Raw genomic sequence first — 56762 nt, 5'->3', positions numbered from 1 at the left:
GCGGCCGGGTCGAACCCCTGCCACTCGTAGGCCCGTTCGGCCCGCACCGGCAGGGCCGGGTCGACGTCCGCCGCGCGCACCGGGTTCATCCCGCTGTTGTAGAAGGCGGCGGTGCGGGAGTCGGTGTAGAACCAGTTGAAGGCGTAGTCGATATTGCTCGCCGCCCGCTGGAAGGAGGCGGCGTCCGTCACGTACGAGGGGTCGTTGAACATCTGGAAGCCGATGATGGAATCGGCCTCGTGGCGGTAGGTGGAGCGCAGCGCGGTGTACGCGACGGGCTTGCCGCCCACGGTGGCCCGGTGGGTGACGATGCCGTACTGGGTGCGCCGCACCTGCATCCGGTAGGAGCCCTTCGCCGTGGAGTCGGCGACGGTCGGCGTCCAGGAGTTGGTGCGCTCCAGCGTCTCCATGGCGGTGCAGGTGCCCCGGTAGAGGTAGTGCGTGGAGTCCTTGGTGGGGGTGGAGCCGTCGGGCTCGCAGAGGTCGACGGCGTAGGTGTCGGTGATGTCCTGGGCGGCCGAGGTGGCGCTCCAGGCGTAGTCCTGGCCGCGGCCCATCTGGACGTACATCCCGACTCCGGCGAAGGAGACGCCGCGGGCGCTGATGCCCGGCCCCTGGAGCTCCTGGAGCATCATCAGCTGCGGCGCGAAGTAGCCGGTCTGCGGGCCGAACACGGCGATGGGGTGGCCGCTCGCGGTGTGTTCGCCGGAGACCAGCAGGGCGTTGGACATGCCGCGCCGCTGCGCTCCGGAGCCGGAGCCGGGCAGCGAGCCCTCGGGGATGACACCGTCGTCGTAGATGCCCTGGGCCTTCCTCAGCCCGGCCGGGGCCTTGACGGGGGCCTTCCGGTCGGTGCCCGCCGAGCCGGTGCGGTCGTAGACGAGAGGTTCGGCCGTGACGGACCCGCTGTCCGGCAGCGCGGTGCCGCGGGCCTTGCCGGGCTTGCCCGCGTAGGGGAACGCCGTGCCGTCGTGGACCGTCAGCACCGCCTCGGGGTCCTCGCGCTGGCGGAACGACTCCCAGACCTCGGTGCCCTCGGCGACGCCGTACTTCTGCTGGGCGGCCAGCAGCGAGAGCGCCGCCGTCACCTCCCCGCCACCGCCGCCGCCGAACTGGCCGCCGACGACCGAGGCGATGGATATCAGGTCGGTCAGCTTGAACGGCTGGATCTCCCCGACGTTGGTGATCGCGTCGATCTTGCCGGTGAGGACGTACTCCCCGGGGAAGTACCGGCCGTTCTTGGACTTCTCGCGGTAGGCGTTGATGCCGTCGACATACGCCTGGGCGTCCGCCATGGCCTGCTCGCCGCGGGCGCCCTCGTGGGTCCTGATGTACTCGACCTGGGCTTCGAGATCCGCCTCGGTGTACGGGGCCTGCGGCCAGAACTGCTGCTCCAGGCCCTGGTTGGCCAGCGCGCCCCCGGCGAACGAGGTCAGTTCGCCGCGTCCGATGTGCCGGAAGAGGTCCATCAGCCAGAGCCGGTCCTGGCCGGCCGCGAAGCCCGCGCCGAACTCGGTGCCGTAGCGGGTGGTGCCCTTGATGTGCGGGACGCCGGACGCCTTGTCGCGGGTGATCGTGACGTCGTCGCGCGGCGAGGTGACGGACTCGACCTGGTCCTTGGGCACGCCGAACGAGGCGTCGTTGAAGAATTCGGTCAGCTTCTGGTCGGTGAGGCCCGTGTGTCCGGCGACCAGGCCGTTGTAGCGGTCGAGCTGGTCGTCGCTGTGGGCGGGGTGCGTACCGAACGCCTTGTTGCCGAGGATCTCGACGAGGGTGGCGTTGCCGTTCTCACCGGGCGGCAGGATGTCGTCGCACTGGCCCCGGCAGTAGTCGGTGACGGGTGCGGGTTCCGCCGTCGCGGCGCCGGCCTGCGGCGAGGCCGCCAGCAGGGTGGCGCCGAGCGCGAGGACCGCCGCGGCGGTGGCGGCTCTGAACGTGACGGTGCGTGGGGGCATGCGTGCTCCTCCGAGAGGCCGATGCGCCGGAGGTTACTGGCGGTATGACTCGCCGGTAAGGTGAGCAACCGTCACCTTTTCCGAATCGTCACATGCGGCCCTCCCCGGCGGCGGGGCGGCCCACCGGGACCTGTCGAATTCCGGACAACGTCACGCGTGGAGGGATCCGGAACGGGCATCCGTACGTCCATTCCCTGACGCCGAAGTACGAGCGACGGAGGTGACGGTGCGGTGGCGGGATTCCGGAGTCTTGCGAGACAGGTGCGCGATCCGCGGAGCGACCTGGCACTGCGGCGGTATTCGCTGCGCAAGTGCCTGGAGAGGTTCGCCCCTTACGGACATCGGGCGACCTGGGACCATCTGTGCGTCCGGCACGGTATCGGGCCCGAGGACCGGTCCCCCGATCCGGCGCGGCTGATGCGCGCGCTGGACGAGCTGGAGACGGCACGGGCGGTCTGGCTCGGTTACGAGGCGGGGTTCGCCGAACGCCGCCGACGGGAGAAGCACGACGGGCTGCGCAGGCCCGGCACGTTCGACGACTGGCACCGGCGCACCTGGGGCGGCCACGGGGTCGCGCGGTGCGAGGACCCGGCGGTGCATCCGTCGGAACCGCTCGCCGAGGTGCTGCGCCGGCTGATCACGGCGCTGGAGGCGGAGCCCGGTACGGTCTGCCCGGTGTGCGCGGGGTCCGGGATCCGCTGGCGGCAGGATCTGGAGTGCGCGCCGTGGGCGGGTCCGGTCTGCACGGGGTGCGGGATCGTGGTGCCCCAGCCGGTACTCACCCCGGGGGCGCTGGCGCGGGCCCGGGGCGCGCACCGGCGGGACCTCGCGTCGGTGGCCTGAGCGGCTACCGCCCCGGGCGCACGCGGACCCTCCCGCCGGACACCCTCCGGGCGCCGGGCCGAGGGGCACAGGGGGCCCGGCACGGCCGCGCTCCGGACCCGGCGGCGCTTCGGCCCTAGCCGCGCCCGGCCACCGGGCGCTCGGGCATCAGACGCGAACCGCTGATCCGCTGACCGGAGACGTCGTCCGGGTTGGAGAGCACACAGTTCTCCAGGGACAGGCAGCCGCAGCCGATGCAGTCGGTGAGATGGTCCCGCAGCCGCCCCAACCGCTCGATGCGCTCGTCCAGTTCGGAGCGCCAGGCGGCGGAGAGCCGTGCCCAGTCCTCGCGGGTCGGGGTGCGCTCCTCGGGCAGTTCGGCGAGCGCGTCCCGGATGGTGGCGAGCGGGATGCCGACCCGCTGCGCCGCGCGGACGAACGCGACCCTGCGCAGCGCGTCCCTGCTGAAGCGGCGCTGGTTGCCGCTGGTGCGGCGGCTGCTGATCAGGCCCTTGGCCTCGTAGAAGTGCAGGGCCGATACCGCGGCGCCGCTGCGCGCGGAGAGCTGTCCGACCGTGAGTTCCTGGAGCGTCTGTGGGATCTGGGGCACCCCTCCCACCCTACTTGGCCGACCCCGGCCGGTCCGTCGTTGACAGGAACCCACCCGCCAACCATGCTGAGCAAGCGCTTGGACAGTGCGCCGCGGAATGAACCGGAGCGGGAAGGCAGGGACCAGGGACATGGCAGAGCCGAGGATCTTCACGTCCGCGCAGGAGCTGCGCGACGGAGTGGGCGAGCAGCTGGGGCGGAGCGACTGGCTGGAGATCGAGCAGAAGCGGATCGACCTCTTCGCCGAGGCCACCGGTGACCACCAGTGGATCCATGTGGATCCGGAGCGGGCCGCCACCGGGCCGTTCGGCACGACCATCGCGCACGGCTATCTGACGCTCTCGCTGCTGCCCACGCTCGTACCGCAGATCATGCGGGTCGAGGGCATGAAGATGGGCATCAACTACGGGACGAACAAGGTCCGTTTCCCGTCCCCCGTGCCCGTGGGCTCCCGGCTGCGCGCCTCGGCCGTCCTGAAGAGCGTCGAGGAGGCCGGGGGCGGGGTGCAGGTCACCGCCGTCGTCACCGTGGAGCGCGAGGGCGGCGACAAGCCGGTGTGCGTGGCCGAGTCGGTGTCGCGCTACTACTTCTGAGCCGCGCCCCGCCGCGCCCCCGCACGCCGCGCCCCGGTCGGCCCCCTCCGGGGCCCGTCCTACTTCTGGCGTTCCGCCGCGACCATGCGCAGCACGAGGTCGGCGTAGAGCTCGCCGACCTCGTCCGGCGTCCGGCTGCCCTGCGCGTTGAACCAGCGCGCCACGTCGATGCAGAGCGAGAGCACCGCGAGCGTGGTCCCCGGGACGTCGGGGACGTCGAACTCCCCCGCCCGCACGCCCTCGCCGATGATCCGGCGCACCACCGCGTCGCTCCTGCGGCGCAGCTCGACGATCTCGGTGCGGTGCTCCTCCCCGAGGGCGTCGAGCTCGTACTGGACCACGCGGGCGGTGGTGTGCCGCTCGGCGTGCCAGCGGACGAAGGACCGCACGGCCTCGGCCAGCCGCTCGGCCGCCGTGCCCCCGCCGTCGGCGGCGGCCTCCAGGACGAACAGGGCGCGGTCGTGGCCGATCCTGCTGATCCGGTGGAGCAGCTCTTCCTTCGTCTTGTAGTGGATGTAGAGCGCGGCGGGACTCATCCCCGCCCGGCCCGCGATGTCACGGGTGGTGGTGGCGTGGTACCCGCGCTCGGCGAAGGCGTCGACGGCGGCGACGAGCAGCCGCCTGGCCGCCTCGGGCGTCACCTCGGCCCACGGCGCGCTGTCGCCGTCGGTCTCCTCCGCCGTGCTCATCGTCACTCGCCCCTCTCGTCACCAGGACGAACACCATACCCCGAACCTGAGCAAGCGCTTAGGGTCCGTCCGGTGCGATCGTCAGAGCTTCTGGAAGGGGTCGTGCTCGGCGAGGATCTTCTCCAGCCTGGCCTGGTCGACCCGGCTGACGAGCTGCCCCGCCTCCTGGCGGTCCCGGACGACCTTGGCCAGGGTGAAGCAGGAGGTGACAAGATAGAGGACCCCGATCGCCAGGAATCCGCGGACCCAGGCGTCGGCGTCCAGGGAGTAGATACCGAGAGCCACCGAGCCGATCGCCACCCCGAAGGAGGCGACGGCCTGGCCGTAGAAGGCCGCGGTGCTCTGCTGCTTGACCGATGCTGTCTCACTCATGGGCCCAGCATCGGCCGACGTGGCGCGCGCCACATCCGTGCGGGTACTCAGCCGGTACTCAGACGCACGTTCGAGCGGCGGCGCGGGGTCAGAAGGCGGAGACGCCCGTCAGCGCGCGGCCGATGATCAGCTTCTGGATCTGACTGGTGCCCTCGTAGAGCGTCATCACCCGGGCGTCGCGCAGCAGCTTGCCGACCGGGTACTCGTCGATGTAGCCGTAGCCGCCGAAGACCTGGAGCGCGTTGTTGGCGGCGCGCACGGCGGCCTCGGAGGCGAAGAGCTTGGCCTTGGAGGCGGCGGTGGCGAACTCCTCGCCCCGGTCGACGAGGTCCGCCACCCGCCAGGTCAGCAGCCGGGCGGCGTCGACGTCCACGGCGATGTCGCTGATGAGCTCCTGGACGAGCTGGTGGCCCGCGATGGACTTGCCGAACTGCTCGCGCTCGCCCGCGTGGCGCACCGCGGCGTCCAGGGCGGCCTGCGCGATGCCGACACAGCCGGCCGCGACCGACATCCGCCCCTTGGCCAGGGCGGACATGGCGATGGAGAAGCCCTTGCCCGCCGGTCCCAGGAGCGCGGACGCGGGCACCCGGACGCCCTCCAGGACCACTTCGGCGGTGGCCTGCCCGCGCAGTCCGAGCTTGCCGTGGATGGTGCGGCGACCGAGGCCGGGGGTGTCGGCGGGGACCAGGAAGGCGGATATGCCCTGGTGGCCCGGGGCTTCGCCGGTACGGGCGAAGAGCAGCACCACGTCCGCCCAGGTGCCGTTGGTGATGAACATCTTGCTGCCGTCGATGACGTAGTCCCCGCCGTCCCGGACCGCCCTCGTCGCGAGGCTCCCGGCGTCCGAGCCGGTGCCGGGCTCGGTGAGGGCGAAGCAGCCGATCGTCTCGCCCGCGGTGAGGCCGGGCAGCCAGCGCCGCTTCTGCGCCTCGTCGCCCCAGGCGGCGATGGTCTTGGCGACGAGGCCGAGGGAGACGGAGACGATGCCGCGCACCGAGGAGTCGCCGCGGCCCAGCTCCTCGGCGACCAGGCAGTACGTGAGGTGGTCGCCGCCCGAGCCGCCGTACTCCTCGGGGACGGTCAGCCCGAGGAAGCCGACGGAGCCCAGCTTCTTCACGATCGACCTGTCGACGTTCTCGGCCCGGTCCCACGCCACGACGTGCGGGGCGACCTCCCGGGCGACGAAGTCCGCGGCGAGCCGCCGGGCGGCTTCCTGCTCCTCGCCGAGCTCCAGGTTCATCCTTCGACTCCCCACTTTAAATTAGCACTGCTAGTTTTGTTGGCGCAGGCCCTACTATGTGCCGCATGGCCCGACCGCGCAAGCCCCTCCTCAGCAGAGACCGCATCGTCGAGGCGGCGGGCGCGCTCGTGGACTCCGAGGGGCTCGACGCCGTGTCCACCCGGCGCCTCGCGGCCGAACTCGGGGTCAGCGGGCCCTCGCTCTACAACCACTTCCGCAACAAGGACGAGATCCTGGACGCGGTCGCGGACGCCGTCTCCGCGCAGGTCGATCTGTCGATGTTCGACGAGACGGACACCCGTGACTGGCGGGCGGCCCTGCACGACTGGGCCGTCTCCTACCGTGCGGCACTCACCGAGCACCCGCACATCGTCCCGGTGCTCGCCCGGGGACCGGGCCGCCGCCCGGCCGGTCTGCGGGTCGCCGACGCGGTGTTCGGCGCGATGGTCAGGGCGGGCTGGCCGCCCGCCCAGGCCACGTACATCGGGGCCCTGATGCGCTACTTCATCACCGGCTCCGCCCTCGGTTCCTTCGCCCGCGGCTTCGTCGACGACGAGACGGCGTACGACCCCGCCGACTACCCGCACCTCGGCCAGGCCCACCTGCTGGCCGAGCACCGGCAGAAGGTCGACGAGGGCGCCTTCGAGACCGGGCTGCGGGCCCTGGTCGACGGCCTCTCGGTCCAGTACGCGCTGCTGGACCCGGCCGGGACGGTTCGGCCGGCGCCGAAGCGTTCCTGACGCATCCTGGAACCATGGCACGCACGGCACACCCCGACCCGGCCGCGCCCCGGCTCGCCGCCCTGGCCGCCCTCCTGGCCGACGAGACCCGCGCGGCCTTCTGCCTGGCCCTGCTGGACGGCCGCGCCTGGACCGCGGGGGAGCTCGCCCGGTACGCCTCGGTGGCCCCCTCGACCGCCAGCGAACACCTCGGCAAGCTCGTCGCGGGCGGGCTGCTGGCCGAGGAGCGGCAGGGCCGCCACCGCTATCTGCGGCTGGCCGACGAACGGACCGCGCATCTCGTCGAGGACCTCGCCGCCCGGGTCGTCCCCGGCTCCGCGCCCGAGCGGCCGCGCACCCTGGGCGCGGTGAGCGCACAGAGCGCACTGGCCCGCGGGCGCACCTGCTACGACCACCTCGCGGGGCGGATCGGCATCACGATCACCGACGCCCTGACCGTACGGGGGCTGCTGGCGCAGGACGCCGGCTTCGCGCTCACCGACGCGGGCCTGCGCTGGTTCGGCGGGCTGGGCATCGGCCTGGAGACGGGCTCGCGGCGCCCCCTCGTACGGAGCTGTCTGGACTGGACGGAGCGCAGGCCGCACCTGGCCGGGGTCGCGGGCGCCGCACTGTGCCGCCACGCGCTGGACGCCGGGTGGTGCGTACGGATCGGGTCCGGGCGGGCGGTGAAGGCCACGCCGGAGGGGGAGCGGGCGCTCCACGAGCACCTGGGCATCGATCCGGCGATCCTTCGGTGAGCGCCGAACGGTCGCGGCCGTACGGTCGTGGCCATGACCACATCCCCCTCCCCCGCGGGCGCGGCCGCGCCGCCGCGCGACTGGCGGGCCGCCGCGGCGGCCACCACCACCGTGCTGCTGTGGGCCTCCGCCTTCGTCTCGATCCGCAGCGCCGGTGACGCCTACTCGCCCGGCGCCCTCGCCCTCGGCCGGCTGCTCGCGGGCTCCCTGGCCCTGGGCGCGCTCCTGCTGGTGCGGCGCGAGGGGCTGCCTCCGCGGGCCGCCTGGCCGGGGATCGTCTGGTCCGGGCTGCTCTGGTTCGGCCTGTACATGGTGGTACTCAACTGGGGCGAGCGGCAGGTGGACGCGGGCACGGCCGCGATGGTGGTGAACACCGGCCCCCTGCTGATCGCGCTCCTCGGCTCCCGGACGCTGGGCGAGGGGCTGCCGCGCGGACTGCTGGCGGGCATGGCCGTGTCGTTCGCGGGCGCCGCGGTGGTGGGGCTCTCGATGTCCGGGCGGGGCGGGGCGTCGGTGCTCGGCGTGCTGCTGTGCCTGCTGGCCGCCGTGGCGTACGCGAACGGGGTGGTGCGCCAGAAGCCCGCCCTGCGGCACGGCTCCGCGCTCCAGATCACCACCTTCGGCTGCCTCGTCGGCACGGCCGCCTGTCTGCCGTTCTCCGGCGCCCTGGTCTCCGAAGCCGCCGACGCACCGCTGTCCGCCACCCTGAACATGGTCTACCTCGGCCTCTTCCCGACCGCGCTGGCCTTCACCACCTGGGCCTACGCGCTCGCCAGGACCACGGCCGGACGGATGGGCGCCACCACCTACGCGGTACCGGCGCTGGTGGTGCTGATGTCCTGGCTGCTGCTGGACGAGGTGCCCGCGCCGCTCACCGTGGCCGGCGGGCTGCTCTGCCTGGCCGGGGTGGCGGTCTCCCGGATGCGTCCGCAGACTGGCCTGACGCGGAACAATCCGGCACGGCCGGTGGAGGGACGCCGACATGACGCGGAGCACCGGGAAAGCGGACGCCGCTGAGCGGACGGGGAAACGGAAGCGGGAGAAGGCGGCCGCCGGGCCCCGGGAGGCCGCGCCGGACGTCCTGGCCGAGGCGGCCCGCCACGGGGGCCCGGCCCTCGAAGGGTTCCGGGTGGCGGAGAGCGGCGACGACGATCCGGTCCTGGTGACGCCGGAGGGCCAGGCCCGGGACGCCTGGCGCGAGGACTACCCGTACGACCACAAGCTCGGCCGGAAGGCGTACGAGAAGTCCAAGCGGGCGCTGCAGATCGAACTGCTCAAGCTCCAGCACTGGGTGAAGGAGCGCGACCAGCGCCTCGTCCTGCTCTTCGAGGGGCGGGACGCGGCCGGCAAGGGCGGCACGATCAACCGCTTCACCGAACACCTCAACCCCCGCGGCGCACGGGTGGTGGCGCTGGAGAAGCCCACCGAACGCGAACGCACCCAGTGGTACTTCCAGCGGTACACGGCCCATCTGCCGAGCGCCGGGGAGATCGTGCTCTTCGACCGCTCCTGGTACAACCGGGCGGGCGTCGAGCGGGTGATGGGGTTCTGCACGACCCGGGAGTACCTCGAATTCATGCACCAGGCCCCGGGCTTCGAGCGGATGCTCGCCCGGGACGGCATCCACCTGGTGAAGTTCTGGTTCTCCGTCTCCCGCAACGAGCAGCGCAACCGCTTCATGATCCGTCAGATCGATCCGGTACGGCGGTGGAAGCTGAGCCCGGTCGACCTCGCCTCGCTGGACAAGTGGGACGCGTACACGGAGGCCAAGGAGCTGATGCTGTTCCACACCGACACCGCGGACGCGCCCTGGACGGTGGTGAAGAGCAACGACAAGAAGCGGGCCAGGCTGGAGGCGATGCGGCACGTACTGCACCGCTTCGACTACCCGGACAAGGACACCTCGGTGGTCCGTGAGCCGGACCCGCTGATCGTGGGCCCGGCCTCCCGGCTCTTCGAGCAGGGCGAGATGGACGCCCGGCTGCTCACCCCGCACGGGACGCAGTCCCCGGGGCCCGCCGCGGACGCGGGCCGAGGGGCTGTCCCGTAACTCCGTCAGACCCCTCGGAACACCACCAGGGCCCGTCCGCCCCGGCCCGCGACCATGTCGTCGAACGCGGCCGGGATGCCGTCGAGGGTGATGCGCCCGGTCACCAGGGCGCCGAGGTCGAGCCGCCCCTCGCGGACGTGGGCGGCCAGCACGGGCAGGTCCCGTGCGGGGTCGGAGTTGCCGTAGACGCAGCCGGAGAGGGTGCGTCCCCAGTGGAAGATCTCCAGGGCGTTGAAGGTGACCTGCTGGTCCTTGCCTCCGATGCCGACGACGACGGTCCGGCCGCCGCGGCGGGTCGACTCCCAGGCGGTACGGATGGTGGCGGCGCGGCCCACGCACTCGATGGCGGCATCCGCCCCCTGCTTGTCCGTGAGGGCCCTGATCTCACGGGCGGTGTGCTCCGAGGCGACCACGTAGTCGGTGGCGCCCGCCCGGCGGGCCAGTTCCTCCTTCTCCGGGGAGACGTCGACCGCGACGATCCGCGAGGCACCGGCGATCCGGGCGGCCTGGAGCGCGGCCAGCCCCACTCCCCCGGCCCCGAACACCGCCACGCTCTCGCCCTCGCGCACCCGCGCCGCGTGGTGCACGGCGCCGTATCCGGTGAGGACCGCGCAGCCCAGGAGCGCCGCGTCGGTGAGCGGGACGCCGGCCGGAGCGGGCAGGACGCAGCCCGCGGGCACCACCGTCTCCTCCGCGAAGGCGGCGACGTTGAGACCGGGGTACAGCTCGCTGCCGTCGTCCGCGCGCCGGGCGTGCACGGCGCCCGCGCCGTTCAGCGCGTTGGCGCACAGCCAGACCTCGCCCCGCGCACAGGCCGGGCAGCCTCCGCAGGAGGGAGCCCAGTTGAGGACGACACCGTCGCCCGGGGCGACATGGGTGACGCCCTCGCCGACCGCGACGACGGTGCCCGCGCCCTCATGTCCGAGGACGGCGGGGACGGGCACCCGCATGGTGCCGTCACAGAGCGAGAGGTCGGAGTGGCAGACCCCGGCGGCGGCGAGGGCGACCCGCACCCGGCCGGGGCCGGGCTCCGGGAGTTCGATGCCGGTGATCTCCAGGGGAGCTCCGACGGCGGGCAGTACGGCGGCGCGGACCACGAACAGACTCCTTGACGATCGGCGGCGTGGAAACGGGGCGGTACGGAGGTGCGGACGGGACGGGATCGGTCAGAACTGCAGGGACTTGGTCTGGAGGTACTCCGCGAGCCCGTGGGAGCCGAGTTCGCGGCCGACGCCGGAGTGCTTGTAACCGCCGAACGGGGCGAGCGGGTTGAACCGGCCGCCGTTGATGTCGACCTGCCCGGTGTCCATCCGGCGGGCGAAGGCCACCGCCTCCGCCTCGTCGCCCGCCCAGACCGCGCCCGCGAGGCCGTACACGGTGCCGTTGGCGATGCGCAGGGCGTCGTCCTCGTCCTCGTACCGCAGGAGCGAGAGGACCGGGCCGAAGATCTCCTCCTGGGCGATGGTCATCTCCGGGGTGACGTCGGCGAAGACCGTGGGGCTGACGAAGTAGCCCCGTTCGCGCGGGGCTTCGGCGCCGCCCGCGACCAGACGGGCCCCCTCGGCGACGCCCTTCTCGATGTAGCCGCGCACCCGCGCCAGCTGCCGGGCGTTGACCAGCGGGCCGATGCGGTCGCCGTACTTGGCGGCCGCCTCCGCGGCGAGCGCGACCGCCTCGTCGTACTGCGAGGTGTGCACCAGCATCCGGGTCCAGGCGCTGCACGTCTGGCCGGAGTTGCCCATCACGTTGGCGACGCCGACGCCGACGGCCCTGGCGAGGTCCGCGCTCGGCAGGATGACATTGGCGGACTTGCCGCCCAGTTCGAGGGCGACGCGCTTGACGGCCGCACCGGCCGCGGCACCGATCCGCCGGCCCACGGCGGTGGAGCCGGTGAACGAGACCAGGTCGACGCCGTCGTGCTCGGCGAGCGCCTGGCCGGCGACCGGGCCGAGACCGGTGACCAGGTTGAACACGCCCGCCGGGACGCCCGCTTCGTCGACGGCCTCGGCGAAGAGCTGGGCGGTCAGCGGGGTGTCCTCGGCGGGCTTGAGGACGACCGCGCAGCCCGCCGCGAGCGCGGGCGCGACCTTGGCGACGATCTGGTGCAGCGGATAGTTCCACGGGGTGATCGCCCCGACGACACCGACCGGTTCGGCGTACACGGTGGAGTTGCCGACCTTCTCCTCGAAGGCGTACGAGGCGGCGAGCTCGGCGTACGAACCGGCGACCAGGACCGGGAGGCCCGCGTGCACCAGCTGCGCGAAGGGCGGCGGGGCGCCGAGTTCGGCGGTGACGGTCCCGGCGATCTCGTCCTCGCGGGCGACGAGCACGTCGCGCAGGGCGGCGATCCGCGCGGCGCGCTCGGCGGGCGCGGTGGCCGCCCAGCCGGGGAGCGCGGCGCGGGCGGCCCGTACCGCGGCGTCGACGTCTTGGGCGGTGCCCGCCGGAACGTGGGCGATGACCTGCTCGTCCACCGGGTTCACGACCGCGATCGTGTCCTGTCCCGCGGCGGGCCGCCAGGCCCCGTCGATGTACATGCCGTCGTGGGCCTTCATCGCTGTTCCTCCCGGTCACCGTCGCGGACGGGGTCGTCCGCGACCCAAACTAGCGCTGTTAGTTTTCGGGCGCCAGAGACACCCGTCACGCCAGGGACCGGGGGGCGAGTTCGCCGTGCTCCGCGCCCGGGTGCGCGAACTGGGTGCGGTACAGCTCCTCGTACCGCCCGCCCGCCGCGAGCAGTTCGTCGTGCGTGCCGCGCTGCACGATCCGCCCGTCCTCCACCACCAGGATGAGGTCGGCCGTCCGGACCGTGGAGAGCCGGTGGGCGATCACCACGGCGGTGCGCCCGGCGAGCGCCTCGGCGAGGGCCTCCTGGACGGCCGCCTCGGAGGTGTTGTCGAGGTGGGCGGTGGCCTCGTCGAGGATGACGACGCGCTGGCGGGCCAGGAGCAGCCGGGCGATGGTCAGCCGCTGGCGTTCGCCGCCGGAGAGCCGGTAGCCGCGTTCGCCGACGACGGTGTCGAGCCCGTCGGGCAGTGCGGCGACGAGGCCCTCCAGGCGGGCCCGGCGCAGCGCGTCCCAGAGGTCCTCCTCGGTGGCACCGGGCCGGGCGAGCAGCAGGTTGGCGCGTACCGACTCGTGGAAGAGGTGGCCGTCCTGGGTGACCATGCCGAGGGTGTCGCGCAGGGTGTCGGCGGTCAGGTCGCGTACGTCGACGCCGCCGATGCGCACCGCGCCCTCGTCCGTGTCGTAGAGCCGGGGCAGCAGTTGGGCGATGGTCGACTTGCCCGCGCCGGACGAGCCGACGAGCGCCACCGTCTGTCCGGGTTCGGCGCGGAAGGAGATGCCGCGCAGCACCTCGTCGCCGCCCCGGGTGTCGAGGCTCGCGACGTCCTCCAGCGAGGCGAGCGAGACCTTGTCGGCGGACGGGTAGCCGAACCGGACCCCGTCGAATTCGACGGAGACCGGGCCCTCGGGGACCGCCCGCGCGTCCGGCTTCTGGCCGATGAGCGGCGTGAGGTCGAGGACCTCGAAGACCCGCTCGAAGCTGACCAGCGCGCTCATCACCTCGACGCGTGCCCCGGCGAGCGCGGTGAGCGGTGCGTACAGCCGGGTCAGCAGCAGGGCGAGGGCGACCACCGCGCCCGCGTCGAGCCGTCCGCGCAGCGCGTAGAAGCCGCCGAGCCCGTAGACCAGGGCGAGGGCCAGCGCGGAGACGAGGGTGAGGGCGGTGATGAAGGCGGACTGGGCCATGGCCGTGCGGACGCCGATGTCACGCACCCGGCCCGCCCGGACGGCGAATTCGGCGGACTCGTCGGCGGGGCGGCCGAAGAGCTTGATCAGGGTGGCGCCGGGGGCGGAGAAGCGCTCGGTCATCCGGGTGCCCATCGCCGCGTTGTGGGCGGCGGCCTCGCGCTGGAGCCTGGCCATCCGGGTGCCCATCCGCCGGGCCGGCAGCACGAACACCGGCAGCAGGACCAGGGCGAGCACGGTGATCTGCCAGGAGATGGAGAGCATGACACCGAGGGTGAGCAGCAGCGTCACGACGTTGCTGACGACGCCGGACAGGGTGTTGCTGAAGGCGCGCTGGGCGCCGATGACGTCGTTGTTGAGGCGGCTGACGAGGGCTCCGGTGCGGGTCCGGGTGAAGAACGCGACCGGCATGCGCTGTACGTGGTCGAAGACGGCGGTGCGCAGATCGAGGATCAGGCCCTCGCCGAGATTGGCCGAGAGCCAGCGGCCGACCAGGCCGAGCCCGGCCTCCGCGACGGCGATCACGGCGATGAGGAGGGAGAGCCGGGTGACGGTGCCCGGTTCCTTGCCGGAGACGATCGCGTTCACGACCCGTCCGGCGAGTACGGGGGTGGCGACCGCGAGCAGTGCCGTCGCCACGCTCAGGACCAGGAACAGGGCGACCCGGCGCCGGTGCGGACGGGCGAACGCGGCGATGCGCCGCAGCGTGGTCCGGTCGAAGGGGCGGCGGTCCGCCTGCGCGTTCATGACGTTGTGGAGCTGTGTCCACGCCGTGGTTTCCATGCTCATGCGAGGAACGTACGACCTCCAGTGGACTTGAGGTCAACGGCCGCTCCGCGGCGGTGGAGTCGGGGTGCGGCCGCGGTCGGCGCGGCTCCGGCCGGGAGCGGGATCCGCCGGCGCGGCCGGGTCCGCACCGGCCTCCCGGTCCCGCCGCCCGCCGCGTGCGCCCAGCCCGGCCGCCGCGAGCAGCAGGGCACCGAGCATCACGAACGGTGCCGCGGTGCCCGCCGCTCCGGCGAGCAGGCCGGCGGACGCGGGGGCGGCGACCTGCCCGAGGCGGTTGCCGGTCAGCCGGAGGGCGAGCGCGGTGGACCGGGCCTCCGGCGGCGCGGCCCGGACGACGGTGGTCATCGAGAGCGGCTGTCCGACGCCGAGGCAGAAGCCGAGCACGGCGAGCATCACGGCCAGCAGGGCGACCGGGACGGGGAGCGCGATGGCCGCGCAGACCACTCCGGCCAGCAGGCAGGTGGTGGTGAGCAGCGCCGTGCGTCCCAGCACCCGGAGCATCGGGGTCATCACCAGACGGCAGGCGATGGTGGCCGCGGCGCGCAGGCTGAGCAGCAGACCGACGGTGGCGGGGGCGATGCCCCGGTGTTCCCCGACGACGGGCAGGTAGGCGGTGAGGATGTCGGTGGCGGAGAGCACGGCGAGGCTGACGAAGATCCCGGCCGGCACCCCTCGGGCGCGCAGGATGCGGCCCACGGGGACCTTCGCGGACCGTTCCGCCCGGTGGGCGGCGGGCGCGGACCGCTGCTCGACGCGGCGCAGCGCGCCGAGGGAGACGGCGGCGACGGCCGCCGAGACGAGCAGGGCGAGTGCGCTCGTACGGGCCATGGCCCCGTCGCGCTCGGAGATCAGGTATCCCGCGGCGATCGGGCCGATGAGCTGGCCGAGGGAGGCGCCGATGGTGAAGTGCCCGAAGTCGCGGTCCTGTTCGGCCGGGGCGGACCGGCGGGCCACGATCGACTGGGCACCGATGACGAAGCAGAGGTGGCCGAGCCCCATGACACCGCTCCAGGCCGCCATCGCCGTCAGGGTGCCCGCCCGGCCGCTGAGGGCGCAGCCGCCCGCGATCAGGACGACGCCGAGGAGCAGCAGGGGCGCGCAGCGGCCGTGGTCGGTCCGGCGCCCGAGCGGGACGGCGGCGAGGAGCGGGAGGAGCGCGTACACCCCGGTGATCACACCGATGGCGCGCGCGTCCGCGCCCAGCGCGAGAGCCCGGTAGGAGACGGCGGGCCGGGCCATCGACACCGCCCCCTGCGCGAGGGCGAAGGCGATGACCAGGCGCAGCAGCCAGCCCCTGCCGGGCTCGTGGACGGTACGCACGGTCAGATGATGCCGAACAGGAGCCCGGCGCCCAGGACCACCAGGGAGGTGAGCGCGGCCCATTTGACGGTGAACCGGGTGTGGTCGCCGAATTCGACCTTGGCCATGCCGACGAGTACGTAGACGGCCGGGACCAGCGGGGACGACATGTGCAGGGGCTGGCCGACCAGGGAGGCGCGGGCGATCTCCAGCGGGGAGACCCCGTGGGCGGCGCCCGCCTCGGCGAGCACGGGGACGACACCGAAGTAGAAGCCGTCGTTCGACATGAAGTACGTCAGCGGGATGCTGAGGATGCCGGTGACGATCGCCATGTGCGGGCCCATGCCGTCGGGGATCGCGCCGACGAGCCAGTCGGCCATGTGCTGGACCATGCCCGTGCCGGAGAGGACGCCGGTGAAGACCGCGGCCGCGAAGACCATGCCGGAGACGTTGAGGACGTTGTCGGCGTGGGCGGCGATCCGGGCCCGCTGGTCGGGCATGTGGGGGAAGTTGACGGTGAGGGCGAGGGCGGCGCCGAGCAGGAAGAGCACCGGGATCGGCATCAGTTCCATGATCATCGCGGTGAGCAGGGCGAGGGTGAGGCCCGCGTTGAACCAGTACAGCCGGGGGCGCAGGGTGGCCCGGTCGGGGTCCAGGCCCTTGAAGCCCTCGTCCCCGTGCGTGTCGCCCCCGCCGCGGGGCCCGGCCGCGTCCGTACCCGTACCGGCTCCGCCGGAGCTCTTGCGGGTACGGTCGCCGCCGCCCGCCGCGGCGAGCACGGTCTCGGACTCCGCGGCCGTCCCGGCGGCCAGCGCCTCGTCCAGGGTGAGCACGCCGAGCCGCTTGCGCTCGCGCCGGCCGAGTACGACCGCGAGGAGCAGGACCGCGACCAGGCCGATGCCGAGCGCCGGGATCATCGGGACGAAGATGTCACCCGCGTCCAGCTTGAGCGCGGTGGCGGCGCGGGCGGTGGGACCGCCCCAGGGAAGGGTGTTCATGACGCCGTTCGCCGTGGCGGCGACACCGGTCATCACGACCAGGCTCATCCCGAGGCGCTTGTAGAGCGGGTACATCGCCGAGACGGTGATCATGAAGGTGGTGGAGCCGTCGCCGTCGAGGGAGACGATGGCGGCGAGCACGGCCGTGCCGACGACGATCCGCATCGGGTCGGCCTTGCAGAAGCGCAGGATGCCGCGCACGACCGGGTCGAAGAGGCCGACGTCGATCATCACGCCGAAGTAGACGATGGCGAACATCAGCATCGCGGCGGTCGGGGCGAGGTTGCCGACGCCCTCGATGACGTAGTCGCCGAGCTTCGCGCCCTGTCCGACGGCGACGCAGAACAGCGCGGGGATCAGGACCAGCGCCGCGATCGGCGACATCTTCTTCAGCATGATCAGGACCAGAAAGGTCGCGATCATGACGAAGCCGAGGATTGTCAGCATATGGATACCTATCGCTCACCCTTGAACTCCCGCCGGACTCGGCGGTGCGGATGACGTTAGGGCGCGGTTCGCCGCGTCAGCAAGGCGTTGACATGCGAGCAATACGAGCAGAACCCCAGGTCAGCGCGGGGGTCACGGCGGGGGCTCAACGGGCGTCGCGGTGGGGCCGGGGGCGGGGGTCCACGGCCGCGCGGTCAGTCCAGGCTCTGCGCCAGATAGGCCCGGATCAGGACGCGGGTCTCGGCGATGATGGCGGTGTCGCCCGACGGGTCGCTGCGGAAGGCGAGCCGCAGGAGGGCGTCGGCGGCCTCGACGCAGACCAGGACGGTGCGCGGCAGCTCCTCGTCGGAGGCGTGGCCGAGGTGTCCGGAGAGCAGTTCGGTGAGCCGTCCGGCGACCCGCTGGTTGGCGTCGCCGGCCGGATCGTCCTCGGGGGCCGGAGCGCCGAAGTCGACGAGGGCGAATCCGGCGACGGAGCGCTTCATCGCCAGGTATTCGTCCAGGACGGCGTCGATGGCGCCGCGCCAGTCCGTGGTCGGGATGGCGGCCAGGCGGCCGGTGATGCGTTCGGCGTAGCTGTCCAGGTTGCGCCGGGCCAGCGCGTCGGCCAGGGCCCGCTTGTTGGAGAAGAACCGGTAGACGGAGCCGATGGGGACCTCGGCGCGGGCGGCCACGGCCCGGGTGGACAACTGCTCGTAGCCGGTCTCGTCGAGGAGTTCGGCGCAGGCGTCGAGTATCCGGGCCAGGCGCTCGGCGCTGCGCTGCTGCACGGGGGCTCGGCGGAGGTTCGTGTTCGCATGGGGCACGGGATCCATGATGCCGTGGGTCTCCTCTGCGGCGGGCGGCCGGTGGTCCGGCGCGTGGTTCTCAGGCGATGAGCAGCGACAGCCCGCCGATCGTGTAGGTGATCATCAGGACCAGCAACGGGAGCTGTCCCGCGACGGCACGGCCGGGCGGGAAGAGGCGGACGGACCGGTCGTGGGCGGCGACGACACCGAGGACGTGGCCGAGGACGATCGCGGCGACCTGGAGCGTGGCGACGCCGCCGGGACCCAGCAGCGGCTCGGGCGGGACCGGATTGTCAGTGCCGAGTGCCACCATGACCGTGCGTGGCCCTTCGGTGACGAAGAGCGTGAAGTAGTGGGCGACGAGATAGCCGAGCGCGATCGGGACGAGCGAGTGGGCGAAGGCGGTGAGGGGGTGGGACAGCCGGCCGGAGACCAGCCGGACGGCACCGGCACAGAGGGCGTACAGGGCGGCGACGAGGGCGACGGCGCCGAGCAGTCCGAGGGTGGCGGCGGTGGTGCGGCCCAGGGGCGAGGTCTGGACGGTGGTGATCCAGGACGGGGAGTCGGAGAAGCCGTCGTAGGCGGTGGAGCCGAGCATGACGCAGACGGTGGCGACGAGTCCGGGCAGCTGCGGGGTGGCGTCGAGTCCGTTGAACGGGGAGCGGAGCACGAGGCGGCGGTCGGCGGGGCGTCGGCCGAGCGGGGCGAGCCGGGCGAGCAGCCCCGAGTAGACCTCGAAGGCGTCGGCCCGGTCGAACCACCCGGCGCCGTGGCGGGCGGCGCCCGCGAGGTGGACGGCACAGTACAGGGCGAGGAAGAGCAGGAGCGCGGTGGCCGACGCGGGGTCGGGGGAGACCAGTTCGAGCCAGGTGAAGGCGAGGAGCCCGGCGGCGGCGGGCCACAGACCGAGCCAGGGGGGCACCGGGCGGCCCGCCGCGGGGTCGCGGCCCAGCGCCCGGCAGACGAGGAGGTGGACGGTGCGCAGCGGGTTGAGCAGCCGCCAGACGGGACCGAGGAGGAGCGAGGCGGGAACGAGCCCGACCCACAGGAGCACGTAGACGGCGCCGGGGCCGGGGTTGCGGTCCGGGTCGTCCGGGCCGAGGAGCAGTTGGAGCGTGACGTAGAGGGCGGCGGCGAGGCCGAGGGCGCGGGCCGCGACGCGGGTGGCGCGGGCGTCGGCGAGGCGCTGGAGGGCGGACGGGACCGGGCGGCCCGCCCGGTCGCCGCGGAACCGCGAGGCGGACCAGAGCAGGCCGAGCGCGAGGAAGGAGACGAAGAGCGCGGTGAAGGCTCCGGCGAAGGCGTAGAACGGGGAGAGCGGCAGGTCGTGCTGGGCGCCGATGCCGTGGGCGAGGACGCTCACCGTACGACGAGTTGGGTCAGGAGCAGGTCCGACTCATGGGTCTCGACCTCGAAGAGCCCGCTGCGGTCGGCGGTGAAGGTCAGGGTGACGGTCCTGCCCGCGGGCAGCCGGGCCTCCTTGTCGTAGCCATGGACGTGGAGGGTGTCGGCGCGGTCGCTGCGGACCCGGAGTTCGACGGTCCGGCCCTTCTTGATCTCGGTGCGGCCCGGGGCCGGGCTGACCCTGCCGTGGGAGACGACGATGTCGAGCGTGGTGGCGGGCCGGTCCTCCGGCGGGGCGGTGGTCTTCGCGGAGGGGGCGGCGAGGGAGGCGGTGGCCTGGACGGGGGTGGCGTTCACGGCCCAGGCGGTGTGGTCGTCGGCGTAGAGCCGCGCGGTGAGGCCGGTGCCGCCGCCCGCCGCGCGGACGAGGGAGGCGGGCAGGTGGAACCACGAGCCGTAGACGCGGGCGAGGGGGTGGCCGTCGAGGAGGAGCCGGGCGTGGCCGCGCCCGAGGAGGGCGGCGCCGCCCACGCTGTCCGGGGTGAACCTGAAGTTCCGCACCGAGAGGTGCACGTTCCACCCGTCCTCGGAGTCCGGCCGTACGGTGACCGACACCCGGGGCGCGCCCTCGGCGTCGACCTGGCGCAGCCGGTTGCCGGATCCGTCGTCGGCGTCGAGCAGCCGTCCGACGCTGCCGCCCGCCTGCTCGTGGCTGGTGCCGGGCTTGTGGTGGGTGGTGGCCCGCCCGCCGCAGGCGCTCGCCCCGAGGACGAGGACCCCGGCGGTGAGCAGGGCGACGACGGCGGGGAGCGGCCGGCGGGTCCGTGGGGGCCGCTGGGTCCGCCGGGACTGGTGGATCCGCTGGGACTGACGGGTTTGCTGAGGCTGATGGGTTCGCTGAGGCTGACGGGTTCGCTGGGGCTGACGGGTTAGCTGGGGCTGGTCGGCCTGCTGGGGCCTGGCGGGCGGACGCTTCACGACGCGTCTCCTTCCTGAGCGGGGGCGGGGGCGGGAGCGGCCTGGGCCGGGGCGGAAGCGACGGCCGGGACGGCACCGGGGCCGGGATCCGGGTCCGGGACTCCCTCCGGCGCCTCCGCGTCACCGTGGCGGGCCGCGGCGATCACGGCCCACACCACCCAGACCACGCCGAGCAGCCCCCGCACCCAGGCCGGACCGAGCGGGATCCACGGGATCATGAACACGGCCTTGTCCACGGCGTCCAGCAGCGTGAGCGCGCCCAGCACCACCGTGGTCCAGCCCAGCCGGGGCCGCTGCCTCCGGAGCACCAGACCGATGCCGGTCCACCACAGCCCGGTCAGCAGCAGCGCCAGCGCGGGCACATAGGTGGCGGACAGCCCCATGGTCGATCCGGCCACGTCGAGGCCGAGGCCGACCGCGCCGAGCACCGTGGCCACCGCGGCGGCCCGGCTGCCGCGCAGCCTGCGCCACCACAGCACCCCGCCGACCAGCGCCAGCACCACGGCCACGGCCAGCGCCACCTGCACCTCGATGCGCTCGATGCCGCGCGCCCCGTACCAGTCGCAGCCGGCCGGGAGCCGGCGCGCCTGCACGTTGTAGTCGGCGCAGACCAACAGCTGGGCCAGCTTGACCGGTTCACCGACGAGCCGGTCGGTGCTCCCGGTCACCGAGCCGCGTTCGGCGCCGCAGGCGGGCAGGGCGCGCGGGGAGGACGGACCGGCGTCCGCCTGCCAGCAGTTGCCCTCGCCCTGGCCGTCCCACCACACATCGGTGCGGTTGGGCCGGGAGTTGCCCGCCTTGTCCTCACCGAGGTGGTTGCCCGCGTACCGGTTGTGGTGCGAGGTGTCCGTCTGCTTGGACAGCGCGCCCTCGCCCCGGATGAAGGCGGGGACGGCCGTCAGGACGAAGGCGGCGCGCTGCTGTCCGTAGATCCAGTTGTTCTCGTACAGATTCCAGTTGCCGCCCGCGGTGATGATGCCGGAGCCGGGCGGCATGGAGATCTGCGGGCAGACCACGCCCTCCTCGTAGCCCCGGTCCACGGGCGGCTTGGCGCAGGTCCCGTCGGCGACGTTGGGGTAGTAGTCGGCGTTGTTGTCGTGGATCAGGTTGCGTTCGAAGCGGGCGTGGTTCTGCGGCAGTCCGGGGTGGCCGGGGAAGGCGCTGTCCATCGAGGCGCCGCCCATGTTGTGGTCGAACTCGTTGTCGTGCACATAGACGGAGTCGCCCGCGGTGCCGGAGTAGCCGACCATGTTGTGGTGGCTGCGGCAGCCGGTGATCTCGATGGAGTAGCGCGGCACGTCGTAGCCGTACGCGTCGTTGATGTTCGACGCGCTGCCGGGGTAGATGCCGGAGTCGCCGTTCCCGTACGACTCGCAGTTCTTGTACAGCCCGTGGTCGCTGGCGAAGGTCAGGAAGCCGTACTCGTCGTTCCAGCGGGTGAGGACGGAGTCGATGACGAAGCCGTCCTGGGCCAGGACGTAGAGGGAGTTGAAGGTGGTGCGCTGGGCGGTGAAGTTCCGGAAGTAGATGCCGTCGGAGCCGTCCGCGCGGATCGCGTTGAGCTTCTGGTACTTGGCGTCGACGACCACATCGGTGCGTTCGGCGCCGGTGCCCTCGATCTGGAGGTCCTTCTTGCCGAGGATCGCCACCAGGTTCTGGTTGTGCGGGCACCGGGCCTGCTGCGCGTACGAGAGGATCTGGTAGCCGAGCTGGGAGTTGGGCGCCTTCAGCCGGGCGCACTCCCCCTTCGGCCTGGGCAGCGAGGGTTCCTCCTCGTACAGGCCGGGCAGGACGGCGATGTTCATGCCGGGCCGGTCCACCGCGTCGACGGCCTGTTGCAGATGGCGGTAGCCGGACTTCCGGCACCGCTCGAACAGCGTCAGGTTCCGGGCCCGCAGCCCCTCCGGGAAGCCGGAGACCCGGCGTTCGAAGTCCGCCCGGTCGCTCTTGCAGACCAGCAGGTCGGGTTCGCCGGTGCGGTACACGGGGACGCTGCCGGTTCCGTCGGGCAGGGTGACCGGACGTTCCTCGTGCGCCTGGGCGGCCGGGGCCGCGAGCAGTGCGACGACGAGCGCCGCCAGCACCACCAGAAGTCTTCGTGTCCACGACATGAGCGGGAGAGTAGAGCATTGTTCAACTTTTTGAACCCCCTCGCACAGCACGAATGCCGTTGACTCCCCCCGATCCGATTCCTACGGTTACCCATAGGATTCCTTCGGCACCGGGAGCGCACATGGGTGGCATCGAGCAGGCGAGGAAGACGGCGGAAGCGCTGGAGCACTCCGCCGGTTTCGGCAATCAGCACAGCTCGGAGGCGGTGCCGGGGGCCTTGCCGCTGGGGCGCAACTCCCCCCAGCGCGCGCCCCTCGGGCTCTACGCGGAGCAGCTCAGCGGCTCGGCCTTCACCGAACCGCGCGCCCACAACCGCCGCTCCTGGCTCTACCGGATCCGTCCGTCGGCCGCCCATCCCCCGTTCTCCCGGATCGACAACGGGGCGATCCGGACCGCCCCGTTCACCGAATCCGTGCCCGACCCCAACCGGCTGCGCTGGGACCCGCTCCCCGAGCCCGTGCCCGGCACGGACTTCCTGGCGGGCCTGTGGACCCTCGGCGGCAACGGCGACGCGACGCAGCGCACCGGCATGGCCGTGCACCTCTACCACGCCGACTCGTCCATGACGGACCGGGTGTTCAGCGACTCGGACGGCGAGCTGCTGATCGTCCCGGAACACGGCGGCCTGCTGCTCCGCACCGAACTGGGCCTGCTGCGCGCCGAACCGGGACACATCGCGCTGATCCCGCGCGGCGTCCGCTTCCGTGTGGAGCTGCTGGACGCCACCGCGCGCGGCTACGTCTGCGAGAACTACGGCCAGCCGTTCACCCTGCCCGACCTCGGCCCGATCGGCGCCAACGGACTGGCGAACGCCCGGGACTTCCTCGCCCCCGTCGCCGCCTACGAGGACGACGACCGCCCGGTGGAGGTGGTCAACAAGTTCTGCGGGAACCTCTGGTCGGCGACGTACGACCACTCGCCGCTCGATGTGGTCGCCTGGCACGGCAACCACACCCCGTACGTCTACGACCTCCACCGCTTCAACGTCATCGGCTCGATCAGCTACGACCACCCCGACCCGTCGATCTTCACGGTGCTGACGTCCCCCTCCGACACCCCCGGTCTGGCCGGGGTCGACTTCGTCGTCTTCGCGCCGCGCTGGCTGGTGGGCGAGGACACCTTCCGGCCGCCGTACTTCCACCGCAACGTGATGAGCGAGTACATGGGCCTGATCGAGGGCGCGTACGACGCGAAGACGGCCGGGAAGGGCGGGTTCGTCCCGGGCGGCGGTTCGCTGCACAACATGATGTCGGCGCACGGACCGGACCGGGAGACCTTCGACCGGGCGAGCGAGGCGGAGCTGAGGCCGCAGAAGATCGACGACGGCCTCGCCTTCATGTTCGAGACCCGCTGGCCGGTGACGGCCACGGGCCAGGCCGCCACCGCCGGACATCTCCAGCGCGGCTACGACGACGTGTGGCAGGGTCTGAGCCGCAACTTCAGGCCGTAGGCGACGACGCCCCGCCTCCTCCCCCGGCCCGGTCCGAACGAAAGGCCCCAGGTGCCCCAGACGTCCAAGATCTCCCCGGGGCCGGCCTTCGCCCCCGACTCGCTGGTCCTGAACCGCAAGCTGCCGCTGTGGTACCAGGTCTCGCAGTCGTTGCGCGCCTCGATACTGGGCCGCGCCAAGGACGCCTCCGCGCGGCTGCCGACCGAGGAACAGCTCGCCGCGCACTACGGCGTCAGCGTCCTGACGATGCGCCAGGCGCTCAAGGAGCTGGAGGCGGAGGGGCTGATCAGCAGGCACCGGCGGCGCGGCACCTTCATCGAGCCGCGCGCCCGCCGGGTGTCGCCGGTCCGGCTGCTGGGTTCGATCGACGCGATCGTGGCCCAGCAGTCGGGCGAGCGGACCTCGGTGCTCGGCCACGGCCCGGTCGCCGTGCCCGAGGAGCTCGGCGAACACTTCCCGGACTGCGCGGACGTGGTCAGCTACCGCAGGCTGCGCCACGACGGGGACAGCGACGAGCCCACCAACTGGGCGGAGAACGTGGTGCGCCCCGAGATCGCGGCCCGTGTCGACGTGGCCGATCTGGAACGCTGGCCGATGACCAAGGTGCTGCGCGACCGGGTGGGCGTCCGGATCGCGCGCATCACCGACACGGTCGAGGCGCGGCTGGCCGACCCCGCCACCGCCGAACTCCTCCAGGTCCCGCTGCTGAGCCCGATCCTCTTCTACACGGGCGTGACGTACGACGAGAGCGGCCAGGTGGTCGACGTGGCGCGGATCCGCTACCGGGGCGACCGGTTCTCCTTCTCGGTCACCGTGGAGGCTAACTGACGTCCCGGCCGGGGTGCGCCACGCCCTGCCGTCCGCCGCGCGGGCGCGGCTACGATGCCCGGGAGGACGCGTGGCGACGGGGAGGCGACACGGTGGCAGCACGGGCGGCGGGCGGCTCCGGTGACGGCCGGGACGCGGGCGCCCCGCTCCTCGACGACCTGATGCCCTGGTCCGTACGGCCGCTGCGCACCGGCCGCCCCTGGGTGATCGCCCCGGACGCCGCCTCGCTCAGGGCCCGTTGGGACCGGCTGGTGCGGGCCCCGGCCGACGAACGCGAGCGGCTGTTCCGGACGACCCGTGCCCGCACCCCGTGGACCCCGGTGGCGGCGCTGCCCGGACAGGCCACCGGCACCGGCCGGTTCGCCCGCGAGGAGGGGCCGTGCCCCGAGCCGGTGCGGATCGCCCACGGCCCGTTCGACGAACAGTGGCTGCTCCCCGACCACCGGCTGATCGACGCCGCCCGCCCCGAACTGTGGCGGGTCGCCGACGGGCACCAGCTCTTCCTCGTGGAGCACGGACACATGCCCGGGGACACCGGGCCCGCCCTGTCGGTGACGGCGCTGCTGCCGGACGGCCACTCCCCCGCGGGCCGGCCCGGCCGGATCCGGCCGCTGTTCCGGCGCCCCGGGGGCCACGAACCCAATCTGGCCCCCGGGCTGCTCCCCCTGCTGCGCGCCCGCCACGGGGAGTCGGTGACCGCCCTGTCGGTACTGGCCTGGGTGCTGGCGGCGGCCCGCCGCACCCCCGCCGGGTGCGTGGTCCCGCTGCCCGCCGGCACCGGGCACTGGTCGGCCGGGGTGGAGCTGGGGCAGGAGCTGCTGCGGCTGCACCTGCGGGGCGCCCGCGGCGGGGAGCGCCCACGGCTGCCCGGGGGGCGGCGGCCCTATGTGCGGGCCGCGATTCCGCCCGTGCCGGAGGGCCTGGCGTACCACCCGGACGAGGAGACGCTCACGCTCGGGACGGGCCGGATCTCACCGGTGCCGGCCGGGGCGTGGGAGTTCCGGGTGGGCGGGGCGCGGATGCTGGAGCTCTGGTTCGCGCGGCGGTCGGCGGCCGGTGCGGAGGGCCTGGACGGCCTGGAGGCGGTCCGGCCCCGGAGCTGGCCCCCGGAGTGGACCTCGGAGCTGCTGGAACTGATCACCCTGCTCGCCCTGCTGGACGGGGTCCGGCCCCGGCTGGAGGCGCCGGCCGACGGCCCGTGGCTCACGGCCGGCGAGCTCCGCGCGGCGGGCGTCCTGCCCGTCCCGGCCGCGGCCCGGCGCCCCGCGTCGGTGCTCGGCCATCAGGAGGAGGGCCCGGACGGGCAGTTCGCCCTGCTGTGAGGGGGCGGCCGGGCCCTGATGCGAGGGGGCGGCCGGGCCCGCCCGCTACCGGTCGAAGGAGTCCAGCACCCGCAGGAGCGCCCGCTCGAAGACCCCGTCCAGATCGATCGGGCCCGGGTCCTCGGCGAATCCCGCCGCCATCCGCGGATACTTCCCGGACGCGATCTGGCTGATCAGATAGCCGGTGCGCGCGGCGTTCTCCTGCTCCTCGGACCAGGGCAGTGATCTGCTGCGTTCCGCCGTGGCGATCTCGTTGGCCACATAGGTGGTGACCACACCGTTGACCATCGCGATCAGTTCCATCTTCTCGCCGAACCGCGCGTCGACGCCGTCCAGGCAGCTGAGCGCGTACTCCAGGTACCGCAGGGCGTTCGGGCTGAAGCCGTACACCGGCGACATCAGCCGGGGCACCCAGGTGTGGCGGTGCATCATCGCGCGGGTCTGACGGGCGAGCGCGACGAGATCGGCGCGCCAGTCGCCGGACGGCTCGGGGAACACGTACCCCCCGCTGACCGCGTCGAGCATCAGCTCGTACAGGTCCTCCTTGCGCGGCACGTAGTTGTAGAGCGACATCGTGCCGCAGCCCAGCTCCGCCGCGACCTTGCGCATGGACACCGCGTCGAAGCCCTCCGCGTCGGCGATGCGGACGGCGGCCGCCGCGATGTCCGCTCGGCTGAACGCGGGTCTCGGGCCGCGGCCCGCACGCTCGGGGCGCGCCCAGATCACTTCGGGTACAGCGGGTCGCCCCACCATCGGTCATCACCTCGCTCACCATCGTAGTTACGTACACCGTACGTAGTGCGCTACGGTGGGCCGCATGACAACTACGTACGCTGTACTTAGTGAAGGTCTGGAGAAGCGCTACGGCGATGTCCACGCGCTGCGCGGGCTCGATCTCGCGGTCGCCGAGGGCACGGTCTGCGGGGTGCTGGGGCCGAACGGCGCGGGCAAGTCCACCGCTGTCCGGGTGCTCACCACGTCGACGGCGCCGGACGGCGGCAGCGCCCGGGTGGCCGGTCACGACGTGGTGCGCGAGGCGGCCTCGGTCCGTGCGGCGATCGGGGTCACCGGGCAGGACGCCTCGGTCGACGGAGAGCTGACCGGCCGGCAGAACCTGCGGCTCTTCGCCAGGCTGCGACGGTTCCGCGGCGAGGCGGCCCGCGCCCGCGCCGACGAGCTCCTGGAGCGCTTCGGGCTGACCGGGGCGGCCGACCGCCCGGCCCGCACCTACTCGGGCGGCATGCGCCGCCGCCTCGACCTCGCCGCCAGTCTGGTGACCCGCCCGCGGGTGCTCTTCCTGGACGAGCCGACCACCGGCCTCGACCCGCACAGCCGCAACCGGATCCGGGCGGCGGTGCGGGAACTGGCCGACCGGGGCACCACCGTCCTGCTCACCACGCAGTATCTGGAGGAGGCCGACCAGCTGGCCGACGACATCGTGCTGATCGACCGGGGCCGGGCCGCCCACCGCGGCACCCCCGCCGAGCTGAAGTCCCGGATCGGCAGCTACGCCGAGGTGGTCGTCGCCCATGGGACGGCGCTGCTCCCGGCGGCCGGTGTGCTCGATCGGCTCACCGGCGCCGAACCGGTCCTCGACCACGAACGCCGCACCGTGGGCGCCGTCGCGACCGACGCCACGCTCACCCTCCCCCGGATCGTCCGCGAGCTCGACGCGGCGGGCGTCCCGGTGATCGACGCGAGCCTGCGCCCGCCCACGCTCGACGAGGTCTTCCTCCGCCTGACCGGCCGCGGCGACGGCCGCACCTCCCCGCCCACGAAGGAGACGGCAGCATGAGCAGCACGCCACTGGTCGACGAGCACCCCGCCACGACCGCCGGGAGCGCCCCCGTCGCCGACGCCCTGGCCGTACTGGGCCGCCACCTCCAGCGGGTCAAGGCGGCCCCGGGCGTGGTGATCCTGACCCAGACCATGCCGATCACGATGCTGCTGTTCTTCGGGTACGTGTTCGGCAGCGCGCTGGCCGTACCGGGCCAGGAGTACCGCGCGTTCCTGGTGCCGGGGCTGCTCGCGGCCACGGCGGCCAACGGCATCATGACCGGGATGTTCCAGGCCGCGCAGGACTGCCACCGCGGGGTGATGGACCGGTTCCGTACGCTGCCGATGAGCCGGGCCGCCGTGCCGTTCGGCCAGACCGCCGCCGATCTGCTGGCCACGGCCGTGGGCATGGTCCCGCTGGCCCTGGTCGGGCTCGCGGCCGGCTGGCGGATCGAGGGCGGGCCGCTCGCCGCCCTGGGCGCCTTCGGGCTGCTGCTGCTCCTGCGGTTCGCCACGTCCTGGCTGGGCTGCTGGCTGGGCCTGCTGATCCGCAACGAGGAGATCGCCGGTCAGCTGGGCAGCGCCACCTTCGTCCTGCCGCTGCTGTCGAACGCCTACATCCCGACCGACAATCTGCCGGGCCGGCTGCGGGCGGTCGCGGAGTGGAACCCGATCAGCGCCATGGCCTCGGCCACCCGCGAGCTGTTCGGCAACGCGTCCCCGGCGGCCGACGCCGCCTGGCCGGTCGCCCACCCGGTGGCCGGGACGCTCGCCTGGTCGGCGGTGCTCCTCGCGGTGTTCGTGCCGCTGTCCGTACGGCGCTGCGCGCGCGGCGGCCGGTGACCGCGGGCGGCGCGCCGCACCGGGGCGGTCCGGCGCCCGCTCAGCGGGGCAGCGCGCAGGGCCGGTCCAGGGCGCCGAGCAGACTGATGAAGCTCGACTCCAGGAAGGCCCCGAGCTCCGCCGCCGCGTCCGGCTCCCCGAGCGGCCAGCTGGTCACCGCCTCCTCGGCGAACGCCGTCCAGGCACGGGCGGCGACGGCCAGCCGGGGCGAGTCCGGCATCCCGAGCCGCCGCTGTCCCTCCGCCACCCGCCGGGCGAGAGCGGCCCTGGTCCCGTCCACGATGTCCGCCACCGCGGAGTGGCTGCCCGCGGCACCGCGGACCAGGGCGAGATAGACCTTGCGGTGCTCCAGCACGTACCGCACGAAACCGGCGATGAACGACCGCAGCCAGGGAACGGGCCCCAGCGCGGGGTCCGGTTCCGTGGCCGCGACGAAGTCGTCGCACTCCTGCCGCACCACGGCGCGGTAGAAGTCGCGCTTGGAGTCGAAGTAGTGGAAGAGCAGGCCCCGCGAGATACCGGCCCGCCGCGCCACGTCGTCCGTGGAGAGTTCGTCCAGCGACCGCTCGGTGAGCATGTCCAGGCCGATGGCGACCAGCTGGGCCCTTCGTTCGTCGGGGCTCAGGCGCGCAGCTCGCTTTTCGGACATACACACAGTCTAGAAGTACTTCGACTCCGAAGTATGTGCCGGAGCCGGTACCGCGCCGCCCACCGGGACGGCCGTGAACACACCGAAGCGCTGCCGTGGGCCCTGGGGATGACGGGAGGGCGGACAGCAGCGCAGCGCCGGGACGGTGTGCTCACCCACGGCCCCGAGCGGGGGGCCGTGCGACGGACCCTGGCCGGGGAGCCGGGAGGTGGAGCCGGTGGGCGTTCGTGACGGGCCGTCGGGTCAGTGGCGGCTGCCGAAGAGCGAACGCCTCAGCCGCCGCAGCGGCGCGAAGAGCGAGACCCGCGCACTCTTGCTCCGGCGATGATGTGCGGCATCGCGCGAGGTCAGCTCGCGCATCAGCAGGGTCGCCTCGGCGGCCTCCCGCTGCGGCACGGCTGGGCCGCCGAGCACCGCGAGGTGCCGGTCGAGGCGCGAACTGGTCGCACCGCTTCCGCAAGTGATGGCAGGCACGCGTGGCCTGCTCCGCATCGCTATCTGTTCCATGTCACTCCCCACCCGTACGAGGGCACCCGGCTCGGGCAGGTTAACCCTAACCCCCCGCGACGACGCCCGTGTATCCCGGTCGCAGGATTGCGTACACACATACGGAGGTTGACACCCCACACGCGCATCCTCTCTATTTCAGGGCGAGTTGGACAGAACGGAAACGGACGGAGGCGCTCCGGCCGCGCCTCCGTCATGGACCCGCCGGACGGGGACCCCGGCGGACAGGGGCCCCTGCCCGTGGGCGGTGTCAGGCCGCCGAGGCGAGGGCGGGCAGATAGCCGCCCGACTGTCCGGCGGCGGTGGGGTGGTAGGACTCGCCGATGTTGAGCCAGTTGACGCTGTGCAGCCAGGCGCTCCCGGAGCAGATCTCGTGACCGGTGAACTTCCCCGCGACGTCGGCGAAGGCGAAGCCGTGGTCGGCCGCGCGCTTGGCGGTCGTCGTGTTGAGGAGGTCGGCCGCGCCGTTGATCGCGGTGCGCACCTTGTCGCTCAGGCCGACGGCACAGCTGCCGCCGATCTTGTAGAAGCGGGGGTAGCCGAGGACGACGACCCGGGCGGACGGCGCCTTGGCGTGGATCGCCGTGTACACCGAGTCGAGGTTGCCGGGCAGGGTGGACTCGACATAGCTGCGGGCCGTGGCGATCCGGTTGAGGCAGGTGGTCTCGGAATTGAGGACACAGGTGGTCATGACATCGGCGAAGCCCGCGTCATTGCCGCCGATGGAGATCGAGACGAGGTCGGTCGAGGAGTTGAGCGGGCCGAGCTGACCGGACTTCACATCACCGGTACGCGCCCCCGAGCAGGCGGTGAAGGCGAACGAGGCGGGCGCGTTGGCGGCGGCCCAGAGGGCGGGGTACGCCTTGGTGCTGCGCTTGCAGTCCCCGCTGGCGCTGTCGTAGCTGCCGGATCCGACACCCGAGGAGTACGAGTCGCCGAGGGCGACGTAGTCGACGGCCTGGACGGACGTCGCGGCACTGGCGGTGACCGCCCCGGTCAGCGCGAGAACGGCACCGAGCAGCAGCGAGGCCGAGCGCGCCGCGAGTCTGGACATCTTCATGGGACCTCCCTTGGACCGACCGGCGGGATCTCCGTCCGGTCTGCCGAGTCCGTGGTAGCAGTACCGGCACCCCCGCCGGAAGTGTGCATGCCAAGTTTCTCGATGCCTCGACCGGTGCTTCGCGCCCCCTTGAGGCGCCGTCAGCTCTCCGACCACGGCCGGGAAAGGGGAGGAAGGTAGTGAAACCCGGGTGCGCCGGGTATCCCCGTGCCGGATCATGGGCCCCATGTCCGCCAACCCCGAGTCCGCGCTGCCGATCCGGCTCAACGTCGACGACAGCGATTCCCCGTCGGATGTCGTCGACGCGCTCTTCCTCGGCCGCTTCGCCACCGGCGAGCAGCCGTACTCGCACAGCACCTCCCTGGACCGCGTCAGGTCCGGGGCGACCTTGCTGCCCCCGGGCGCCGAGGTGCTGCGCGCCGCCCGCGACGACGACCGCAGCGCCACGCTCGCCGAGGGCGAGGGCTGGACGCTGCTCATCTCGCGGTGGAGCCGCGGCGCCGACGTCACGGTCACCGCCACGACCGCGGAGCTGGCGCAGCGGGTTCTCGACCGGGCGACGGAGGGCGCCCTGGACGAACCCGAACCCCAGCCGGAGAACGTGACGATGGGCTTCTGGTACGTCTCGCCGCGCCGGGGCCCGCACCGCACCACCCGGCAGATCGCCGCGGGCACCTGGGACGAGGTGCGTGGCAACTACACGGCGCCGGTGGCCGATGCCATGGACCGGCTGATGAAGGTCACGCCCGACGACATCGCGGGCCGGCTGCTCCTGCTGCACGGCCCGCCGGGCACCGGCAAGACGTCCGCGCTGCGCACGCTCGCGCGCTCGTGGCGGGACTGGTGCCAGGTCGACTGCGTCCTCGACCCCGAGCGGCTCTTCAACGACGTCGGCTATCTGATGGACATCGCGATCGGCGAGGACGACGGCACGTCCAAGGGCCGGTGGCGGCTGCTGCTCCTGGAGGACTGCGACGAGCTGATCCGGGGCGAGGCCAAGCACACCGCGGGCCAGGCCCTGTCCCGGCTGCTGAACCTCACCGACGGGCTGCTCGGGCAGGGCCGCAACGTGCTGGTGGGCGTCACCACCAACGAGGACCTGGAGCGGCTCCACCCGGCCGTGGTCAGGCCCGGCCGCTGCCTCGCCAGGATCGAGGTGGGCTCACTGACCCGCGGGGAGGCGGTGGCCTGGCTGGGTACGGAGGAGGGGCTCGGCCGCGAGGGCGCGACGCTCGCCGAGCTGTACGCGCTGCGGCGCGGCAGCGGTCCCGCGTCGGTACCGAAGCAGGACTCCGGGGCGGACGCGGGCCTGTACCTCTGAGCCCCGCACCCCGCCCCGCCCGGTCACTCCGTCCCGTACGCGGCCCGCACCGCGTCCCGCGCCAGGGACAGCGCCTCGTCCGGGGACAGGCCCAGGCGCCGCGCCTGCTCCGCGTACTCCCGGGCCGCGGCCGCCGCATGACGGTCCGCCGCGTCACCGGCGGCGGCGACGAACGTGCCGTTGCGTCCGCGGGTCTCGATCACCCCGTCGGCCTCCAGCGCGCGGTACGCCTTCGCCACGGTGTTCGCGGCGAGGCCCAGCTCCTCGGCGAAGCCGCGGACCGTCGGAAGTCTGAATCCGACGGGGAGCGCGCCGGAGCGGGCCAGTTCGGAGATCTGCGTGCGCAGTTGCTCGTACGGGGCGGTACCGGCATCGGGATCAAGAACGATCTTCAGGGTCACGCCCCGATTCTCCCCCACGTCCGGCCCGCCGACGGAAAATCAGGGGCGGCCGGTGGCGGTCCGCACATAGCGTCCGGCCCATGACTGTCATCGTTCGCGACTTCCTCCCCACCGACGCGGAGGACTGGGTGCGGGTACGGCGCGCCGCCCTGCCCTTCATGGTGACGACGCCCGAGTGCGTCGTCTTCGAACTGGCTTCGGCCCACCCGGACAAGCGCGCCCGGCTGCTGGTCGCCGAGCACGAGGGCGAGCTCATCGGGACCGCGCAGGTCGGCCTCGCCCACGACAGCCCCGAACCCGGCCAGGGGGTCTGCAACACGTACACCCATCCGGAGCGCACCGGGCGCGGGGCGGGCGGGCTGCTGGTGCGCACCGCCGAGGAGTACCTGGCGCGGGAGGGCGCGACCTCGGTCTACACCTGGGTGCTCGACACCCCGGCGGACCGGGCCTTCGCCGGGAAGCGCGGCTACACCCCGAGCCGGCCGGCGCACTTCCTCCATCTCGACCTGGCTCACGGTTCGCTGCCGCCCCGTCAGGAGCTGCCGCCGGGCGTCGAGCTGCGTACCGCCGCGGACTTCGCGGACGACCCCCGCCCGCTCTTCGAGGCGGACGCGGAGACCACGGCCGACGAGCCCAGCGACACCCCGGCGGAGCTGACCGACTACGCGGACTGGCTCGACCACACCTGGCGCGCGCCCGCGCTCGACCGCGAGCTCACCTCGGTCGTGGTGGTGGACGGGGAGGTGGCGGCGTTCAGCGCCGCGGAGACCGACGGTCTGACCCGGTACATGTCCGGGATGACCGGCACCCGCCGGGCGTACCGCAACCGGGGCCTGGCCAGGCTCGCGAAGAACGACTCGCTGCACCGGGCGCGCGCCGCCGGGTACACGGACGCGTACACCGGCAACGACGCGGGCAACGGCCCGATGCTGGCGGTCAACCGGTGGTTCGGCTACGAGATCTGTGCCACGGAGGTGCGCCATGTCCGCAGGCTCGGCTGAGACCGCGCTGGTGGTCGCCCTGGTGAAGGCCGGGCGGACCAAGATCAGATATCCGGCGGACGTGGTCCGCGACGACGGGACCCGGGTCACGGTGCGTGCGCCGTGGGCGGCGCCGGGGGTCCGTGACTTCGGCTTCGTCCGGTTCGAGCCGGGCGATGTCTTCACCGAGCACTACTGGCGCGACCGGTGGTTCGCCGTGAAGGAGGTCCGGACCGGCGCGGGCGTTCTCAAGGGCTGGTACTGCGACATCACCCGCCCCGCGGTGCTGCGCGAGGGGGAGCTCCTGGTGGAGGACCTGGACCTCGACCTGTGGGTGTCGGCGGACGGCTCGTCCGTACTGCGCCTGGACGAGGACGAGTTCGAGGAGAGCGGTCTCGCCGGGCGCGATCCGGCGGCGGCCGACGCGGCACTCCGGGCGCTGGACGAGCTGGAGCACCTGGCCCGCGCGGAGGGCCTGGCGGCGCTGCTGGTCTGACCTCCCGGGGCCCTGCCCGCCGGGGCCGCGCCGACCGTGCTTCAGTACGCCCCGTCCCGGGGCCGCGCCCACACATCGGTGTACGGCGCGGGCTCCTCCGGCGCCGGGCGGGGCTGCCGGGCCCCGGCGACCAGCTCCACCTCGTACCCCGCCGTGTCCTCCAGATAGGCGGCGACATGTCCGTCGCCGCCCGCGTGCGGATAGCGGTCCGCGAAGAGCGGCCGCCAGCCGTGCTCCGGGGCCCTTTCCACCAGGGCGTCCAGGGTGGCCCGGTCGCGGACGTGGAACGCGAGGTGGTTGAGGCCGGGGCGGCGGCGGTCGTGCGCCCCCGGGACCAGATCGGGCGACCGCTCGACCACCACGTAGCTGTCGCCGCGCCGCCAGCTCCGCCCGTGCTCCCAGCGCTGGTACGGGGCATGGCCCAGCTCGCCCAGCAGCCAGCCCCAGCCCCGCTCGGCCTCCGCCAGGTCGGGGACCCACAGCTCGATGTGGTGCAGCCCGCCGGTGTCCGCCCCGCCGGCCGGCAGCGGGACGGCCCGGCGGGCGCCGTGCGGCCGGTACGCGACCGGGTCGCCGTCCTCGTGCCAGTGGATCAGGAAGTGCTCCCCCGCCCGGTATCCCTCCAGCCCGGCCCGGCAGTAGGCGACGATGTCGTCCGGGAGGGCGTCCAGCGGGAACCACCTCAGCTCGGAACACTTGTCCGGCTCGCGGTTGTACGGCTCGCGGCCGGGGTCGTGCTCCGCCTCGAAGAACCAGCCGATCCGGGGGGCGCCGCCGGGCCCCCGGTGCTGCATGACCAGGGCGACCCGCAGCTCGTCCGGATCGAGCACGACCCCGATCTCCTCGGCGGCCTCCCGGACCATCGCCTCGCGGACGTCCTCGCCGTCCTCGACATGCCCGGACGGGTTGTTGAACAGCCCGTCCGCGTACCCCGTACCGGCCCGTCGGGCGAGCAGGACCTCGGAGCCGCGACGCAGGATCAGATGCACATCGACGACCTCGGTGTGCCGGTGCGGCGGCTGGGCGCGGGCCACCAGGGCGTAGCGCTCGTCGTCGACCCGCCCGCCCCACAGGTCGGGGTCGTCGGAGAGCGGCTCGTGGTGGATGCGTTCGGTGAGTTCCGAGAGCAGTCCGGTCAGCCGCTCCGCCGGGAGGCCGACGCCGTTCCAGACGCCTTCGACCAGGATCAGCCGCCCGCCCGGCCGCAGCAGCGTGAACCAGTGGCGCAGGACCGCCGCCGGGTCGGGCAGCAGCCACACCACGTGTCTGGCCATGATCACGTCGAACCGCCGGCCGCCCACCGGTGGCAGGGCCGCGTCGCCGGTCAGCACCTCGGTGCCGGTACCGGCCAGCTTGGCCCGTGCCCGTTCCACCATGCGCGGGGAGCGGTCGACGGCGGTGACCCGGTGGCCCTGGCCTGCGACGAGCAGGGCCAGGCTCCCGGTGCCGCAGCCCAGGTCGAGCACCTCGGAGCGGCCGCCGGGCAGCCAGCTCTCCAGCCGCCGCGCCCAGGCGTGCCGGACCACCGGGTCGAGCAGCCCGTGATCGGGTTCCTCGTCGAAGGAGTCGGCCGCGGAGTCCCAGTCGATCGTCGTCATGGGTCGATCGTGCCAGCCGGGACCGGCGGCCGGGGCCCCTCGGTGCGGGGGACCGCCGGTACGGGGGACCGTCGCGGACCCCCGTACCGGCGCCCCCCTGTCCGCCCTATCCGACGGCCGAGGCGCAGGTGGTGGGTGTGGCGTGCGCCGGGTCCAGCGCGTTCGCCACCTCGTGGTAGGCGATCCGGTCGATGGTGCCGATCGCCACGTGCTCGGAGAGGTCGACCGGGCAGAGGTCCTGGAGCAGGACGTTGCGCACGTCCGGCCCGTCCAGGAACTGGGTGCGGTAGGGGGTCACGACCTCGTCGTACCGGGTCGCGATGACGGTGTAGTGGACTCCCGGCACGGTGTCGGGGACCGAGTTGAGCTTGGTGATGAACGGGGAGCCCGCCACCTGGTCGGCGAGACCGGGGGTGTGGGCGTTCAGCAGGTCCTGCGCGCCGGGGAAGTACGGCAGCAGCTTCGTCAGACCGAGCAGGGTGGTGCCGTGGTTGTCGGGGGCGATCCCGATCATGGCGTTCACCTTGGCGGCCCCGCCGAGGAACTTCAGGTAGTAGTTGGGCATCATGCCGCCCTGGGAGTGGCCCACGAGGTCGGCCTTGGCGGCGCCGGTGGCGGCGAGCACCTTGTCGACGAACGTGGCGAGCTGTCCGGCCGATGCGTCGACCGGGCCCAGTCCGTTGAAGAGCGGCACCCCGGGCAGCTGCCCGTAGTCGAGCGAGTAGACGCAGTAGCCCCGGTTCACCAGGTAGGGGGCGAGGACCAGCCAGTTGTCGATCGAGTTCCCGAAGGTTCCGTGGACCAGGACGACGGGGCGGGGATGGGCGGCGGAGGGTTTGCAGGAGTAGTCGTTCCAGCCACGGGAGGTGGCCGTGGCGGCGGTGGGGGCGGCTGCGGCGGCAGTGACCGTGGGGGCGGCGACTGCGGCGACGGCGAGGAGCAGTGCGGCGAGGGTCCTGCGCGCACGTGGGGTACGCGGCGCACGTGTCCGGGGCAGCATCGGGTGGTCTCCTTGCGGCTCAAGGGAGTTGCGATGTCTGTACATCCTGCGGCCCGGACCACAAGTTCCGACTGATAGGACTTCCGTGTTCTCCTGCCAAATTACGCGCGAGTAAGGTGGCATGGGAAGTTACGCGTCAGTAAAAAGTGATGATCCCTCAATATGCGGTGTGGCCAAGGGAGTTCAGGCAGCGAGCCGCCCCGGCATCACGGCCCGCGGACCGTACCTGGCCCGCAGCCGGTCCGCCACCGCCTCGATCCGGCGGGCCCGCTCGTCCACCGGGTCGAAGGACAGCTGGCACGTGGCCCGCTCACGGTCCGTCAGCTCCTCCGCGCGCAGCCCGATCCCCCGCACCCGGGCCCGCTGGAGGGCGAACGAGTCATGGATCCGGTACGCGAGCGCGGTGAGCGCCGCGGAGTGGGCGGTGGGTTCCCGGAGCGTACGGCTGCGGGTCAGCGTCGCGTATCCGGTGCGGTCGGCGTAGCGCACGGAGACCGCGAGGGCGCGGCAGACCTGCCCGTCCCCGCGCATCCTGGCCCCCAGCTCCTCGGTGAGCGACATGAGCGCGCGACGCTGCCGTTCCCGGTCCAGCTCGTCGCGCGGGAAGGACCGCTCGGCGGCGACGGACCGGGCCGCGGCGCCCGGCACCACCGCCGTGCGGTCGATGCCGTGCGCCCGCTCCCACAGTTCGCGCCCGGTCCGTACGCCGGTGATCCGTTGCAGGGTGCCGAGCGGGGCCGCCGCGATCCGGCCGACGGAGTCGAGCCCGTACCCGCACAGGGTGCGGGCCGTCGCCGCGCCGACGCCGTCCAGCGCCGCGGCCGGCCGGTCCGCGAGGAACTCCGCCGCCCCGCCACGGGGCACCACGAAGGTCGCCCCGGGCGCGGCCCGCCGGGCCGCCATCCGGGCCAGCATCGGGTTCTCCGCGGCCCCGATCGCGCAGTCCACCCCGTGCAGGGCGAGCGCGCGGATCCGGATCACCGAGGCCAGCCCCCTCACGTCCTGCCCGAAGTAGCGCAGCGCGCCGCGCACATCGGCGAGCGCCCCGTCGGGCGGTGCCGCCTCGACCACCGGGGTGAGCGCGCCGAGCAGGGCGAGCAGCCCCTCGTGACCGGCGCTGTCCACGAGGCCGCCGCCGGCCTTGCGGAACCGCAGGTACAGGATGCCCGGGACCTCGGGTGCGGTGTTCATCCCGCGCTCCCCGGGCTCTGGTGCCACAGTTTCCTGCCGGTGGCGACGCCCTCGCCGGGCGGCCGCAGGTCGGACCAGGGGTTCATCTCGTACCCCGTCGGCAGCCGGATGCGACGGCCGTCGCCGTCGCCGTCGCCGTCGCCGGGAGTCTCCTCGGCCGGGGGCTCCTGCGCCAGCCGGTCCGCGACCGCGTCGAGTCCGCCGGTACGCCGCAGCTCGGCCAGCTCCGCCAGGTTCCAGGCGGCCGCGCCGACCACGCTCAGGCTCCGCGGCCCGCGTCGCTGCACCACTCCGCGCACCAGCAGCAGCCAGGAGTGGAAGACGGTGTGCGCGCAGGCGGCGTGGCTGTCGTCGAAGAAGGCCAGGTCGACCAGGCCCGTGCCGTCGTCCAGGGTGGTGAAGACGACCCGGCGGCCGGAGCGGACCGGCGGGGTCTGGGTGGCCGCCTTGGCGCCCGCGACCAGCACGGTGTCCCCGTGCCGCGCCTCGCGCAGCCGCTTGGCGGAGACCGCTCCCAGCTCCTTCAGGAAGGCGTGGTGATCGTCCATCAGATGGCGGGAGACATCCATGCTCAGAACGCCCAGCTCGGCGCTGAGCCGTTCCGCCTCGTCGAGGTCGGGCAGGCCGACGGAGCCGGTCCGGTGTCCGCCGCCGAGGGGGAGCTGCGCGCCGGAGCCGCCGGAGCCCGCGCCCCGCTGGGCGCGGTGCAGTTCGGACAGGTGCAGCAGCAGATCGCGCCGGTTGGCGCCGAACGCGTCCAACGCGCCCACCCGGGCCAGCCGTTCGGCGGCCGCCCGGCCCGGCCTGGCCCGCTGCCAGAAGTCCAGCAGCGAGGTGTAGGGCTGCCCGGCCTCGATCCGGGCGACCTCGGCCTCGCCGATGCCATGGACGTCCGAGAGCGCGAGCCGCACCCCCCAGACGCCCTCCCCTCCCTCGCCATCAGACACCAGTTCGATTCGATGGGTGGCCGCCGACCGGTTCACGTCCAGCCCCAGCACCGGCACCCCGCGCCGCCGCGCGTCCGCGAGCAGCAGCCGCTTCGGGTACATACCGGGGTCATGGGTGAGCAGCCCGGCGTAGAAGGCCGCCGGGTGGTGCGCCTTGAGCCACGCCGACTGGTACGTCGGCACGGCGAAGGCGACCGCGTGCGCCTTGCAGAAGCCGTAGCTGCCGAACGCCTCGATGATCTCCCAGGTCCGGGCGATCACTTCGGCGTCGTACTTCCGCTCCGCGGCCCGCCGCGCGAACCACACCTTGATCCGCTCCTGCGAGGCGGGGTCGGAGAGCCCGCGCCGCACCCGGTCGGCCTCGCCCCGGCCGCAGCCGGTCATGATGTCGACCATCTCGATGATCTGTTCGTGGAAGACGACCACCCCGTACGTCTCGCGCAGCGGCCCCTCCAGATCGGGGTGCGGACAGCGCACGGGGGCCCGGCCGTGCCGGGCCTCGATGAACGGCCGCACCATGTCGGCGGCGACCGGCCCGGGGCGGAACAGCGAGATGTCGACCACCAGGTCGTGGAAACCGGCCGGCTGGAGCCTGCCGACCAGGTCGCGCTGGCCCGGCGACTCGATCTGGAAGCAGCCCAGCGTCTCGGCGCTCCTGATCATCCGGTACGTCTCCGGGTCGTCCGGCGGCACGGCGTCCAGGTCCACGTCCTGCCCCGAGGCCCGCCCGATCTCCGTGACCGCGTGCGCCATCGCCGACTGCATCCGTACCCCCAGCACATCGAGCTTGAGCAGCCCCAGGTGCTCCACGTCCTCCTTGTCGAACTGTGCCATCGGGAAGCCGTCCCCGCTGGTGGGCACGGTGGGCGTACGGCGCAGCAGGGAGGCGTCCGAGAGGAGCACCCCGCACGGGTGCATGGCGATGCCGCGCGGCAGCCCGTCCAGCGCCTCCACCAGTTCCCAGAGCCGTCCGTACCGGTCCTTCTCCCGTGCCACCTCGCGCAGTTCGGGCAGTTCCGCCATGGCCGCGCGGGCATCGCGGGCCCGGATGTGCGGGAATGCCTTGGCGAGCCGGTCGGTCTCGGCCGGGTTCATGGAGAGCGCGGCGCCCACGTCCCGGATGGCGTGGCGCACCCGGTAGGTCTCGGGCATGGCGACGGTCGCGACCCGCTCGGTGCCGAAGCGTTCGATGATCGCGCGGTAGACGTCGAGCCTGCGGGCGGACTCCACGTCGATGTCGATGTCGGGCAGCACGAAGCGCCGCTTGGAGAGGAAGCGCTCCATCAGCAGTCCGTGTTCGACCGGGTCGGCGTGCGCGATCCCGAGGAGGTGGTTGACCAGGGAGCCCGCGCCGGAGCCCCGGGCGGCGACCCGTATCCTCAGCGCCCGGGTGTCGTCCACGACCTGAGCGACCGTCAGGAAGTAGGAGGCGAACCCGTGGTGGGCGATGATGTCCAGCTCCTGGTGCATCCGCTCCCAGTAGTCGCGCCTGCGGTCGTAGCCGTGCAGCACCATGCCGGCGGCGGCGCGCGAGGCCAGCACCCGCTGGGCGGTGCGCCGCCCGGCGCCGACGAGTTCCGGTTCGGGGAAGTGGACGGAGCCGAGGCCGAGGTCGGCCCCGGGGTCGACGGCGCAGGCGTCGGCGGTGCGCCGGGTCTCCGCGAGCAGCCGCGCCCCGGCGCCGGGGCCGAGCCCGGCGGCGGAGGTGATCCGCTCGGCGGTCCCCGCCATCGCGCGGGCGTCCTTCAGCCAGCGCTCCCCGCTGTCGAGCGGGGCGCGGCGGGGGTCGACGGGGACCAGCCCGCGGGCCGCGTCCAGCACATCGGCGACCGGGCCCTGCCCGGCGTCGGCGTACCGGACGGCGTTGGTCAGCACGGCCCGCACCCCCTGTTCGGCGGCGAAGCCGACGGTACGGGCGGCGAGCCGCAGCGATCCGGGCCCGGTGCCCTCGCGGCCGTGGTGGACGGCTTCGAGGCGCAGATCGTCGCCGTGGATCTCCCGCCAGGCGGCGAGCAGCGCGGCGGCCCGGTCCGGGCGGCCGGCGGCCAGCGCCCTGCCGACGTCGGAGGCGGGGCCGAGCAGCACGGTGAGCCCTTCGGCGGGCAGCTCGGACCGGCCGACCAGGGGGCGACCCGCGCCGTCGGGCGCGGGGGCGTGGGCGGCGGTGACGAGACGGCACAGCTCCGCCCAGCCCCGGGCGCCGTCCCGGGCGAGGAAGACGGCCCGGGGCGCGGATTCGTCGACGAAGGCGCCGCCGCGGACCGGGGTCCGCGGCCGGTGCGTGCGTCCGCCCCCTCCCGTACGCTCCGCCGCCGCGGGGCCCACCGCGAGATCCACTCCGAAGAGCGGCCGCACTCCGGCCCCCTCGCAGGCCCTGGCGAAGCGGACCGCGCCCGCGAGCGTGTCGCGATCGGTCAGCGCCAGCGCGTCCATCCCCCGCTCGGCGGCGCGCTCCGCCAGCCGCTCCGGATGCGAGGCCCCGTAGCGCAGGGAGAATCCGGAAACGGTACGCAGATGCGTGAACCCGGACATCCGCACCTCCTGAACCGATCCGTACTCATCCACCCCCTCAGCTCTCCACCATAGACCACGTTCGAACATTCGTGCGATACTCGAGGGGCGGGGCACCCTCCCGGCCCCGGACCGGTGACCGGCCGGGGTCCGGTCAGCCATTCGGCCCAGCCCCGCCTGCACGATCGGCCGAAGCCCCGGAGCGTGGGGGCATGACTTTCGTCGACGAGGTGAAGAACGCCGTCACCCCACGGGCCGCGCTGCTCGTCATCGGTGTGCTCGCACTGCAACTGCTGTTCATCGCGTCCTACGTCGGGGCGCTGCACCGACCGAAGCCGACGGACGTGCCCTTCGGCGTCGTCGCGCCCCGGCAGTCCTCCGCCCAGTTGCTCACCGACCTGAAGAACCTCCCCGGCGGCCCGCTGGACCCCCGCGCGGTCGCCGACGCGGCCACGGCCCGCGAGCAGATCCTCGACCGCAGGATCGACGGCGCCCTGATCGTCGACCCCCGGGGCACGACCGACACCGTGCTGGTCGCCTCCGGCGGCGGCACCTCGCTGGCCACCACCCTGACGAAGATCGTCACAGAGGCCGAACGGACCCAGCAGCGCACCGTACGGCCCGTGGACCTGGCCCCGGCCTCCTCCCAGGACTTCAACGGGATCTCGTCGTTCTACCTGGTCGTGGGCTGGTGCGTCGGCGGCTACCTCTGCGCCTCGATCCTGGCGATCAGCGCGGGCTCCAAGCCCGCCAACGGTCGGCGCGCGGTGATCCGGACCGGCGTCATGGCGCTGTACTCGATCGCGGGCGGAATCGGCGGCGCGATCATCATCGGACCGGTCCTCGGCGCCCTGCCCGGAAGCTTCTGGGGCCTGTCGGGCCTGGGCGCGCTGACCGTCTTCGCGGTCGGCATGATCACCCTCGCCCTCCAGGCGCTCACCGGCATCGTCGGCATCGGCCTGGCCGTCCTGGTCGTGGTGATCGCGGGCAATCCGAGCGCCGGCGGGGCCTATCCCCTGCCGATGATCCCGGACTTCTGGCGGGCGATCGGGCCCGCGCTGCCGCCGGGGGCGGGCACCTGGGTCGCGCGCTCGATCGCCTACTTCCGGGGCAACGCGGTCACCGGCCCCCTGCTGGTGCTCTCCGCCTGGGCGGTGGTGGGCACGGCCATCACCCTCCTGATCGCCCTGCGCCGCACCCCGGAGGAACTCAGCGGCGAACGGCCCCCGTTCGGCTCCGACCCCGCCTGACCCGGCCCCGGGCACCCGCGGCTGCGCGCCGGTGTGCACATACGCCGCGTACCGCGTCGGCAGCCGCGGGGCCCGTACCGGCGGGGGGCACGAGGCGTCGCACCTGCTGCGCGGCCCGTCATTGGCGCAGCGACCGGGTCGCGCGGGAGCGCGGGCCGACCGGCCCCGCGGAACGGCTGCGGACGAACATCGCCGTCGACCGCGAGATCAACGACGACGTGTGCGGCGCGGGGCCGGTCCGGCCGGAGGACGCCGTCGGACCGGAGGCCCCCGGTCTCCCCGTGGGGCAGCTCATGGGTGAACCGGCCGGCGCCCCACCCGCGCCGCAACCGCACCGGATCTGCTCGGAAGGGGCGAGCGCGCCCCCCGATCACTCCCTGTGGTTTCCCAACGCACCGTCCCGGTAAGGGCTCTGATGCGCCATCATCGAATCGGGCGGGGAAAAGTCGGGCACGCGGTGCCCGCACTTCACGGAGGAGGCTCCAAGTGCGTAGTCGGGTGCGCGCGGCGGACGGGCGGCATCTGGTGGTGGAGCGTCTCGGGGATCCCCGCGGCAGACCGGTCTTCCTGCTGCACGGGATGCCGGGCAGCAGGCTCGGCCCGGCCCCGCGCGGCATGGTCCTCTACCAGCGCAAGACCCAGCTGATCACCTACGACCGGCCGGGCTACGGCGAGTCCGACCGGCTGCCGGGCCGCTGTGTCGCCGATGCCGTCCAGGACGTGCGGGCCATCGCGGACCACCTCGGTCTGGAACGGTTCGCCGTGGTGGGCCGCTCCGGCGGCGCCCCGCACGCCCTGGCCTGCGCGGCGCTGATGCCCGAGCGGGTGACCCGTACCGCCGCGCTGGTCGGCCTGGCCCCGTGGGGGGCCGACGGGCTCGACTGGTTCGAGGGGATGGCCGCCTCCAACGTGCTGGCGTACTCCACCGCGGCAGCCGATCCGGACGGGCTCGCGGAATCGTTCATCTCACGGTCCGCGGTGATCAGGAAGAACCCGGTCCGGCTCATCGACGACCTGCGCCAGGAGCTGACCGAGTCCGACCGGATGGTGGTCAACGACGTCGGGGTCCGCACCATGCTGCTGCGCAACTACCGTGAGGGGCTGCGCACTTCGGCCTGGGGCTGGATCGACGACGCGCTCGCCTTCAGCAATCCGTGGGGCTTCGACCCGGCCGACATCACCGGACCGGTGCTGCTGTGGCACGGCGAGAAGGACGTGTTCTCCCCGGTGGGCCACTCGCGCTGGCTGGCCGAGCGCATCCCGAACTCCACCGTCGTGGTGGAACCGGCGGCCGCGCACTTCGACGCCCTGCACGCGCTGCCCAGAATTCTGAACTGGCTCCTGGAACCGCCCTCCTGCTAGGCCCGGTCCCGGGGCGTGTCCGGAACGCGGGGGGCGTCCGGCGATCGCCGGACACCCCCCGCTCTCACACCGCCGTCGGCTCCAGCTCGCGCTCGAACCGGCGCTCGTCCCGGGCGATCCGGGTCATCGGGTGCTCGTCACCGAGCTGACGGGCCAGTTCCTCGCCCGTCTCCGCCCTCAGACGCAGGGCCTTGTCCTTGCGCCCCATCGCGTCGAGCGTGACCGCCATGTTGGAGGTCATGGCCAGGGTCTCCGGGTGATGGGCGCCCAGTACCCTCCTGAGCTGCCCGGAGACCTTCAGCTCGGTCTCCAGCACCAGGTCGAGATCCCCCTGTTCCGCCGTCGCGTTCGCCAGGTTCATCACACAGAACAGGGTGTTGGGGTGCTCGGGCCCGTACACCTCCCGCATCGCCGCGACCACCCGGGTCAGCACCCGCGCCGACTCCTCCGGGGATCCGGTCCCCGACTGGTAGACACCGAGGTTGTTCAGGGCGGCCAGGGTGTACGGATGCTTCTCCCCCGGCACCTTCATGTACTGGTCGACGACCTCCTGCGCGGTGTCCCTGGCCTCGACCGTCTCCCCGGCCGCGTACAGGTCGGCCGCCAGATTGAGGTCACAGGCCAGTGACTCCGGGTTGGCGGAGGTGTACTTGGCGCGGTACCTGGCCCGGGTCGCCACCGTGAGCCGCCGGGCGTCCTCCAGTCTGCCCGCCCGGCGCAGCGACACCGCCAGGCTCTTCGCCGCGCTCAGGGTGCCCGGGAAGGCCCGGCCGAGCGTGGCCTTGTAGCTGTCGTACGTACGGCTGAGGATGCCGACCGAGTCCTCGTACCGTCCGACGTCCCGCAGGTCACGGGCCAGGTTCATGGCCGAGGAGAGGCTGTAGGGGTGTTCCGCGCCGAGCACCTCGACACGGCGGTCGAAGACGTCCTGGTCGATCTCGCGGGCCTTGGCGTACTGGCCGATGGACCGCAGGGTGAACGCCAGGTTGTTGGCCGCGGCCAGCGTCCTCGGGTGCGACTCGTGGAAGATCTGGTTGAAACCGTCGGTGGCCTCGGTCGCCAGCTCGATGGCCCTGGTGTACTCCCCGAGCGTGCCGAGGTCGGTCGCCAGGCTGCTGGTGCTCATGTACGTGTGCGGATGCTCGGGACCCAGCACCTCCCGCTGGGTCGCCAGGGTGATCTCGTCGAGTTCCCTGGCCTCGACGTAACGGCCGCGCGAGCGGTAGATGTTGGAGAGGTGGAAGCAGAGGTAGAGGTACTGGATGTCCCGCTCCCCCAGCGTCTGGCGCCAGATCTCGCGCAGCTCCTCGCAGACGGTGGTGGCGGTCCGGAAGTCACCGCGCTTCCAGAGGTAGCGGACCCGGTCGATCAGCAGCCTGCGGGCCTCCGGCTCCTTGCAGTTGCGCGCGTCGGACGGGCCCAGGTGCGGCCAGATGGTGGCGAACTGCGGCCAGGTCGAGGGGTTGTCGATCGGCTCGTCGTCGTCGGGCCGGGCGCCCGCCAGGATGCGGTGGACGGCGTGCCGGGCGTCCCGCTGCTCCTCCTCGGTGAGCTGTGCCCGGATGACCGCCTGGACGAGCCGGTGCACCTGGATGGAGTTGGAGACCTGGTCGACCTTGGCGAGGGCGAACCGGCCGATCTCCCGGATGACCCGGCCCAGCACCAGCTTCTCCTGGAGCGAGGCGTCGTACGGCTTCAGCGCCTCGATCATCTCCTTGCTGTACAGGAGGTTCCCGGAGATGGGCTCGGGGGCGAAGAAGGCGCAGAGCTGGAGCAGCCGCACCGCCGCGGGCGAGCGCTCCTTGAGCCGCTGGATGGAGATGTTCCAGGTCGCGGCGACCGGCTCGGGGTAACCGGCCGGCTGGTTGAGCGCCAGGACCTCGGGGGCCTGCTGGGCCAGCTGTTCCAGATAGGTGTCGATGGGGGTGGCGGTCTCCGCGATCCAGGCCGCCGCCTGCTCGACGGCCAGCGGCAGATCGCCGACCGCGGTGGCCACCTGGGCGGCGTCCTCGTCGCTCAGCCCCGGTGCCCGGCGCTGGAGGTGTTCGATGGACTCCTCGCGCAGGAAGACGTCGACGGGCAGCGCGTCGCCGTGCTGGGACCACGCCTGGTTGCGCGAGGTGACCAGGATGTGGCCGGAGCCGCCCTGCGGGAAGTAGCGCCGGAGCCGTTCGGGGTCGTCGGCGTTGTCGAAGACCAGCAGCCAGCGGTCCGAGGGCACACCGCGCCGCAGCAGGTCCACGGCCTCCTGCGAGGCCGCCGCCATGTCGTCGCCGCCCTGGGCGCCCAGCCGGACCGCGAGTTCGGCGAGCGCGGCCACCACGTCGTCGGTCTGCTCCGAAGATATCCACCAGACCAGGTCGTAGTCGGCCATGAAGCGGTGCACGTACTCCAGGGCGACCTGTGTCTTGCCCACGCCGCCGAGTCCGTACAGGGTCTGCGGCTGGGGCAGCACCACGGCCATGCCGCCGCCGAGCTGGTCGCGCATCCGCTCCAGGACCATGGAGCGGCCGGTGAAGCCGGGGTTGCGCGGCGGGGCGTTCCAGATCCTGGGGACGGTGCCCGGGAAGCGCGGTCCGGGCGACACCGCGTCGGTGAGCTGTACGGGCCGGTCCAGGGCGCGCAGCAGGGCGGCGGTGGCGTGCACCTCGTCGAGCCGGAAGAGGTCGACGGGGTTGCGGTCGATGTAGGGCGCGGAGAGCCGTACGTCACCGACCCTGAGCGGCAGCAGATGGCGCCGGCCGCCGCCGGGGTCCTCCGCGACGGCCCGGTCCCAGAGGTTCACCGCGCGCTGGGACTTGAGGTAGGCGCTGGAGAGCAGCACGACGGTACGGGCCGCGTTCTCGGCGGCGGCCGCCGCCGGTTCGGGGGTCTCCCGCTCGGCGGACACATCGCGCGGTACGACGCGGAACCCGGCCCGGGTGAGCACGGATTCGATCCAGTCGGCCCACATCCGGTTCTCCGCCACATAGCTGAGGAAGAGATCGGCGGGCAGGGCGGGCCTGCGCCTGGTGAACGCGTCCCGGATGCGCAGCCGCACCTCTTCGCCGACCGGTGGCATCGAGGTGATCTGCTGGTCGGTGATGACGGAGGTGAGCCGTTCGAAGGCGGAGAGCAGGGAGTTGGTGAGGCCCGCCTCGTCGCCGAAGGTCGCGAGGGTCTCCTCGTAGGCGTAGTAGGGGCGGTACGGAATCTCCACCGCGCCCCAGTAGGCGGTGAGTTCGTCCCCTGACAGGTCGCGCGGCAGCCGGTCGAACTTCAGCCGGGCCAGCGCCCGTCCGGCGTCGGCCTTCTCCTTCTCGCCCTCGTCGATGCGCATCGGGACGGGGAAGATGGCGATGGGGCGGCCGGTGTAGCGCTCGGAGATCTGCCGGGCGACGGAGGCGGCGCCGTCGATGGACTGGTCGCTGAGGGTGAAGCAGTCGACGAGGATGTCGGGGAGGTGGACGGTGCAGATGTCGGCGATGTCGCTGAGGCCGGTCCGGCTGTCGATGAGGACGTAGTCGTAGTTGGCCTTCATGTCGTCGCGCAGGGCGTCGAAGAAGTGGCCGCCGCCGAGCCGGTCGTAGAAGTTGTCCCAGTCGAAGGTGGAGACGGTCGCGGAGTACTCGCGGTTCTGGCGTCCGGCGGAGACGAAGTCGAGCGTGCCGCCCTGCGGGAACTCCCAGCCGAGCGTCTCGGGGGTGAGCGAGACGGCGTGCGGCTGGATGCGCGCGTAGTCGCGGTGCCAGTCGTCGGCGCGCTGGACGGGGCTGGTCGCGGCCCAGGCGTACTCGGTGATCAGGTCGATGACGCCGGTGGTGGCACCGAGTGTCGAGGGGTCGAGGAACGGATGGAAGAACCGGTGGAGCCCGGGGGCCTCCAGGTCCCAGTCGACGGCCAGTACCCGTTTTCCGTTGGCGGCGAGTATCCAGGCGGTGTTGGCCAGGGCCATGGTGCGCCCGGTGCCGCCCTTGTACGAGTAGAAGGTGACGATGCGCCCGTCACGACTGGCCGTCATCCGTGTCCTCCGCATCCGTCGCAGGGTCGTGTGTCTCGGGAATGTGGTGCGTCTGTGCCATGGGCCCCATCAGCCGGGTCCGTTCGGTGTGTCCGGCGCCGGTGGCGGGCGGATAGACCGCCGCGTGTCTCAGGTACTGCTGCGCGGCCACCTCGACCACCTGCGGCAGGATCTGCCCGAACGCCTCCATGCTGGGCACGCCCTTGGCGGCGGCCCGGCAGTAGGCCCGCCCCTGGCGCATCTTCGTCGGCATGGTCCGTTCGAGCTTCTCGGTCAGTTCGGCCTCGGCGGCCATGCTCTCGTGGTCCTCGCGGTTCCACGGCACGACCATCGTCACCCAGGGGCGGTTCTCGGCGTCGAAGGCGGCGAGCCTGCGGCACCGGTCCTCGTCCTGGAGGGCCCAGCGGTCGACCAGCAGGATCTCCGGCCTGCTGGGCGGCTGCTTGCCCTCCGCGTGTCCGGCCTCCTCGTCGAAGGAGGTGATGGTCGCCTGGTAGTTGAGGGAGCGCACCATGTCCTCGGCCACATAGGCCAGGGGGCGGGCGGCGGCCGGGTGGTAGGGGTTCCAGTCCTGCGGACTGTCGCCGTAGTAGTCGGCGTTGCGTCCCTCGGGCAGGTCGTGCCGGGTGGCGGCGGCGATGGTGACCTGCATGGGGCGGGGGCCGACCGCGCTGTCGCGCGGCCCGAAGGCGCTGGGGGCGAGCCGGTAGTCGACGGGGCGGCCGGTGCCGATCCTTATGGTGTCGGCGACGTTGACGATGCGCTTGGCGAGTTCGTACACCGCGCGCTCGTACTCCTCGGCGAAGAGCCTGAGCTTGATCAGCCCGTAGAGTCCGTCACTGACGTAACGGTCCCCGAAATCACGGTGGTTGAACTGTAATCGCTCGGCGGGGCCGGGAAGCTGGCTCGGTGGTACCGGCACCCAGAGCGCGGGAACGATCGCCTCGGCCCGCTGGTTGGAGCGGGCCCGGTGGTGAATGGCGCGCTGGGCGAAGGCATACCACTCCTTGCCACACATCTCGCTCGCGAAATAGCGCGGTGAGAAGAGCGGAACGAACACCCGGCAGGTGGCGAGCACCTCGCCGAGCCGTTCCGACCAGCCCTCGCCGGAGCGTATCTCGCGGTCGATGAACCCCGCGGGCGCTCCCGCGGGCAGATCCGTCATGGCCATCACATGGTCACAGAGATCCTTGAAGAGGCGTTCGACCCACATATCCGGGTCGGTTCCCCGGCCGTAGCCCGGCGTATGGGCATAACTCAAGAAGAAGTACGGCCGATGGTCCGCCGCTCGCTGCTGCGGTGTTGCGTGCACACGACCCCCGTCCTGTGTGACACCCGCATCCGAGGAGGGAAGTGAATGCGAGCGAATTCATCATTCCGGAGCGGACGTAGCTCCACCCCCATGGCGTTCGGTCATTCAACGCCGGTTTTCAGTCATCCGTTCCCGGGTTCGGCCGGTCATTTCCTTGATCGAATTCGGTCTGCGGCTGTTCCTCCCAGTTGTCCCGTGTGCACCATCGCCCTCGGTCGAACCGGAATTCGATCCTCAGATCTCTTTTCGCATCCGATCCAGTAGCCGCTTTCCACTGACGGTGAGCTCGGCGGCACCCTCAAGTGTGTCGAGGGCCTGCGATACGCCCTCCAGACAGCGCGGCTCGAATGCGCCCAACGCCATCCGCTCATAGGTGTCGGCCAGCAACCGGGAAAACGGAACTGGTTCTTCCTGCCAGGGAATTCGATGTTCCCAGGAGCCGTCCGCCGCGTAAAGATCCGTGACGTCGGCAAGCGCCCGCAATTCGGCCCGCCGGAAACCCCGCAGCAACGCGAGCGCCAACTCCTCGGCGCCGCCGTCCGCGACGATGCCCAGCGCCCCGTGGCCGTGCCGCCCGACGGACGGTTCCGCCGGGGCCCGGCCGGTCAGCGGCGTCAGGGTGGTGAGGCGGCCCGTCATCTCCACGGCCCGCTCGGGGGCCTTCGCCTCGATCAGCACCCATGCCTCGCCGAGCCTGAACACCAGGTCCGCCGCCGCCCGGTCGTCGAGCGCGGCCGCGGCCGGCGCGGCGAAGCAGTCGCGGTACGGGTCGAGGTCGTCGAGCGCCAGGGAGAACACCGGTCCGGGCCCGCCCCCCGGCATCGCGAACCGGCGCACCGGCCGCCACCCGGGCGCGGCCGTACGCGGCCGTACGATCCGCCGCTCGGCCGGATCGCCCTCCTCCCGCCGGACCAGGAAGCCGTCCTCCACGGCGCGCACCCGCGCCGTGCCGTGCTCCCCCGGCGCCCCGATCCGCAACACGCCGAGGCCCGGGAGCACCAGCCTGCCGTCCGTGTAGCCGACGCCCACGGGGAGGTCCAGGCCGCCCCGCACGACGGCGGCCGCGAGATACCCGGGCAGCAGCCCCGCGACCTCCACCGCCCCCGGCTCCTCGTGGAGCCGGTCCAGGGCGTGGAGCAGCCAGGTGCGGGTGTACGGGTGGTCCAGCACCTCGTCCAGGCCGCGGGCGCCCTCCTCGGACGCCTCGACGGCGGCGGCCAGCTCCCAGGCCCGCGCCCACCGCTCCCCGCCGCGCCCTTCGAGGTCGGCGTTGAGCCGGGCCAGCAGCATCCGGGTGAGGTCGCGCTGGGAGGCGGCCAGTTCGTCCGGCTCGGTCACCTCGGGCGCGACCAGGGACGCCGCCGTGCGCGCCTCGATGCCGCGCACCAGGGCGGCCAGGTCGGCGCAGTACACGGACGGGTTGTCGAACTCCCCGGACGGCCCGGTGGAGCGGTACCGGTGGGTGTAGAGGCCACCGCCGCACGAGCGCACGACGGGGCAGCGGCGACAGGTCTCGCTGACACCGGCCAGCCCGAGCTGACGGGCCCGTACCCCGGGGTGGGCCGCGACCTCGTCGAAGGTGTGGGTGAAGACGTCGAACCCGGTGGCCGCGGCGCCCTCGTAGGCGCTCTTCAGCGAGTCGACCTGCTCCAGCTGGCCGTCGGTCTCGACGACGACCAGGTCGGTCGGGGCGAGCCCCAGGGACTCGGTGAGGCTGGGGCCGCCGCTCAGCGTGGACTGCACCGAGGAGAAGAGCCGCACCGGCACCGGGCGCCCCTGCTCCTGCCAGCGGTCGAAGACCGCGAGGAGCCAGTCGGCGTAGGCGGTGGGGGAACCGTCCGGGCGGGGCGGCGGATCGTCCCAGGTGGCGTGCGGCAGCAGGAAGTCGATGAGCGGCGGGTCGAGCTCGGTGAGCGCGTCGAGGACCGCGCGCGGGTCGTTCTCGACGTCGATGGTGCACAGGAGCCCGAGGTCGAGGTGGCGGTAGCGCTCCTGGTGGAGCAGTTCCACGGCCTTGAGGACCAGGGGGTGGCTGCTGCGCCCGTCGGCGTAGCGGCGGTGCCGGTCGTTGGCGGCCCGGTCGCCGTCGAGGGAGATGCCGACCCTGACGCCGAACTCGTCGAAGAGGTCGAGATACCGGGGACTGAGCTGGAGCCCATTGGTGTGGATACGGAGGTCGAGTTCCGCGACGCCGTCGAAGGCGGAGGTCAGCACTTCGCAGACGCGCCGCAATCGGGCGGGCCCCGCCAGTAGAGGCTCCCCTCCGTGCAGGATCACTGACACGGAGGGCAGTGCATGTGCCTTGGCATGCTCGGCCAGACGCTGAGCAGTCCGGAAGATGACATCATCAGAGATTGTCCTGGGACGGGTACGCCAGCTCTGATCTGCATGTTCGTAGACATAGCAGTGGTCACAGGCAAGATCGCACCTGCTGTGAACCTTGAGAACGACTTCGCGGAAAGGGACCAGGGGTCCTGTCATTCCACCAGTCTAGCCAGCCCGAAGGGGTGCTCGGGGCTTCGGTTCGAGAGGGTTATCGGCGCGTTGTTCTCAGAGCGCCGAGTTGAAGGTCGATGCCTGGGTACGGCGACCGGTCGACGCGGCGTGCACGCGGCCGAGCCTCCGGGCGGCAGCGGCGCCGCGGACGTCGATCTCGGCGAGCGGCACACGGTTCTTCTTCGCAACGGCGAAGGAGAGAGAGGATTCAGAGGTGTTCACGGCCGTCCTTGAGGGGATTCGTTCCGATGGAATGGTTCCGGACAGGAATGCAGCAACGGTATCTGCACCATTGCAGTGTCCGGCGGCACGACTTTACTCTCATGGCCTCGGTTGGCAACTGAGGACGGCCACTTGGAACAAGAGCGTCGCACAAGGCCGCCCCGAATCGAACGGAACCGTCGATTCCGCCATTGAGGTGACGACATAACCGCAGACGGGAGTGAAGATGACGGCGCTTCCCGGGCCGCTCCAGAGCATGGTCTTCAGGAACGCCGACCTGCCGGCGCTCTTTCACCACACGGACGGGATCGCCGTCGCACGGCAGCGGGAGGCCGTGAACACCACCCGGATCCAGCTGATCCTCCTGGTCACAGGGGCCGTACCGGCCGCGCTCCCCTGGCACGCCGAGGTGGCTGACACGTTTCAACTCACCGATGGAGTCGGCGTGTTGGCCTATCTGGGTGTCCTGATCACGACGTACCTCTCCGCCCGGCGCAAAGCAAAGTCGCATTGGCAACTCAACCGCTCGGCGGCGGAGTTCATCAAGTCGATGTGCTGGCGCTACTCGGTGCACGGCTCACCGTTCGACAGCAGCACCCCGCACCCGGAGGCGGTGTTCGCCAACCGGCTCGAAGAGGGCCTCCAGGAGCTCCGCAAGGTGGGGTGGGCCGACCCCCGCGACCTGACGGCGGACTCGGGCGGGCTCATCACCGGCTCGATGCGCGAGCTGCGCGAGAAGGCGTTCACCGTGCGCAAGGAGACCTATGTGCGGGACCGGCTGATCGAGCAGCGGAGTTGGTACCGCAGGCGCCAGGAGGTCTCCCGGCGGGCGACCCTGGTCTGGTCGACCACCATCGGGGCGCTGACCGCGCTCGCCCTCGTCTTCGCCGTGCTGAGGACCTTCTCCGCCACCCAGTCCTTCGCCCTGACGGGCGTGCTGTCGGCCGCGGCGGCGGCCTGTCTGGCGTGGAGCGAGATGCGCCGCCACCACCCGCTGATCTCGGCCCACTCACTGGTGGAGCAGGACCTGGAGGCGATGCAGGTGGCGATGGAGACCACCCTGACGGAGCGTCAGTGGCCTGGGGCGGTGTTCGAGACCGAACGGATCGTCTCCCCGCAGCACACCGACTGGCTCGCCAGGCACCAGATGTGACGTGCCGTCATCGATTGCGCCGTTCGCATCCGGAACCGGACGCGGCGGCCGGTCAGATGCGCTCCACGCCCTCGCGCCAGATCACCGTGACCGGACGGCCCAGGCTCCGGGCGTACGTCACGATGTCGCCCGTGCCGCCGAGACCCCGGGCCGGCCGGCCGTCCCACACCGCGAGCAGCCGGTCGCAGTGGTCGGCGATGTACGCGCCCGCCGCGTAGTACGCCTCGTCGGTGGAGTGCGGGTAGCCCAGCCGGACCTCCCGGGCCGCCCGGCCCTTGAGGGCCCGGTAGCGGGCGAGTTCGGCCGCGTCGGCGAAACAGGACTCGTAGTCGCCGCTGGGGATGACCACGGTCAGATCCGCGCCGCGGGCCAGGGCGAGATCGGCGAAGAGCTGGTCCGCGCCCACGGCCAGGCTGGAGAGGGCCTCCAGGGAGCCTTCGAGGCCGCAGAGCGCCGCCCGTAACCCTGCCAGCACATGGGCGTGGGCCTCCTGCGGGATGGTGCGATGACCGGTCACTCCGATGCGTTTCACGGACCTGGAACCCCCTGAGGTGTCGGCCGGGGGCCGGAGGGCATCCCTCCGGTTGGCACAGCGTCCACCCCCGGTGCTCCTGCGTGACCGGCCTGCCCCACATCCTCTCAAAAGCCGCGGGGTCAGCGGGAGCCCCCGCCCGGGATTCGGACGGGGGCTCTGGCTCGGTCGGCCGCCTGTTCGAGGGCCGGAGCGGGGGTTTCGGGGCGTCAGTAGACGCTGACCCCGTACGCGCTGAGCGCCTCGGTGACCGGCTGGAAGTACGTGATGCCGCCGGAGGAGCAGTCGCCGCTGCCGCCGGAGGTCAGACCGATCGCCTTGGAGCCGGAGTAGAGCGGGCCGCCCGAGTCGCCGGGCTCCGCGCAGACGTTGGTCTTGATCATTCCGTAGACGATGTCGCCGTTGCCGTAGTTGACCGTGGCGTTGAGGCCCGTGACCGAGCCGCTGTGGACGCCGGTGGTCGAGCCGCGGCGGGTGACGGACATGCCGACCGTGGCGTCGGCCGCGCCGGTGATGTCGACGCTGCCGACGGTTCCCTCGTGGGAGACCGCGGAGTTGTCGTACCGGACCAGGCCGTAGTCGTTGGTCGGGAAGCTGGAGCCGACCGTCGCGCCGATGCTGGTCGAGTTCGACGAGTTGGTGTACCAGGGCGGGTTGCCGTCGGTGCAGTGCCCGGCGGTCAGGAAGTAGTAGGTGCTGCCGCTGCGGACGTTGAAGCCGAGGGAGCAGCGCCAGCCCGGGGCGTAGATCGCGTCGCCGCCGGAGAGCAGCTTGCTGATCGTCCCGGTGGTGCGTTCGATCTTCAGGGCGCCGGCGTTGGCCCCGGCGGACCGCTTGATCTGTTCGATCTCGGCGTTCGAGACCGTGCGGTCGGCGGTGACCACGAGCTTCTTGGACACCGGGTCGACGTTCCACGCGGTGCCCGCCACATCGGCGCCGAGCACGGCGTCGCTCGCGGCGGACAGCTGCGAGGCACTGAAGGTGGGGTTGCCGTCGGCCTGGGCGCTGGGGACGGCCAGTGCGGCGACGGCGACGAGGCCCGCGGCGATGGCGACGGCCCTGGTGCGTCTGGCGGTGGTGCCGAGGGGGGTGGTGCGCTTGATCCTCACTTTTCGTTCCTCCCGAGGGAAGTCGGGGGTCCGCCTGTGGGGTGGTCGGACCCGTGAGGCGCAGTCGTTCGCACGGCCGTGTGCCCGCGATGCGAGCATGCCGTGTTCCTGACAAGCGCTGCTCGGGAGTATTCAAGGCGTCAACTTGTGGCGCAAGAGGGCCTGCCGGCCCGGACGTGGCGCACCGCACCCGTGCGGCCCCGGCGCCCCAGGGGCTGCCGGGGCCGCGGTCCCGAACGGATACGACGGTGCGTCAGCCGTCGACGCGGTTGCGCTCCCCCGCCTCGACGGCGAGGGAAAGCGTGTTGCCCGGCGGCGGGAACGGGCAGATGAAGTGGTCCGCGAAGGCGCACGGCGGCAGCAGCGCGCGGTTGAAGTCGACGCTCACGCGGCCGTCCTCGTCGGGCGCGGCGGGCCGCAGGAAGCGGAAGCGGTAGCTGCTGCTTCCGCTGGTGGCATCGGCGAAGACCGCCCAGAGCGAACCGTCGGGCTCGACCGCGACGCGGAGCGTGTGCTCCGCGCCGTCCGCCTCGAAGAGGATCTCACCGGCGAGTCCGAGTCCGCGCTCGACCCCGTCGGCGTTCTCGACCCGGACCGTGCGGGCGCCGTCGTACGGACGGAAGGTGCCGGGGAAGACCCAGCGGGCGTCGTACGGCGTGGCCTCGATGGCCCGGAAGGCGCGCCGCGCCGGGGAGCCGGGGTCGAAGTCCCGCACCGCCCACTGTCCTTCGCGGCTCAGCACGACCAGCCGCCGCTCGCCGTGCGTGACGCGGGACGCGTCGATCGGACCGCGGTCGGCGGTGAGGCGGACCCGGCCGGTGAAGGGCTCGCCGTCGACGGCGAGCCCGTCCGCGGCGGAGGCGGTGAGCACCGGCTCGTCGCCGTCCTGCCGCCACTGCCCGGGTACCCCTGGGATCGTTCCTTCCGGGTGGTCGGAGAGCCAGTGGGTGCCGGTCAGGGAGAGCGGCCCGTAGGGGCCCGCGACCGTGGCGGTGCGCTCCTCGTGCCAGTGCTTCCAGTCCTGTGCCGCCTGTTCGGAACCGTGCGGCTGCGGTGCGTCCGTGCTCATGCGGTCAACCTTTCCACACCGGCTCGGCGAGGCCGAGATGCGACCGCAGGGTGGGACCGGTGTACGCGGAGCGGAACACCCCGCGCTCCCGCAGGAGCGGGACGACCAGGTCGACGAAGTCGTCCAGCCCGCCCGGTGTGAGGTGCGGTACGAGGATGAACCCGTCGGCGGCCTTTGCGGCGACGAACTCGATGAGCCGCTCCGCGACCGTCCGCGGGCTGCCGATGAAGGACTGCCGTCCGGTCGCCTCGATGACGGTCTGCCGGATGGACAGCCCCTTCGCCTCGGACAGCGCCCGCCAGCGCGCCGCGACGACGAAGGGGTCGCCGTGCCCGACCCGGCCCTGGACCAGCGAGGACTCCGGGTCCGGGTCGATGCCGGGCAGCGGCCCGTCGGGGTCGTAGGAGGAGAGGTCGCGGCCCCAGACCTGTTCCAGGGCCAGCAGCGCGTTCTGCGGGGAGACCTGCTGGAGCCTGATCCCGGCCGCCCGCTCCTGGGCGTCGGCGTCGCTGTCGCCGAGCACGAAGGTGACCCCGGGCATGATCTTGAGCTCGTCGGGCCGCCGTCCGTACGCGGCCAGCCGCCCCTTGACGTCGGCGTAGAAGGCGCGGCCCTCCTCCAGGGTGCCGTGCCGGGTGAAGACGACATCGGCGGCGGACGCGGCGAACTCGCGGCCCTCGGGAGAGTCCCCGGCCTGGATGACGACCGGATGGCCCTGCGGGGAGCGCGGGACGGTGAACTCTCCCTCGATGGCGAAGTGCTGCCCCTGGTGGCTGAACGGGCGCGGGATGCCGTCCGGGGTCCAGGTGTCCCACAGCTCACGGGCGGTGGCGACGAACTCGGCGGCCCGTGTGTACCGGTCGGCGCGGTCGAGGTAGCCGCCACGCCGGAAGTTCTCCCCGGTGAAGGCGTCAAAGGAGGTGACGACGTTCCAGGCGGCCCGGCCCTCGCTGAGGTGGTCGAGGGTGGCGAGGCGGCGGGCCAGTTCGTACGGCTCGTTGAAGGTGGTGTTGACGGTGGCGGCGAGGCCGAGCCGGTCGGTGACGGCCGCCAGCGCGGCCA

48 protein-coding genes and 1 pseudogene (2 of these 49 only partly in view) are annotated in these 56762 nt (G+C 72.7%); 18 read left to right on the top strand and 31 right to left on the bottom strand.

The features are described 5' to 3' along the window. Nucleotides 1-1955 carry the 5' portion of a penicillin acylase family protein gene (locus tag ACFVFH_RS18015; RefSeq protein WP_383769288.1) on the bottom strand. It extends 874 nt beyond the left edge of the window, so only the first 1955 of its 2829 coding nucleotides appear in the window; the start codon lies at nt 1953-1955; its stop codon lies off the left edge, out of view. 231 nt (nt 1956-2186) lie between these two features. Between ACFVFH_RS18015 and ACFVFH_RS18010 the strand changes: the two genes are divergently transcribed. Next, on the top strand, nt 2187-2798 hold the full coding sequence (locus ACFVFH_RS18010; protein ID WP_383769286.1) for a hypothetical protein: 612 nt from the start codon (nt 2187-2189) through the stop codon (nt 2796-2798). A gap of 115 nt (nt 2799-2913) precedes the next feature. On the opposite strand, the gene soxR is transcribed toward ACFVFH_RS18010, so the two are convergent. Then, a complete protein-coding gene (soxR, locus tag ACFVFH_RS18005) occupies nt 2914-3387 on the bottom strand; it encodes a redox-sensitive transcriptional activator SoxR (RefSeq protein WP_383769284.1) in 474 nt (157 codons plus the stop codon). A gap of 130 nt (nt 3388-3517) precedes the next feature. Here soxR and ACFVFH_RS18000 point away from each other — a divergent pair, with 130 nt between their 5' ends. Continuing rightward, nucleotides 3518-3979 (top strand): MaoC family dehydratase, encoded by a 462-nt coding sequence (locus tag ACFVFH_RS18000; RefSeq protein WP_383769281.1) that lies wholly within the window; start codon nt 3518-3520, stop codon nt 3977-3979. 59 nt (nt 3980-4038) lie between these two features. Here ACFVFH_RS18000 and ACFVFH_RS17995 read toward each other — a convergent pair whose 3' ends face one another. The 3 genes from ACFVFH_RS17995 to ACFVFH_RS17985 form a co-directional block, all read right to left on the bottom strand. Beyond that, a complete protein-coding gene (locus ACFVFH_RS17995) occupies nt 4039-4668 on the bottom strand; it encodes a TetR/AcrR family transcriptional regulator (protein ID WP_329200098.1) in 630 nt (209 codons plus the stop codon). A gap of 81 nt (nt 4669-4749) precedes the next feature. Further along, nucleotides 4750-5040 (bottom strand): YiaA/YiaB family inner membrane protein, encoded by a 291-nt coding sequence (locus ACFVFH_RS17990; protein WP_383769278.1) that lies wholly within the window; start codon nt 5038-5040, stop codon nt 4750-4752. An 88-nt stretch (nt 5041-5128) separates the two neighbouring features. Then, nucleotides 5129-6280, bottom strand: a complete 1152-nt coding sequence (locus ACFVFH_RS17985; RefSeq protein WP_383769276.1) for an acyl-CoA dehydrogenase family protein — start codon at nt 6278-6280, stop codon at nt 5129-5131. 65 nt (nt 6281-6345) lie between these two features. Here ACFVFH_RS17985 and ACFVFH_RS17980 point away from each other — a divergent pair, with 65 nt between their 5' ends. From ACFVFH_RS17980 to ppk2, 4 genes are read left to right on the top strand one after another with little or no spacing between them, the layout of a single operon-like run. Next, on the top strand, nt 6346-7020 hold the full coding sequence (locus tag ACFVFH_RS17980) for a TetR/AcrR family transcriptional regulator (protein ID WP_383769273.1): 675 nt from the start codon (nt 6346-6348) through the stop codon (nt 7018-7020). A 14-nt stretch (nt 7021-7034) separates the two neighbouring features. Beyond that, nucleotides 7035-7757 (top strand): ArsR/SmtB family transcription factor, encoded by a 723-nt coding sequence (locus tag ACFVFH_RS17975; protein ID WP_383769270.1) that lies wholly within the window; start codon nt 7035-7037, stop codon nt 7755-7757. Between the two features lie 33 nt (nt 7758-7790). After that, a complete protein-coding gene (locus tag ACFVFH_RS17970; RefSeq protein ID WP_383769267.1) occupies nt 7791-8774 on the top strand; it encodes a DMT family transporter in 984 nt (327 codons plus the stop codon). After that, a complete protein-coding gene (ppk2, locus tag ACFVFH_RS17965; protein WP_383769264.1) occupies nt 8740-9807 on the top strand; it encodes a polyphosphate kinase 2 in 1068 nt (355 codons plus the stop codon). The genes ACFVFH_RS17970 and ppk2 overlap by 35 nt, the downstream gene beginning before the upstream one ends. Nucleotides 9808-9812: 5 nt before the next feature. Here ppk2 and ACFVFH_RS17960 read toward each other — a convergent pair whose 3' ends face one another. The 9 genes from ACFVFH_RS17960 to ACFVFH_RS17920 all read right to left on the bottom strand — a co-directional run bounded on the left by ACFVFH_RS17960 (nt 9813) and on the right by ACFVFH_RS17920 (nt 22314). Continuing rightward, nucleotides 9813-10904, bottom strand: coding sequence for a Zn-dependent alcohol dehydrogenase (locus ACFVFH_RS17960; RefSeq protein ID WP_383769260.1), 1092 nt, complete (start codon nt 10902-10904; stop codon nt 9813-9815). Between the two features lie 69 nt (nt 10905-10973). Then, nucleotides 10974-12362 (bottom strand): aldehyde dehydrogenase family protein, encoded by a 1389-nt coding sequence (locus ACFVFH_RS17955; RefSeq protein WP_383769257.1) that lies wholly within the window; start codon nt 12360-12362, stop codon nt 10974-10976. Between the two features lie 85 nt (nt 12363-12447). Then, nucleotides 12448-14349 (bottom strand): ABC transporter ATP-binding protein, encoded by a 1902-nt coding sequence (locus ACFVFH_RS17950; protein ID WP_383769255.1) that lies wholly within the window; start codon nt 14347-14349, stop codon nt 12448-12450. A gap of 33 nt (nt 14350-14382) precedes the next feature. Then, a complete protein-coding gene (locus tag ACFVFH_RS17945) occupies nt 14383-15675 on the bottom strand; it encodes an MFS transporter (RefSeq protein WP_383769926.1) in 1293 nt (430 codons plus the stop codon). Continuing rightward, nucleotides 15672-17093, bottom strand: coding sequence for a CitMHS family transporter (locus tag ACFVFH_RS17940; RefSeq protein ID WP_383769252.1), 1422 nt, complete (start codon nt 17091-17093; stop codon nt 15672-15674). Before ACFVFH_RS17940 ends, ACFVFH_RS17945 begins: the two co-directional genes overlap by 4 nt. A 194-nt stretch (nt 17094-17287) precedes the next feature. Next, nucleotides 17288-17908, bottom strand: coding sequence for a TetR family transcriptional regulator (locus ACFVFH_RS17935; RefSeq protein ID WP_383769249.1), 621 nt, complete (start codon nt 17906-17908; stop codon nt 17288-17290). 52 nt (nt 17909-17960) lie between these two features. Then, complete coding sequence (locus ACFVFH_RS17930) at nt 17961-19244, bottom strand: hypothetical protein (protein WP_383769247.1); 1284 nt, start codon at nt 19242-19244, stop codon at nt 17961-17963. Next, nucleotides 19241-20017, bottom strand: a complete 777-nt coding sequence (locus ACFVFH_RS17925; RefSeq protein WP_383769924.1) for a hypothetical protein — start codon at nt 20015-20017, stop codon at nt 19241-19243. The genes ACFVFH_RS17930 and ACFVFH_RS17925 overlap by 4 nt, the downstream gene beginning before the upstream one ends. Before the next feature lie 182 nt (nt 20018-20199). Further along, nucleotides 20200-22314, bottom strand: a complete 2115-nt coding sequence (locus tag ACFVFH_RS17920; protein ID WP_383769245.1) for a right-handed parallel beta-helix repeat-containing protein — start codon at nt 22312-22314, stop codon at nt 20200-20202. Between the two features lie 122 nt (nt 22315-22436). Between ACFVFH_RS17920 and hmgA the strand changes: the two genes are divergently transcribed. From hmgA to ACFVFH_RS17905, 3 genes are all read left to right on the top strand, one after another. Next, a complete protein-coding gene (hmgA, locus tag ACFVFH_RS17915) occupies nt 22437-23765 on the top strand; it encodes a homogentisate 1,2-dioxygenase (RefSeq protein WP_383769243.1) in 1329 nt (442 codons plus the stop codon). A gap of 51 nt (nt 23766-23816) precedes the next feature. Continuing rightward, a complete protein-coding gene (locus tag ACFVFH_RS17910; RefSeq protein ID WP_383769240.1) occupies nt 23817-24593 on the top strand; it encodes a GntR family transcriptional regulator in 777 nt (258 codons plus the stop codon). Between the two features lie 92 nt (nt 24594-24685). Then, nucleotides 24686-25915 carry a type ISP restriction/modification enzyme gene (locus ACFVFH_RS17905; RefSeq protein ID WP_383769237.1) on the top strand — a complete coding sequence of 410 codons (1230 nt, stop codon included), beginning with the start codon at nt 24686-24688 and terminating at the stop codon, nt 25913-25915. A gap of 45 nt (nt 25916-25960) precedes the next feature. Here ACFVFH_RS17905 and ACFVFH_RS17900 read toward each other — a convergent pair whose 3' ends face one another. Further along, on the bottom strand, nt 25961-26668 hold the full coding sequence (locus ACFVFH_RS17900) for a TetR/AcrR family transcriptional regulator (protein WP_383769235.1): 708 nt from the start codon (nt 26666-26668) through the stop codon (nt 25961-25963). A gap of 64 nt (nt 26669-26732) precedes the next feature. Between ACFVFH_RS17900 and ACFVFH_RS17895 the strand changes: the two genes are divergently transcribed. After that, a complete protein-coding gene (locus tag ACFVFH_RS17895; RefSeq protein WP_383769232.1) occupies nt 26733-27710 on the top strand; it encodes an ATP-binding cassette domain-containing protein in 978 nt (325 codons plus the stop codon). Beyond that, complete coding sequence (locus tag ACFVFH_RS17890; RefSeq protein WP_383769229.1) at nt 27707-28534, top strand: ABC transporter permease; 828 nt, start codon at nt 27707-27709, stop codon at nt 28532-28534. The genes ACFVFH_RS17895 and ACFVFH_RS17890 overlap by 4 nt, the downstream gene beginning before the upstream one ends. Before the next feature lie 40 nt (nt 28535-28574). Here the strand turns inward: ACFVFH_RS17890 and ACFVFH_RS17885 are convergent, their stop codons facing one another. The 3 genes from ACFVFH_RS17885 to ACFVFH_RS17875 all read right to left on the bottom strand — a co-directional run bounded on the left by ACFVFH_RS17885 (nt 28575) and on the right by ACFVFH_RS17875 (nt 30750). Next, nucleotides 28575-29183 (bottom strand): TetR/AcrR family transcriptional regulator, encoded by a 609-nt coding sequence (locus ACFVFH_RS17885; protein ID WP_383769226.1) that lies wholly within the window; start codon nt 29181-29183, stop codon nt 28575-28577. 243 nt (nt 29184-29426) lie between these two features. After that, nucleotides 29427-29690 carry a hypothetical protein gene (locus ACFVFH_RS17880; RefSeq protein ID WP_383769224.1) on the bottom strand — a complete coding sequence of 88 codons (264 nt, stop codon included), beginning with the start codon at nt 29688-29690 and terminating at the stop codon, nt 29427-29429. Nucleotides 29691-29940: 250 nt separating this feature from the next. Continuing rightward, nucleotides 29941-30750 (bottom strand): SGNH/GDSL hydrolase family protein, encoded by an 810-nt coding sequence (locus tag ACFVFH_RS17875; RefSeq protein WP_383769221.1) that lies wholly within the window; start codon nt 30748-30750, stop codon nt 29941-29943. Nucleotides 30751-30976: 226 nt separating this feature from the next. Here ACFVFH_RS17875 and ACFVFH_RS17870 point away from each other — a divergent pair, with 226 nt between their 5' ends. Further along, nucleotides 30977-32071 (top strand): DUF5925 domain-containing protein, encoded by a 1095-nt coding sequence (locus tag ACFVFH_RS17870; protein WP_383769218.1) that lies wholly within the window; start codon nt 30977-30979, stop codon nt 32069-32071. A gap of 23 nt (nt 32072-32094) precedes the next feature. Here the strand turns inward: ACFVFH_RS17870 and ACFVFH_RS17865 are convergent, their stop codons facing one another. Then, entirely contained in the window at nt 32095-32472 is a 378-nt protein-coding gene (locus ACFVFH_RS17865) for a GntR family transcriptional regulator (protein ID WP_383769215.1), read from the bottom strand. A gap of 80 nt (nt 32473-32552) precedes the next feature. Between ACFVFH_RS17865 and ACFVFH_RS17860 the strand changes: the two genes are divergently transcribed. Then, nucleotides 32553-33473 (top strand): GNAT family N-acetyltransferase, encoded by a 921-nt coding sequence (locus tag ACFVFH_RS17860; RefSeq protein ID WP_383769212.1) that lies wholly within the window; start codon nt 32553-32555, stop codon nt 33471-33473. Continuing rightward, nucleotides 33454-33948 carry a DUF402 domain-containing protein gene (locus tag ACFVFH_RS17855; RefSeq protein ID WP_383769209.1) on the top strand — a complete coding sequence of 165 codons (495 nt, stop codon included), beginning with the start codon at nt 33454-33456 and terminating at the stop codon, nt 33946-33948. The genes ACFVFH_RS17860 and ACFVFH_RS17855 overlap by 20 nt, the downstream gene beginning before the upstream one ends. Before the next feature lie 41 nt (nt 33949-33989). Here the strand turns inward: ACFVFH_RS17855 and ACFVFH_RS17850 are convergent, their stop codons facing one another. From ACFVFH_RS17850 to ACFVFH_RS17835, 4 genes are all read right to left on the bottom strand, one after another. After that, on the bottom strand, nt 33990-35546 hold the full coding sequence (locus ACFVFH_RS17850) for a trifunctional class I SAM-dependent methyltransferase/NUDIX hydrolase/VOC family protein (RefSeq protein ID WP_383769207.1): 1557 nt from the start codon (nt 35544-35546) through the stop codon (nt 33990-33992). A gap of 106 nt (nt 35547-35652) precedes the next feature. Further along, entirely contained in the window at nt 35653-36546 is an 894-nt protein-coding gene (locus ACFVFH_RS17845) for an esterase/lipase family protein (protein WP_383769204.1), read from the bottom strand. A 183-nt stretch (nt 36547-36729) separates the two neighbouring features. Further along, on the bottom strand, nt 36730-37737 hold the full coding sequence (locus tag ACFVFH_RS17840) for a hypothetical protein (RefSeq protein ID WP_383769202.1): 1008 nt from the start codon (nt 37735-37737) through the stop codon (nt 36730-36732). Beyond that, nucleotides 37734-41216, bottom strand: coding sequence for a DNA polymerase III subunit alpha (locus ACFVFH_RS17835; protein ID WP_383769199.1), 3483 nt, complete (start codon nt 41214-41216; stop codon nt 37734-37736). The genes ACFVFH_RS17840 and ACFVFH_RS17835 overlap by 4 nt, the downstream gene beginning before the upstream one ends. A gap of 191 nt (nt 41217-41407) precedes the next feature. Between ACFVFH_RS17835 and ACFVFH_RS17830 the strand changes: the two genes are divergently transcribed. The 3 genes and pseudogenes from ACFVFH_RS17830 to ACFVFH_RS17820 all read left to right on the top strand — a co-directional run bounded on the left by ACFVFH_RS17830 (nt 41408) and on the right by ACFVFH_RS17820 (nt 43807). Further along, nucleotides 41408-42445, top strand: coding sequence for a DUF3533 domain-containing protein (locus ACFVFH_RS17830; protein ID WP_383769196.1), 1038 nt, complete (start codon nt 41408-41410; stop codon nt 42443-42445). A gap of 88 nt (nt 42446-42533) precedes the next feature. Then, nucleotides 42534-42741, top strand: a pseudogene (locus ACFVFH_RS17825) (hypothetical protein); the annotation flags it as partial. 190 nt (nt 42742-42931) lie between these two features. Beyond that, complete coding sequence (locus ACFVFH_RS17820; RefSeq protein WP_383769193.1) at nt 42932-43807, top strand: alpha/beta fold hydrolase; 876 nt, start codon at nt 42932-42934, stop codon at nt 43805-43807. Nucleotides 43808-43871: 64 nt separating this feature from the next. Here the strand turns inward: ACFVFH_RS17820 and fxsT are convergent, their stop codons facing one another. From fxsT to fxsA, 4 genes are all read right to left on the bottom strand, one after another. After that, nucleotides 43872-47807, bottom strand: a complete 3936-nt coding sequence (gene fxsT, locus ACFVFH_RS17815; protein WP_383769190.1) for an FxSxx-COOH system tetratricopeptide repeat protein — start codon at nt 47805-47807, stop codon at nt 43872-43874. Continuing rightward, a complete protein-coding gene (gene fsxC, locus ACFVFH_RS17810) occupies nt 47791-49119 on the bottom strand; it encodes an FxsC protein (protein WP_383769188.1) in 1329 nt (442 codons plus the stop codon). The genes fxsT and fsxC overlap by 17 nt, the downstream gene beginning before the upstream one ends. A 234-nt stretch (nt 49120-49353) precedes the next feature. Then, a complete protein-coding gene (gene fxsBH / locus ACFVFH_RS17805) occupies nt 49354-51600 on the bottom strand; it encodes a radical SAM/SPASM protein FxsBH, inactivated beta-hydroxylase extension form (RefSeq protein ID WP_383769185.1) in 2247 nt (748 codons plus the stop codon). 69 nt (nt 51601-51669) lie between these two features. Beyond that, nucleotides 51670-51837, bottom strand: coding sequence for an FxSxx-COOH cyclophane-containing RiPP peptide (fxsA, locus tag ACFVFH_RS17800; protein ID WP_383769183.1), 168 nt, complete (start codon nt 51835-51837; stop codon nt 51670-51672). A 256-nt stretch (nt 51838-52093) separates the two neighbouring features. Here fxsA and ACFVFH_RS17795 point away from each other — a divergent pair, with 256 nt between their 5' ends. After that, entirely contained in the window at nt 52094-52990 is an 897-nt protein-coding gene (locus tag ACFVFH_RS17795) for a DUF4231 domain-containing protein (RefSeq protein ID WP_383769921.1), read from the top strand. A 52-nt stretch (nt 52991-53042) separates the two neighbouring features. Here the strand turns inward: ACFVFH_RS17795 and ACFVFH_RS17790 are convergent, their stop codons facing one another. From ACFVFH_RS17790 to ACFVFH_RS17775, 4 genes are all read right to left on the bottom strand, one after another. Next, the gene (locus tag ACFVFH_RS17790) at nt 53043-53522 is read right to left on the bottom strand and encodes a hypothetical protein (protein WP_383769180.1); all 480 of its coding nucleotides are present in this window, start codon (nt 53520-53522) and stop codon (nt 53043-53045) included. A gap of 209 nt (nt 53523-53731) precedes the next feature. Beyond that, entirely contained in the window at nt 53732-54631 is a 900-nt protein-coding gene (locus ACFVFH_RS17785) for a S1 family peptidase (protein ID WP_383769178.1), read from the bottom strand. Between the two features lie 253 nt (nt 54632-54884). Then, nucleotides 54885-55700, bottom strand: coding sequence for a DUF1684 domain-containing protein (locus ACFVFH_RS17780; protein WP_383769175.1), 816 nt, complete (start codon nt 55698-55700; stop codon nt 54885-54887). A gap of 4 nt (nt 55701-55704) precedes the next feature. Then, on the bottom strand, nt 55705-56762 hold the 3' portion of the coding sequence (locus ACFVFH_RS17775; RefSeq protein ID WP_383769919.1) for an NtaA/DmoA family FMN-dependent monooxygenase. Its footprint extends 223 nt past the window's final position; only the last 1058 of its 1281 coding nucleotides appear in the window; the start codon falls outside the window, past its right edge; the stop codon is at nt 55705-55707.

The organism is Streptomyces sp. NPDC057697 (assembly GCF_042799335.1).
Taxonomy (GTDB): Bacteria; Actinomycetota; Actinomycetes; order Streptomycetales; family Streptomycetaceae; genus Streptomyces.
The sequence above is the reverse complement of the archived record's forward strand: the minus strand, read 5'-3'. Positions and strand labels throughout refer to the sequence as shown.

Excerpts from the sequence above, each read along its gene's own strand:
- ACFVFH_RS18000 (WP_383769281.1), top strand. The coding sequence starts at position 3,518 with ATGGCAGAGCCGAGGATCTTCACGTCCGCGCAGGAGCTGCGCGACGGA.
- ACFVFH_RS17995 (WP_329200098.1), bottom strand. The coding sequence starts at position 4,668 with ATGAGCACGGCGGAGGAGACCGACGGCGACAGCGCGCCGTGGGCCGAG.
- ACFVFH_RS17990 (WP_383769278.1), bottom strand. The coding sequence starts at position 5,040 with ATGAGTGAGACAGCATCGGTCAAGCAGCAGAGCACCGCGGCCTTCTAC.
- ACFVFH_RS17985 (WP_383769276.1), bottom strand. The coding sequence starts at position 6,280 with ATGAACCTGGAGCTCGGCGAGGAGCAGGAAGCCGCCCGGCGGCTCGCC.
- ACFVFH_RS17980 (WP_383769273.1), top strand. The coding sequence starts at position 6,346 with ATGGCCCGACCGCGCAAGCCCCTCCTCAGCAGAGACCGCATCGTCGAG.
- ACFVFH_RS17975 (WP_383769270.1), top strand. The coding sequence starts at position 7,035 with ATGGCACGCACGGCACACCCCGACCCGGCCGCGCCCCGGCTCGCCGCC.
- ACFVFH_RS17970 (WP_383769267.1), top strand. The coding sequence starts at position 7,791 with ATGACCACATCCCCCTCCCCCGCGGGCGCGGCCGCGCCGCCGCGCGAC.
- ppk2 (WP_383769264.1), top strand. The coding sequence starts at position 8,740 with ATGACGCGGAGCACCGGGAAAGCGGACGCCGCTGAGCGGACGGGGAAA.
- ACFVFH_RS17955 (WP_383769257.1), bottom strand. The coding sequence starts at position 12,362 with ATGAAGGCCCACGACGGCATGTACATCGACGGGGCCTGGCGGCCCGCC.
- ACFVFH_RS17950 (WP_383769255.1), bottom strand. The coding sequence starts at position 14,349 with ATGAGCATGGAAACCACGGCGTGGACACAGCTCCACAACGTCATGAAC.
- ACFVFH_RS17940 (WP_383769252.1), bottom strand. The coding sequence starts at position 17,093 with ATGCTGACAATCCTCGGCTTCGTCATGATCGCGACCTTTCTGGTCCTG.
- ACFVFH_RS17935 (WP_383769249.1), bottom strand. The coding sequence starts at position 17,908 with ATGGATCCCGTGCCCCATGCGAACACGAACCTCCGCCGAGCCCCCGTG.
- ACFVFH_RS17920 (WP_383769245.1), bottom strand. The coding sequence starts at position 22,314 with ATGTCGTGGACACGAAGACTTCTGGTGGTGCTGGCGGCGCTCGTCGTC.
- hmgA (WP_383769243.1), top strand. The coding sequence starts at position 22,437 with ATGGGTGGCATCGAGCAGGCGAGGAAGACGGCGGAAGCGCTGGAGCAC.
- ACFVFH_RS17900 (WP_383769235.1), bottom strand. The coding sequence starts at position 26,668 with ATGGTGGGGCGACCCGCTGTACCCGAAGTGATCTGGGCGCGCCCCGAG.
- ACFVFH_RS17895 (WP_383769232.1), top strand. The coding sequence starts at position 26,733 with ATGACAACTACGTACGCTGTACTTAGTGAAGGTCTGGAGAAGCGCTAC.
- ACFVFH_RS17890 (WP_383769229.1), top strand. The coding sequence starts at position 27,707 with ATGAGCAGCACGCCACTGGTCGACGAGCACCCCGCCACGACCGCCGGG.
- ACFVFH_RS17885 (WP_383769226.1), bottom strand. The coding sequence starts at position 29,183 with ATGTCCGAAAAGCGAGCTGCGCGCCTGAGCCCCGACGAACGAAGGGCC.
- ACFVFH_RS17880 (WP_383769224.1), bottom strand. The coding sequence starts at position 29,690 with ATGGAACAGATAGCGATGCGGAGCAGGCCACGCGTGCCTGCCATCACT.
- ACFVFH_RS17875 (WP_383769221.1), bottom strand. The coding sequence starts at position 30,750 with ATGAAGATGTCCAGACTCGCGGCGCGCTCGGCCTCGCTGCTGCTCGGT.
- ACFVFH_RS17870 (WP_383769218.1), top strand. The coding sequence starts at position 30,977 with ATGTCCGCCAACCCCGAGTCCGCGCTGCCGATCCGGCTCAACGTCGAC.
- ACFVFH_RS17860 (WP_383769212.1), top strand. The coding sequence starts at position 32,553 with ATGACTGTCATCGTTCGCGACTTCCTCCCCACCGACGCGGAGGACTGG.
- ACFVFH_RS17855 (WP_383769209.1), top strand. The coding sequence starts at position 33,454 with ATGTCCGCAGGCTCGGCTGAGACCGCGCTGGTGGTCGCCCTGGTGAAG.
- ACFVFH_RS17850 (WP_383769207.1), bottom strand. The coding sequence starts at position 35,546 with ATGACGACGATCGACTGGGACTCCGCGGCCGACTCCTTCGACGAGGAA.
- ACFVFH_RS17845 (WP_383769204.1), bottom strand. The coding sequence starts at position 36,546 with ATGCTGCCCCGGACACGTGCGCCGCGTACCCCACGTGCGCGCAGGACC.
- ACFVFH_RS17840 (WP_383769202.1), bottom strand. The coding sequence starts at position 37,737 with ATGAACACCGCACCCGAGGTCCCGGGCATCCTGTACCTGCGGTTCCGC.
- ACFVFH_RS17835 (WP_383769199.1), bottom strand. The coding sequence starts at position 41,216 with ATGTCCGGGTTCACGCATCTGCGTACCGTTTCCGGATTCTCCCTGCGC.
- ACFVFH_RS17830 (WP_383769196.1), top strand. The coding sequence starts at position 41,408 with ATGACTTTCGTCGACGAGGTGAAGAACGCCGTCACCCCACGGGCCGCG.
- fxsT (WP_383769190.1), bottom strand. The coding sequence starts at position 47,807 with ATGACGGCCAGTCGTGACGGGCGCATCGTCACCTTCTACTCGTACAAG.
- fxsBH (WP_383769185.1), bottom strand. The coding sequence starts at position 51,600 with ATGACAGGACCCCTGGTCCCTTTCCGCGAAGTCGTTCTCAAGGTTCAC.
- ACFVFH_RS17795 (WP_383769921.1), top strand. The coding sequence starts at position 52,094 with ATGGTCTTCAGGAACGCCGACCTGCCGGCGCTCTTTCACCACACGGAC.
- ACFVFH_RS17780 (WP_383769175.1), bottom strand. The coding sequence starts at position 55,700 with ATGAGCACGGACGCACCGCAGCCGCACGGTTCCGAACAGGCGGCACAG.